This is a genomic window from Slackia piriformis YIT 12062, from assembly GCF_000296445.1.
In the GTDB taxonomy this organism is placed as follows: Bacteria; Actinomycetota; Coriobacteriia; order Coriobacteriales; family Eggerthellaceae; genus Slackia; species Slackia piriformis.
In genome coordinates this window covers 290,858-348,528 of the sequence record NZ_JH815198.1, presented here as the reverse complement: position 1 = coordinate 348,528, position 57,671 = coordinate 290,858, and the positions used below count along the sequence as shown (strand labels likewise).

Here is a 57,671-nt window from a genome sequence, read left to right as displayed (position 1 = left end):
CGCAGAAGCCTGTTGGGGGTACGATGCTCTTTTTTACCGAGGGACAAATACACGCAGCTCAAGGCGCTGGAGAATGGATGGGCGTGAGCATATTCGACAAAACCCGGATACCATAAAGAACCCGATGCACTGACCACCCTGCTAAACGCATCGGTCTGAAATGAAGCCCATAACGCAAAAAGCCCGCCGAGCGAGTAGCCCGCCAACGCCGAATAGAGCGGCCTACCTCCTATTTCCTGTTCGACGACAGGCATGATCTTCTCCGTCAAATCACTGAGATAGCCTTGCGCCTCGCCTGCATAAGGCGCGTCGGAACGCGTGATGCAGTCATGAGGCCACGGCGTCAATTCGTCATTCCAGCGCAGACCGGACACTGAGACGAACGTAAAGTCAGGACATCCCTCGTCAAAGCAACGGCGACGCACGTCAGAGCAATCTGACTCGATTGCATTAAGATACACCGCCGGCGCATAGGGCTTTTTCGCTGGATACACGCGAATTTTCTTACCTGCTATATCAAGTTCTTTGAACATGCCGCACCTCCGTCCCTCATGGTACCATTGCCTGCGAAAGCGATTCGACGATCGCATCTCGTATCCATCGCAATGCCGCATATGCCCCACATCGGCAATCTGCGGCGTTGCCGCCCTCAGGAGCATCCATGATTAAAGAACTCGTACACGACGAAACGCTGCTCTCCCGACCTTGCGCCGCTGCAACGGCACAAGACGCCGACGTTGCGCAGGACCTGCTTGACACGCTCGTATCCATTGACAGCGCAGCATGCCTCGCTGCAAACCAGATAGGCGCTGAAAAAGCAATCATCGCCTATCTCGACGAAAAAGAGAATCCGCAGATCATGTACAACCCGAAGCTTCTGCTAGGTCTCGGCGCCTTCAAGACCGAAGAGGGATGCCTGACGCGCGACGAGGTATCCGTGGTCACGCGCTATCAGCGCATCAAAGTGGCCTATGACGAAATGGTCGACGGCGCGCTTGTTCCGCGTAAGAAAGACCTCACCGACTGGACCGCGCAGATCGTGCAACACATGATCGACCACTGCAAAGGCAAGCTGGTCTAACGCGGGGCACGCATACGCCGAGCAGGGTCATACGCCACACGAACCCTGGGCGGCACCTAGCACGCCACGCAAGCCCCCGGCATAACCGCCGCACAAGCCCCCATAATCAAAAACGCCTCCTCAGGCTCACCGAACCTGAGGAGGCGTTCATGTTCAGGCTATCCGCGCGGAACGATAACCGTAGGAACAACAAGATTGAGCAGCACGCTGTGCGTGACCGAGCCGAACACGGCACGTCCCAAGGTCTTGCGCGAATGGGTGCCCATGACTAGCATCCCGTTCTCCTTCGCACCATCGATCAGCACACGGGAAGGAGACGGCCCCTCGATAGCCTTGCCGACAACCTCAAGCCCTTTGTGCTGCGCGGCAATTCTCTCGACACGTTCGTCAAGCGCGCTCTGATACTGCTCCCCGATGGGAGACAGGCCGCCTCCCATCATCTCGGCAGGACGGGATATCCACGCCGGCAGGCCCCAAGCGGTCACCAGGCGAAGCGGCCACCCCAAAGCCACCGCCTCTTCGATGCCGAAACGAAGCGCCTCTTCGCCGAATCCTTCCGGATCGAACCCTACAAGAACGCCGTGCTCTTCTTCGTCAAAGCGCCAATCGGCAGGAACGATGACGGTAGGAACATCGAGGCAAACCGAAACGCGCAGGCCCTTCGCCCCACCGATCGTCTCACCCACGGTCGCCCCATGATGAGACCCCAGGACAACCAGGTCATGGCCTTGCGCCTGCTCAACGAGGGCATCCACTACTGCGCCCTTCGCAACGACCGACTCCGCTGCAACGGACGGATGGTTTTGGGCCACATAGTCTTTCGCCTCGGAAAGAAGCTGTTGGGCGAAAACCTCCACATCGGCCTCGAGCAAACCGGCCCCCTGCAAAAGCCGCGGATCGGAAACGGTGACGAGCGTCAAGCTCGACCCGTCGCGCTCCGCTCTGCGCGCTGCCCATTCGAGCGCGCGCTCGCCGCGCGGACTGCCGTCAATACCAACGAGAATGCGTGCCATGGATATTGAACTTCCCTTCTGTTTCACGCGATTTCGACGCTCGATGCTCCTAGTGGAAAATCGGAATCATAAGCCAAAGAGCAAACAGGACGATGAAGACGCAGCCGGCGAAACAAACGACCGACCCTATACGATGCAGAAGATGGGCATTGCCCTCAGCATCGACTTCGCCGGCTATCCAAAGGCGCAGCCCCGATGCGTACAATCCTCCGATGGTGGATGCAATGAGCACCGCTGTTGCAAGCACGGTGATGAAATTAGCTATCTCGTGTGCAATCATGGTCATCTCCTCCTATGCGACCGCGTGGGACGAATTCGAAGCCGCGTTGATCGTAACTTCGGAATGCTCGTTCACATTCGCGGAATTCACCGGATTACGCTTGGAAAGACGGAAAATAATAAAGGCGACGATAACCGCAATAAGCGCCACCGCGATTGTCCCGCCCAGACCTGTTTTCGCAATAGCGCAGGCCACGGCCCCAACGAGTCCTGCCGCAGGAAACGTCACGAGCCACGCAATAAGCATACGGCCGGCAACGCTCCAATTCACCGATCCGCCTTTTTTACCGAGACCGGAGCCGATGATGGAACCGGAACATACCTGCGTCGTAGAAAGAGCGAAACCCAGGTGGGACGAAGCAAGGATCGTCGTTGCGGAAGCGGCCTCGGCGGCAAATCCCTGAGGCGTGTTGATTTCGGTCAGTCCCTTGCCCAGCGTGCGGATGACGCGCCAGCCGCCCATATACGTACCGAGGGCGATGGCCAGGCCGCACACGGCGACAACCCAAAGCTGAGGACCGGTGCCGGAAGCCTGGGCTCCGACGGCAATGAGCGTCAAGGTAATGATGCCCATGGTCTTTTGTGCATCATTTGTACCATGGGAAAGAGCAACCAGACACGCCGTAACCGTTTGCCCGTGCCTAAACCCTGACTCGATCTGTTTTTCATCGAGCTTTCTTACGATGGCAAATATCACCTTCACCGCCATAAACGCCGCCAGACCAGCGACAATAGGAGAAATCAGGGCCGGAACGAGAACCTTCGCAACCACCGCGCCGAAATTGACGCCCTCTACGCCAGCACCCACGATCACAGCGCCCACAAGACCGCCGAACAGAGCATGCGAAGAGCTGGAGGGCAGGCCGACAAGCCAGGTAAGAAGATTCCAGATAATGGCACCTACAAGGCCGGCGAATATGAATTCTGGACCTATGAACACCTGTTGCTCGTTGATGATGCCTCCCGAGATGGTCTTTGCGACCTCGGTAGAAAGAAACGCGCCAATCAGATTGAGCGTACCGGCGGCGATAACCGCCGTCTTCGGCTTCAGCGCGCCCGTGGCAATGGAGGTTGCCATGGCGTTCGCCGTGTCATGAAATCCGTTCGTAAAATCGAAAATCAGCGCCGTCGCGATGACCAGAATCACGACGACCAGTGTTGCGATGTCCATGGATTTTCCTAATCCCCCTTCGATTGAGCCCTTGGCGAGGCGACCGACCGAGAGCCGACGATTCGGCCGAAAACAATCGCGTTGCCAAATGCTGCGAAACACACGAATTCAGGTTTGCAGAACACGAAAATTAAGGTTATGCCTTTTTTGCCGTGAGGTGTTAGAGCTTCTGCAAAATCGAAGTAAAGTTCGGCTGGAGGGGGATTTGCCTTACAAGAATGACCGTTCACCGAACTACGCCTTGCTTGAAAAATAGAACGCCCTCTTTTCTCCCCACTGCCTTAGAACACGGGGAGAAAAGAGGGCGAGAAAAGCAAGAATAAAGACCCATTCGCGCATATCACCGCATCGCAACTCCGAAAGCGAGCCTGCGCCATGGGTTTGCGCTACTCGGCCTTCGTCTCGGCCTCCTTGCGTTTTTGCAGCACCGAATGCACCACGCCGACGATGGCGGCGACAAGAGCCACCGTCAACCAGCCCAAGCCAAGATCGGCGCCGGGAAGCGCATCGAGGAAAATCCACGCATCGGGGACGAAGGCGTCGCGAAGAGCCGCGATGGCGCTTACTGCAGCCGTGGCAAACACCGTCCAAGGCCAGATGCGCGGATATTTGTCGCAGATACCGTGAAAGAGACCGAACGCCATGAGCACGATAGCAGGCGGGTACAAAGCCCCGAGCAACGGGCCCGAAAACGCCAGAATCGCATCAAGGCCAAGCAGGGAGACGCCGCAGCTGAAAACGGCAAAAATCGCAGCCCATGCCGGCAACGGAATGCGCGGGAACACTTCGGAGAAATACTCAGCGCAGCAGGAGATAAGACCCGTGCACACATTGAGGCAGGCTAGAAGGAAGATGGCCGCAACAATGACAGAACCGGCTTCTCCGAAATGCAACGCAGCCGAAGCGGCAAGAATCTCGGCGCCGTTGGCCGCATCGGGCATGGAGGGAGCCATGGCAACGCCCACGAACGCCAGTCCGCAATAGACCAGCGCCATCAAAATACCGGCAATGACGCCCGCCGCCGAAATAGAGCCGGCAACCTTGCCCGACTCCGTCACACCCTGAGCCCTTACATTAGTGGCCACGACGATGCCGAAGCACAGAGCCGCAAGCAGGTCCATGGTCTGATAGCCCACGAGGAAGCCCCCCGACACGGCGTTTTCGTCATACGGGGCTACCGGCGCAGGAGTATCTCCCAAACCCCCGAACAGCGCCGCACCAACGACGAGCGCAATCAAGACGATAAGCGCAGGAGCGCAGAACCTGCCCAGAATGCGAGAAAGCATGCCGGGACGGATCGCCAAAGCGAAAGCCACGGCGAAAAAGATGACCGAGAACAATGCCACCACGACAAGGGAATCCCCGCCTTGCGGAATAAGCGGCTTGACCATTTCGTACGCCGTCGAAGACGTGCGAGGAATTGCCAAAAACGGGCCGATAGTCAAATACACCAAGGCGATGAAAACCGAGGCGAATACGGGATGAACGCGGCCCGCGAGCTGACGGATATCGCCCACCAGCGCCACCGCGATAATGCCGAGCACCGGAAGGCCGATGCCCGCGATAAGGAAACCGACCATGCCGAAGACGGCGTCGGTTCCCGCCTGAAGGCCGAGAAGCGGAGGCAGGATGAGGTTGCCTGCTCCGAAGAACATGGAAAAGAGCATTCCGCCGAGCATAAGCATCTGAGCACGGCTCAGTCCCGTTGATCGGCGGCTGTTGGATTCTTGCACAATCCCTCCCTTATATACACGATGCGGCCGAGCCGCGGACAAAACAACGCGCTATTCTAGCATGCTCGTCCAGAAGGGCCGTAAAAGAACCGGCGCAAATAAAGAAAGGAATCAATCGGCTCGACTCTTATATTTGTCCCACCTCGTAAGGCAGCATCTCTGCAAGAAATCCCTTTTCGCCTAAAACCTTCTCTATTTCGTCAAGAACGCAAGAAGCATCTGGGCCGTAGGCGGCAATATGATGAAAGTGATACCCCGACGTCACGGCGCATAGAGGCGAAGACTTTCCCGAACGAATGTCTTCCATGAAACGCGCCACATCGCGCCGGCTCCTGACATCGAGCGTCGCCGTGAGCTTTCCGTACGCGCGATGGTTCACCGCGACATCGAGCAGCGCGCCGCCCAAGTTGACAACCGCAAGCATCTCCTCTTCCGCCTGCTCGGGCGCATGACGCACCTTCACCAGGCGAACCTCCCCTCCGTCGAAAGACGACGGCAGCGCATAGCCCGACCGCGTCGCCGTTATATCGACGCCTTGCCCCCGAAGCAGCGCTATATCCTGCACGATAACCTGACGGCTCACGCCGGACATGCTCGCAAGATCGGACCCCGTCAAAGGGCCGTGCGCTTCTTGCAGAGACTTCAAAAGAAACGCCCTGCGCTCTTCGCCCTTCATCGCAGCTCCCCCTCATCCGAAACGCCATCGACCGTCAGATTCTTCAGGCTCAAATCGAGAATGCCGGCGGAATGGGTCAAGGTCCCGCATGAGACGAAATCGACACCCAAGCAGGCTATAGATGCGACATTTTCCAAGGTGATATTGCCCGAACACTCGGTCTGGGCGCGGCCGCCGATGAGCGCGACGGCCGCAGCCATCGTCTCGCGGTCCATGTTGTCGAGCATGATGATGTCGGCGCCGGCGTCAAGCGCCTCTTGCACCTGTTCGAGCGTTTCCGTCTCCACCTCTATCTTGCGGACGAACGGCGCTCTCGCACGAGCACAGGCCACCGCCTTCGTGATTCCCCCCGCCGCCGCAATATGGTTGTCCTTAAGCATGACCCCGTCGGTCAGGTTGTAGCGATGGTTGACCGCGCCCCCCAGACGAGCGGCCTCCTTTTCGAACAGGCGCATCCCCGGCGTGGTCTTGCGCGTATCAACCAGCGTCGTGGCGCTGCCTTCGAGAAGTTTCGCCACTTTGTTCGTATACGTCGCTATACCGCTCATGCGCTGCAGATAGTTGAGCGCCGTGCGCTCTCCTGAAAGAATCGCGCGCACATCCCCACGCACCACGCCGAGAAGCTGGCCTTTGCAAACGGCATCCCCGTCCGAAACGCACGCTTCAAAGCGCACATCGGAATCAAGGATCTCAAACACGCGAGCAAACACGTCCAGGCCCGCGATGATGCCGTCCTGTTTGCACAGAAGCTGCGCACGGCCGACACATGCACTCGGCATGACGCAATCCGTGCTGATATCTCCCGCGTTCATGTCCTCGGCAAGGGCATGCTTGATGTGTTCGTCAATGAGGAAATGCAGCGAAAGTGAGCTCATCCGTTCCTCCCTATGCGCGATTCGCTTGCTTCGCGCACCCTTTGCGGTCCGTCCGCTCCAATCGTTTCTTGCAGCCCGTCCGCTTCCTTTTCTATCTCTTTCGCCGCCCGCTGCGCGAAAACAAGCGCCTCGAGCAGGCTGTTGCTGGCCAATCTGTTCTTGCCGTGCACGCCGTTGCAGCTGGTTTCCCCTACGGCGAACAGATGCGGCATGCTCGTGCGCGACCACGCATCCACGTGAATGCCGCCCATGAAATAATGCTGGGCGGGAACCACGGGAATGGGCTCTTTCAAGATATCGTAGCCCTCCTTTGCGCACTCCTCGCGAATGGCCTTGAAGTGCTCGGTCACCGTCTTTTCGGGCACGGGAGCAAACGAAAGCCACACATGGCTGGAACCTTCCTCCTCCATCATGGAAAAGATCGCGGCGGACACCACGTCTCGCGGCTGGAGCTCGTCGGTAAAGCGCTCGCCAGCGGCGTTAAGCAGCACCGCGCCCTCTCCGCGCGCCGACTCGGATATGAGAAAGGCCCGACCGGGGCGACCGGTATAAAGACTTGTCGGATGAATCTGCACATAGTCCATATGCTCGAGCTCTATGCCGCGATCGCGCGCTATACGGCACGCATCCCCCGTGATCTCGGGGTAATTGGTCGAGTGCTCGTACAGGCCGCCTATTCCGCCCGTAGCGAAGACAACGAACGAAGACCGGACGACGGAACGCACGCCGTTTTCGCCTTCGACCACCACGCCGGCGCATGCACCGTCCTCCTCGACAAGGTCGACCACGCACGTATGCTCGCGAATTTCAGCATTGGAAAGCTCCTCGACCGCCGAAAGCAGAGCCTGCGTGATCTCTTGGCCCGTCGTGTCCGCGTGGTAGCAGATGCGGGCGCGCGTATGGCCGCCCTCGCGCGTGTAGGCCAAATCGCCTTTGGGCGTGCGCTCGAAGGCAACGCCCAGGTCGATAAGGGACTCAATGACGGCACGGCTTGAACGAATCATGATGTCCACGCTTTCGGGGCGGTTCTCATAATGGCCGGCGCGCATGGTGTCTTCGTAAAAAGAATCGTAGTCGTCTTCGTCGAGCAAGACGCAAATTCCTCCCTGCGCAAGCATGGAATCGCAACGCTTCGCCTCTGTCTTCGTAAGCACGAGCACGCTCATCTCCGCAGGAAGGTTGAGCGCCGTATACAGGCCACTCGACCCGCAGCCGACAATTACCACGTCGAAACGCTCGCAGGAACCCGAAGCGGCGCCGGCGAGCTCAAGCCCTGCGCCGGCCTCTTCGGAAACGCCAGCGTTTTTCTTCGAAACCACCGGTCCTCCTTATTCGGAAAGCTCAAGCATGCGAACCAGCGAGGCGCGAGCGCGCACTTTCTCCCGATCGGGCGCAGGCGCCACTTCGTACACGCTACCTGCGCCGGCAGCCAAGCAGTCGCGCACATTTTCAAGCGTTACCAGGTCCATATCGGCGCAGGTTGGCTTCGTGGCGGGAAGGAAGAACCGCTTCCCGCTTCCTTCGGTCTTGCGCTCTATCTGGTGAAGCACGCCGCCGACGGTTCCTATGATGTATTCTTTGGCCTCGTCGCAAACGGCATAGTCGATAATACCCGCCGTCGATCCGGCATAGTCCGCCAAGGCCATGACCGCCTCGTTGCATTCGGGGTGCACAAGCACCTTCGCCTCGGGGTGCTGCGCTTTCAGGGCTTTGATTTCCTCCGCGAGCATGGCATCGTGTACGGGGCAACAGCCAGGATTCAAAATGAAACGCTTCTCCGGAAGCATTTCCGCGATATACCTTCCCAAGTGACGATCGGGGACGAACGCGATGGTACGTTCGGGCAGAGAGGACACGACCGCGAGCGCATTCGAAGACGTCACGCACACGTCGGAAAGCGCTTTGATGCGCGCCGTGGAGTTGACGTAGCACACCACCGCAAGATCATCGTAGGTTTCGCGAAGGCGCTCGATAAACCCGTCTTCAACCATATGGGCCATAGGGCAATCGGCTTCGGGAGCGGGAAGCAGAACCGTCTTCTCCGGGCTGAGCAGCTTCGCGCTCTCCCCCATGAAACGCACGCCGCAAAACACCAACGTATCGCAATCGAGCTCTGCCGCCATTTTGGAAAGACCGAACGAATCGCCCACGTAATCGGCCGCATCCTGCACTTCAGGCGATGTGTAGTAATGCGCGAGAATAACCGCGTTCCTCTGCTTCTTGAGCTCTCGTATCTCCGATGCGAGCGTTTGCTTGTCCACGTTGCTTCCTTCCATGCCCCCCTACACCGGAGCCATATGCCGCTTTCGGCACACCTGCGCTTACGCGATCCGTCCGGGCACGCCGCGTTCACGTTGTCTTCGATTGACCTACACTTTGCATTCGTTTATCTGACAAGACAGATGACAAGACAAGCATTTCTGACGAAAGCACATAGAAGAAATGGGGAGTGCTCACTCACGCAAGCCGGTCGAATTCCTCTTTGACGCCCTCGAACAAAGCATGGAACGTTTCCTCGAAACGACTGCCTTTCGGGCGAATGAACGAAATATCGTGCTGGATGGAAACCCCCCTGATAAAGACTTCGCCCAACCTTCCTTTGCGTATATCCGAGCGCACAGCCGCATCGTAGACGAACGAGATGCCCAACCCCTCTTCGACAAACGACTTAATCATGTTGATGCTCGATGCCTCCATAACCTCGGCAAACGAATCGATGCCGTAATTGCGCTGATGAAGCGCGTGTTCAAGCACAGCCCGCGATCCGGATTCGCGCTCTCGCACGATGAGCGGCGCCGAGAGCACCTCTTCCATGCTGCACGTCCTTGACGCCAACGAAGAGTTCGGAGAGCACACGCACACAAGCTCCTGCACGCACAACACATCCCAGGAAAGCTCGCTTTTCTCGAAGAAGCCCTCCACGAATGCGCAGTCTATCTCCCCTTTTGCCATGAGGTCGAGCAGCTCGGCCGTACTACGAGAAACGATCGAGGCCTTCATCTCGGGATGCGCCGCCATATAGCGCGCCAACGGAGGAGCGACCAAATATTCGCCCGCCGTAAGCGTTGCCCCCACGTTCAGCCGAAGGGCGCTTTGGGAGGAAATCGCCCGAATACGGCGCTCAAGAAGCAGCTCATCGTGCGCAAGCGACTGGAACACACGCTGCAGCTCCATGCCTTCCTCCGTGAGGCTCATGCTTTTGCCTTCAAACGATACAAGCTTCGCGCCATAATGCCTCTCCAGAGCGGCCATATGCTGGGACACCGCCGACTGGGTGAGATTCAGCTCGCGAGCCGCATGGGTATAGTTCAGCAGACGGCATACGGACAAAAACGTCTTCACGCGAAAATCAAGCATCGCGCCTCTCCCTCCTTCGTCTTTGCGGCCTTGGCGGCGCCCATAGTTGCTAAGCAAGCCGCCTGCCCCGATCGATACGGCATTACCATAAGTTGAGATAATGGCATCATAATTTTTCATTAGTTTACTTTATCGAATAGAAGGCGCACCATAGGTCGCGCAGAAAACAGGAACCTGGAAAACGTTTAAGACCGCGAATCGAAAACGACCCGAAGCAAAGGAGTCTTTCATGCGTGAATTCCTGGCAAAAGTGCCCATTCCCACCGGCGGCGTTGCGCTCGGCCTTGCCGCACTCGGTATTTTGCTGAAGCAGTTTTCCATGGCTGCATACATAGCCTGCGGCATAAGCGCCGCACTGATGCTTTCTCTTCTGCTCGGCCGTCTTTTCGTGGACGCATCGTCCGTTCGAAAGGATTTCGACAACCCCATCCTTGCAAGCGTGAGCGCCACCTTTCTGATGGCCTTGATGCAACTGACCACGTACGTCGCCCCCTTCGCCTACGTACCGGCGCTCCTCGTCTGGAGCGTAGCTGTTCTGCTCCATGCCGTGCTCATCGTCTGGTTCACGATGCGCCACCTGATGCAATTCCAGCTTAAAAACGTCTATCCCACGTATTTCATCTGCTACGTAGGCATCGTCGTTGCTTCCGTCTCTTCGCCCACCTACGGGCTCGAAACCCTCGGACAGTTCATCTTCTGGTTCGGCTTCGTTGCCTACATCGCGCTTTTAGTCCTGGTCACTGCACGCTACATCAAGCATCCGGTCGAAGAAGGAGCCCGTCCTCTGTTCTGCATCTACACCGCTCCCATGAGCCTTTCGCTCGCCGGATACCTCGCCGTCGAGCCGACCCCCAACGCAGCATTCGTCTGCGCACTGGCGGTGCTTGCCCAGGTGCTACTCGTCGTGGTGCTTGCGCGCCTTCCCCACTTCCTTCGCCTGAAGTTCTACCCCAGCTATGCGGCCATGACCTTCCCCTTCGTCATCACCGCAACCGCTCTCGATCGCACCCTCACGCTGCTGGCGAATTCCGGCGCCGCGTTTCCCGCCGTGCTTCACCTGCTCGCCTATGCGGAAGTCGTTCTGGCATGCGTCATGGTTCTTTACGTCTTCGTCCGCTATATCGCAGAATTCGTACGGGTCGCCCGCTACGAAATAGCACACAAGCCCGTGTCTGCCGCGTCCGCGCTCGATTGCGTCGAATAGAAGCCGAATCCCCGTCCCCCTGAAACGCGCCGATGGTAATCGGCGCGTTTTTTCGTTGCGCACGAGAACGATACGCCCCGTTTTGCCCGAAGCAAACCCGTCCTTCGGGGCGCAAGAAACATCGGCGCGTCGCTCATGCCCCGCCCGCCTTCTGCCGCATTCTCTGCGAAGAAATCATCGAGCTTTTTCTCGCGAACGCTCCATCGCGTACACTGCAAGAAATCATTTCCTGCGAAGGAGCGCAATTCATGAAGCACGCTGACACTCATGATTTCGAATACGACAAAGATTACCCCCGCGCGAGCGCTTCCCCCAAGCGGCCCGGCGCTCCGAAAAAGGAGAAAGGGTCGAACGTTCCCCTGTTTCTCGCGGCGATTGCCATAGCGGCGCTGCTGTTCGTCATCATGCGCATCATCGGCTAGCTTGCTTCGCCGCCGGTCGCCTTGCACGCAATGCCGTTCGCGCGAACGCGTCCTTCCCGCGTTCGCGCGAACGGCCTGAAGAGTTTGGAGCCAAGATGATCAACCGATTCTGCAAGACCGCGCTTTGGGAGTGCAGCAAAACGCTCATCGCCGTTGCCCAGGGATATGAACCCGCCGAAACGGTCATACGAAACGCAAAGCTCGTCAATGTAAACACGCGCGAAATACAGGAAGGCACGGATGTCGCTGTCGCATGCGGCCGCATTGCCTACGTCGGAAACGCCAGCCACTGCATCGGCTCATCGACAAAAATCATCGATGCGGCCGGAGCGTATCTTTCTCCCGGATTTCTCGACGGCCATATCCATGTCGAATCTTCTATGATGGGCGCCGCACAGTACGCCCGCGCTGTCATAGCGCACGGAACCGTGGGCATTTACTGGGACCCCCACGAAGTGACAAACGTCGTGGGACTGCAGGGCGTCGAAGAGATGGTAAAAGACGTACGCCGCACGCCGCTTAAGGCGATGGTCACCACGCCGTCATGCGTTCCCGCCGTGCCGGGGTTTGAGGATACGGGAAGTAGCATCAACGCTGACGACGTGGCAGAAACCATGGCGTGGGATTGCGTCGTGGGCCTCGGCGAGATGATGAACTTTCCGGGGGTTTTGGCCGGAGCAGACCAGCCTCTCGAGGAAATTGCCGCCACCCTGAAAGCCGACGGATGCGTGACCGGCCATTATTCCGTCCCGGAAACCGACCGAGGCCTCAACGCTTACATTTCCAGCGGAGTTCGCTGCTGCCACGAGTCAACCCGCCCCGAAGATGCGCTCGCTAAAATTCGTCTTGGCATGTACGCCCAGTTCCGCGAAGGCTCCGCATGGCGCGACTTGTCCAGGCTCGCGCACGCCATCAAGGAAACCGGGCTGGATACGCGCCTTTGCTGCCTGGTTTCCGACGATACTCACCCGAACACCCTCGCAAGCGCCGGACATATCGACCATATCCTGCGCCGCGCCGTCGAGGAAGGAATCGACCCGCTTGTCGCTTTGCAGATGGCGACCATCAACACCGCAACCTGCTTCCATATGGACCACGAGCTCGGATCTATTGCGCCGGGAAAATGCGCCGATCTGGTTCTTTTCGACAACCTGACCGACTTCAACGTATCCCTCACCATGATCGACGGAAACGTCGCTGCGCTCGACGGCACAGCGACGTTCGATGCTCCCGCCTACGACTACCCCGCATGGATGACGAATACCGTTCGTATCGGGCATGAAATCACGCCGCAATCCTTTGCCATCCCTGCCGTGGATACGCACGGCAATGCGCTCGAAGGCGATTCGGCGTGCGTGCGCGTCATAGAAATGGCAAGCGGCCGCGTGGACGACCGCGAAACCCGCCGCACGGTCCCCCTCCAAAACGGCCTTCTCGAGAGCAGTCCCGATCAAGACGTCCTCAAGGCCTTCGTCTTCGAACGCCATCACGAAACAGGAACGCGCGGATGCGGCTTCGTATCGGGATTCGGCATCACCGGCGCGCTCGCCCAGACCGTTGCGCACGATGCGCATAATCTGCTCGTCGTAGGAAGCAACGATGAAGACATGGCACTTGCGGCCAACACGCTTATCGAATGCGGAGGCGGAGCAGTGGCCGTACGCGACGGCAAGGTCCTCGGGCTGGTGAAACTGCCCATTGCGGGGCTCATGAGTGACAAACCGCTCGAAGAAGTGGCCCTCGAGGTCGACGGACTCGAACGAGCGTGGGAAAACATGGGCTGCACCATGGTATCCCCCTTCATGACCATGGCTCTGCTTCCTCTGGCCTGCATACCGGAGCTTCGCCTGACGAACAGAGGACTCGTCGACTGCCTGAAATTCGAGTTTGTCCCCCTGGTGGTGGAGGAATAGAAAGAGGAAGCCCCCTTCGATGATACCATCGAAGGGGGCTTCCTTCATATCCAGAAGACTCATGAGGCGGCGATCGCAACGTCCGAGCGCAGCTACATGACCTTCGTGCTTTCAACCTTCTCTACGAACTTCGAGACAATTTTGATGAACGGGTTGCGCAGCACCAAGCCAAGAATGATGAACGGCACGGTGAAGAGCAGCAGCACGCCCAGATGCATCCAAAAATCGCCGTTGTACACGCCGAACATCGCAGCGCGCATCGCATCGACCGCATGCGTGATAGGCAGATACGGGCTCAGATTCTGCACGAACGCGGGTAAAAGCTGCAAAGGATAGCTTCCGCCGCCGCCAGAAACTTGAATGACCAGCAAAAACACGCTCAGCGCCTTGCCGAAATTGGCGAAGGACACCACCAGGGTGTAGATGATGAAGGCGAACACCAGCCCGGACACCCAGAAACACAACATGTAGAGGAACGGGTTGTTCGCCTGGACGTCCAGGAAGAACAAATTGCCCAATCCCATCAGCGTGCTCTGGAGAAGCGAAAGCAGCGCCACTACGCCGAAGCGACCGATGAACAGCTGCTGCGGCGTCGGGTTATCAAGCTCGCGCACCGTACGCTGTGACGGGTTGACCTTCAGCGTCACCATCATGAGCAAGGCGCCGATCCATAAGGCCAAGGTGGTATACAGAGGCGACATGGCCGACCCGAAATTATCCACCGGGTAGATGGCATGGCGGTCAAGTTCCACTGGAGCGGAAAGCGCCGAGGCAAGCACGCTCGGGTCGGACCCGATGACATCGCGCAAAGCCTGAGGATCGCCCGAAGAAAGCGCCGCATTGATATCCTGGCCCATCTGGGTCAGCTTCTCAGCGGAAGCCGAGAGGTCTCCCGCTGCATTCTCAAGCTTCTGCTTCGTCGCCCCAAGTTTTTGAGACACAGAATCGGCCGCGCCCGACAGGTCGGATTCGGCAGAATCAAGCAACCCCGCAACCGACGAGAGCGAAGCGCCCGCATCGGCGATCGTGGTTCCCAGCTCGGTCAACTTCGGCTTCAGGCTGGAATCGTAATCAGACTTCACGCCGCCGAGGCTTTCCTTCGCCTGCGCGGCAAGGGATTTAATCTCTTCTCGCTTTGCCTGCGTGTCCGCGCTTCCCGTCTCTACCGAATCCGCGGCGGAATACAGAGAGTCCCTGAGCTGCTCTTGCAGCGCGATCGAAGCGTTCAAGCGCGTAATGAGCGTATCAATAAGCGAATGGTTCTCCTCGGGAAGGTTTCCCTTTAGCTGTTCGAGCTGGGACACAAGAGCCTTGTAATCCTGCACTTGCGCGTCAACGTTGCCACCCGCCGCTCGAAGCTGCGCGGCCGAATCGCCCGAAAGTGCCGCTGCGGAATCGAACGCCGCATCGACCGAATCAGACACGGCTCCATAGCTTGTCGCACTCTGATCAAGCGCCGTCGAAAGCGCCGAAACAGAATCGTCCATGGCAGACGTCACCGTACCGGCCGCCTGCTTTGCGCTGTCGACGGAAGCCGACACCTCATCTGCAGAAGCACCCACCTGCGTCAGCAAAGATGAAGAATTGCCAATGAGCGACTGAGCCGACCCAAGAACCGAGGAATACGTGGTCAGAAGCGAAGAGCCCTTAGCCATTCGTTCGCCCGCCTCTGAAACATGGGCACTCAGCTTGGCGATGGTTCCATCGAGGTCGGCCGTGTCGGCGTATTCCAGAAGGCTGGAGGAAATACCCAGAGCCGCTTCTGAAAGCGTTTTCGCAAAAAGCTGGTTCACTTGCGCCGATACCTGGTCGGCTCCCTGGTCGGTGACCTTCGGGGCAATAGCGTTCTTCTTCTCGTTGGAATAATAGGTGATTTTGGCATGCTCGACGTCGTCCGAATAAAACGTCATCATGTCCCGGCTGAAGCTTTTCGGAATGACCACGGCCGCGTAATAGCGCCCAGACCTGGCGCCGTCGATCGCGTCGTCTTCGTCAGTGATCACCCACTGAAGCTGGTCGTTCGCCCGCAATGCTGACACCACCTGGTCGCCGATGTTCACCTCGATCGGAACAAGGTCGCTTTTATACCCTTCGTCCACGTTGGCGACGGCCACCTTCAAATTCCCCGTGTTATCGAAAACACTCCAGCACGCAATCATGTTGTACCAGGAAAACAGAGACGGAATCAGCACCAGGCCGAGCGCGATGATGACCGTAACCACATTGCGGCCGATACGCTTCACATCGCCCGTGAAAAGACGCCATATATTCCTCATCGCCTGCCTCCTTTCTCCGATACGTGCGAAGCCCATCCAGCCTCCTGCGCGTGGGCCGCCTCAGCGCGACACGTCTCCCCGACGCTATTGCGCTGGGAATACAGCGTGCGAACTTCTTCATCGCTCATGGATTCAAGCGAAGCCTGGCGTCTGATATTGTCCCTGATGAACTCGACGATAATCAGGGCGGCAATTATCACGACAAGCCAAATGAGCCACCCCGTCAGCATGACAACCTTCTCCGTCTCCGTCAGGGCGAAGATGACGGTCACCACCACGGGCACCAAGACGCCGACGACAATAGCTCCCATTTTGAACTTCGGATACATACGCATGAATCGCGCCGCTCGAGCCGCTATCAAAGAACGATATTCCGCCCTATCGGCAAGCACGCGAAGAAGTTCCGCCATCTTGAAGCGACGCTCGGGCAACTGCACGGGCTCGCCGTTGACGATGTCGCTCTCTTCGATCTGGCGCGCGAACAGATGGTTGAGGTTGGTAAGGTACGGACGCGCCAGCGCGCCGATTGCCAAAAACACCACGAGGAACAGCAGCAAGATTCCCGCATCGTGCATCCAGGCGCCGTCGTAGAATCCGCTAATCGTCTCGCGCATGGCGCCAATGCCGTACGTGAACGGGAAGAGCGGATAGACCGCCTGGAAGAAACTCGGGGTCATCTCGATCGGATACAGGCCCGTCGCCCCGGGTATCTGCACGAACACGAGGATGACGCACAGGGCCTTGCCCACATGCTGAAGCGTGGTAGACAGCGTGTATTGAATACTCAAATACGCGAGCGAGCAAAGAACGGCCGTCAGGAAGAACGCCGGCGCATTTGTCGTCTGCACCCCTATGAACAAGCATCCCGCGCAGCACACGATCGCCTGCAAAGACACCATGATGGCAAGGAGAAGCCAGCGGCCGAAGAACCGTTGCGTGATGCTGAGGTTTCTAACGGACTCGTCGTCTACCTCGATGCGCATAATAACCATCAGCATGAACACGCCGATCCACAACGTGAGGTTGATGAACAAAGGCGCCATAGCTGAACCGTAGGCGTTCAACGGATAGAGCTCTTCGGTCTCAACCTGCGTGGGGGAAAGCATGAAGTCGGCTATTTTCTCGGAGTCTATGCCGTCCTCGCCCACAAGATCGCCGAGCGCGTCGGAGGTTCCGAGCGCGGCAAGGTCGGTCTTCATGGTGTCGAGGTCGCCTTGAAGGCCCGAGAGCAGTTCGTCGGTCTGGCGCAACGCATCGGCCGAAAGCCCAAGCGTCGTCTTCAAATCGTCGAGCACCGCGCTCGTCTGATCGATGAGCAGGACCTGATTGGACACCGTCGTACTCAAGCCGTTCGCGGCCGTCCCCATATCGCCCAGCCCAGAGCTTATAGCAGGAATCGTGGTCGTCGAAAGCGTAGAGCGATACCCGTCAACGGCTCCAAGCGTCTGCTGGACGGCCGTATCCACCGACCCGGAAGCGTCGGAAACCGACGTGGCCAGAGCCGACGTGTCGGAAGAAAGCGTGGCAAGACCGTCCAAGGTCTGCTGCGACTGCGCATTCTTCGTCTCGAGATCGGATATGACGTTGCCGATGGCCTGCTTGCCCTCCCCGTCGGGAAGGTTCTGCTGAAGCGTCCGCAGCACCCCTATGATCTGAGCATTTTCCTGCACGACCGCCTGGCCGCGCTCAAGAGCGGCGTCAACGCTGCCCGCGGCCGCCACGATGCCGTTCGCGGTCTGCCCTATTGCCGAGTTCGTCTGCGACGATGTTTGGGAAAGAAGCGTCGATCCGTGGTCGAGTACCGTGCCCATGCTCGTCGAGAACGTGACGAGTCCGGTGTTCACCTCTCCCGTAATGGCCGACGCCTGGCCAAGACCGCTCGAAAGAAGCACCGCGGCGTTTTTCGCGTCGGAAAGCGACTGCTTCGCAAGGTCGACTTTCCCGATGGCCTCGTCTGCTGACGTGGCCAAATTCGAAAGGGCCTCGCGCGCATCAGCCACGCCGGCGCTGCCCTGCTCGAGCTTGGAAACCGCGCTGCCCTTCGCCGTCTCGAGGTCGCCTTTCGATTCGGCCAGCTTCTCGTCGATCGTCGAAGCGACCGTGGCGCTTACCGTAGACACGAAGGCGTCGTTGACCGTTGTGTCCAGCGTCGTCGCTCCCGTATCGGTTATCTTGGGCGCAACGGGACCGAGCTTCTCGTTGACGTAATACTCGATCTGGGGACGCTGGAAATCGCCCGAAAGAATGGTTGTCATATCGGCACTGAAATCTTCGGGAATGACAATGGCGGCATAGGCCTCTCCCGATTCGACCTCCCGCATGGCCTCTTCGCGGTCGACGAAAGACCATCCCAGCTGGTCGTTGTTCTCCAGCTCGCCTATGATCTGCGCGCCAAGATCGAGGTGCCCGAGCGTTTCGTCTTCGACGCTTTTGTCCTCGTTTACCACGCATACGCGCATATTGCCCGTATTCTCGTACGGGTTCCAAAACCCTATGACGTTGAACCAGGTGTAGATCGAGGGAAGAACAATAAGGAATACCACGACAAGCCACGCCGGCGGCACCTTCGCGATGCGTTTTACATCGCGCCAGAACACGCGCAAAACGTTACCCACTCGCATCTCCTTTGCAAAGAATAATCAACATTTGTACAGCAAAGCGATTCTATATCATTTGAAAAAGAGAAAAGCCCGCAAAGGAACTGTTACACAATCGCCATTCCCGTCTCGCATCCATGCAGCACGGAATGTCTCATGTCAGATTTCGCGTTGGCGATGATCCGGCACCGACCCAGTATCACGCCGCCGAAGCGCCCGGCGCCGCTTTGAACGCCAACTCAATCTCGAGCACGTCGCCTTCGATCCGCGCCGATGCCGAGCCTCCCATGCGCGAGCACAGCTGCGCGACAATCGCCAGGCCGAGACCCGACCCACCGCCGCCGCGCGCCGTGTCCGCCCGGTAAAACCGGTCGAAAAGCCGCGCCGGGTCGATCGAAGACGAATCGGACACGTTGTTTTTCACGACGAAAACGCCGTTTCGCTGCACGATGCACGGCGCATCCGTCCCATAGCGAACGGCATTCGTCAGCACGTTGGAAAACACGCGCGCCAACGCCTCGGCGTTGGCCTCGATAAGCACTTCTTCGTCTTCGATATGCAACTCGGGCGCCCATCCCCGCTCAAGAAACTGCGGATACATGCCCGCTAAAACATCGGCCAGAACGTCGCACGCCCGCACGTTCGAAAGAGCCAGCGGCGCGCTTTCGTCGAGCGCCTTCGAATAATCGAAGAGCGTATCGGTGAGCTTTCTCATGGCCGCCAGGCGCGATGCGGCCTCGGACAGGCAGCGGCGACGCTCCGTTTCGCTTTCCGCGCGGTCGTGCAGCTGCAAATACCCCTGGGCTCCCGCAAGAGGCGTGCGGATATCGTGGGAAAGCGAGGCGAGGTCCTGACGAAATGCCGCACGGTGAGCCTCCTGGGCAATGTGCGCGTCGCGCTGCGCATCCAGCTCTTCGTTTATCGCCCGCGCAATGCCGGCAATACCCCGCGTAGAAAAATCCACTGAAACACGCTCGTTGCTGCCGCGCTCGCGTTTCTCCAAGAAACTCGCCATAGAGCGCAGCTCGCGCTCGTAGCTCACGGCAACGAAGGCAAGCACGAACGACGCCAACATGGCGGCAAGCGCAACACCCCAAGCAACCACGAAAGCCCCTTCCTTCTAGCAACCTCATTGATAAGGCCCGGCCAAGACCCGCTTCACGGAAAACGGCGCGAACAGCTCTTTTCCCGCCGTTCGCGCCCTATAAGTCCATGCTGTGCTTCTATCAGGCAAAACTTCGTTTTTTCGCCACCGCGACGCAAAGCGCCGTCGCAACCGCAATGGTAGCGATTGACTGCACGTAGGAAAACGGATCGCATATGGCGCCCGAACCCAGCATGCTCAAATCCGCCGCAAGATACCCGTCAAGGCAGTCGCGAAGCGCCGGCGCAAGGCCGGGTATGTTAGCAAGCAGCAGCCGCAGAATATTTTCAACACCGCCGGCACCGAGCGATATCGCGATCACCATGCCGGCTACTTCGCTTTTGGTAAGAAGAACCGCCATAACGGTCAGGACGGAGTAGGCGGACACGCACAATGTCACCTGGATGAACCACTGCAGAAAATCAGCCAGCGAGGGCAGAGCGGGCGCGCATCCCGCCAGGCGAGTCCCAAGCTCTGTCACCGCAACACCCATCAACGTGGCGACAGACGCGCTCAATACGCACCACGCCACAAGCGACAGCGCCAGCGTTGCACGGCCTCCTTTCGCCTGGATAAGGTTTTTCACGTATCCGCGTTTGAAAAGCTCCGACGTAATCGCAGCCATGAAGATCGCATGGGCCATGGCTAAAAACGACCCCGCCACAAAAGACGAGCCCCATACCATAAGCGAAGGCACGCCGTCGTAAACCCCCACGACAACACCCAATTCAGCAAACCAAGGCACATTGAAATGCATCCAGACAGCAATGGCTTCGACGGAGCAGCAAAACACGAAAACGAGCACGAACGCGAGCATCATGCGGGAGCCGCGAAGGTAGTACGCCAGGGCTTTCATCATGCTAAGCACGGCGACCACCCCCCTTTCTCGGCACGCCTGCGCTTGAGCAAGGCCCCGTTCGCCTTCTGCGATTCGGCGCTGCCCTCTTCGCCCATAAGACCGATGAAAAGCTCTTCGATGTCGCGGTGGGAAACAGAAAGCTCGCTGATTACGATACCCGAGCCTGCAAGCGCTCTTCCCGCTTCCTCCGACGTGATGTTCTGCGCGCGAATGGCATCGTCTTCAAGCATGACGAAACGCCCTTCGGGAAGCGCGTCCTGCAGAACGGAAAGCGCGAACTGGGGCGCCGCGCAGCGAATGAGAACGTGGTCGGCGCACGCCTGCTCCACCTCTTCGGTGGAGAGTTCTTTCACCAGGCGGCCTTCGCGCACCACGCCATAGCGCGTCACCATGCGTTCGAGCTGGTCGAGCACGTGCGAGCTCACGAAAACCGTCACGCCCCTGTCGCGCACAAGCGACACGATCAGATCGCGCACCGAACGCACGCCTTGCGGATCAAGCCCGTTGAAAGGCTCGTCGAGCAAAAGCAAATCGGGAGAACCCACCAAAGCGAGCGCCAAGCCCAGCCTCTGCTTCATGCCGAGCGAATACGACTTCACACGCTTATGGGCCGCATCGGCAAGACCAACCTCCTGAAGCGTTTCCGCCGCTACGCGCTCCGCATCCACCACGCCGAGAGACATCGCGCGACAGGCGACGTTTTCCAGCCCGGTAAGAGAACGCAACACGCCTGGCTCCTCGATAAGCGCACCCATTCGTCTGCTTGTACAGCCCGGCTTCTGATGCTCTCCGAGCAAGGCGATCTCGCCCGACGTAGGCAGCACAAGACCGGCCAGCATCTTCATAACCGTAGACTTCCCGGCGCCGTTGCGGCCCACGAATCCGTATATCTCCCCGCGCTTCACCGTCAGGTCAAGCGCATCGACTGCATGTTTTTCGCCGAAGGCCTTCGTCAGGCCGACGGTCTCGATCGCGTTCATGCGAGTCTCCTTTCCTCGACATTTCGACGCTTTCGAGAATACCGAGCGAGTTTTGAGAAACTTTCCGCCAAAGATCAAGAAAGATATAAGAAAAGACCGACGCGATTAATCGTCCTCGGAAAGCTTGAACCCTATGCCCCAGACGGTCTCTATATAGCCCTCCGTACCCGTCCCTTTCAACTTGGCACGGATGTTGGAAACGTGCGTGTTGATGGTCTTTTCGTCCGAAAGCGCTTCTTCGTTGCGCACTATCTCGAACAGCTCGCGCTTCGTGTAGACCTTCTTCGGATGCCGAACGAGCGCGCACACGATGTCGAACTCGGTGCGCGTCAGACGCACGGGGACGCCCGCCGCGGTAAACTCGCGCGACTCCTCGTCTACGACCCACTGCCTAAACGACATCGAGCGATCGGTTGAGGTCGGCTGCCGAAACGCCGCAGAACGACGCAGCAACGCCTCGATGCGCGCCAGCAATTCGTCCAAATCGAAAGGCTTGACCACGTAGTCGTCCGCCCCCATACGCAAAAGGGCCACGCGGTCGGATGCTTCCCCTTTCGCCGAGGCGACGAGGATAGGAACGTCGCAGCGCTCGCGAATGCGGGCAATCAGCTCTTCCCCCGAAAGCCCCGGAAGCATCAAATCGCACAAGACGATGTCGAACGAACTCCCGCTTTCGAGAATCATACGCGCTTCGGTGCCCGAATACGCGCATGTGCACACATAGCCGTCCTGGGCAAGCGCCGAGGAAATCACATCACTGATAGAAAGATCGTCTTCAACGACAAGAACGCGCGCGCCCGCGAACGGGCCGCGCGCCGCCTTTGCCGGTTTGTCGTTTTCTTCCCTACCGTTATTCATAGACGCACGCCCTTCCGACGCAAGACGGCCGAGTAGCCTTCATGCCCATTAATCCAGAATGTCCTCGGTAAACCCGACGCGATAGTTGGAGAATACGACCTCGCCCGCATCCTGCGTGGCATCGAGGTCGACATCGGCGGCAATGCTGAAATCGCTATCGCCATCCGCATCATGGAAAATCTGACGTACGTGCCAGACGTGGTTCGCACGCTCGTCGGCTTCGTCGATGACGAGGTACGCGCTCGAGCGCGCATCGGCGTCCAGGAGAATCTCTTCATGCGCCTCATAAAACGCATCGAGCGCTTCTTGCCACTTTCGTACGCCGAAGCCCCACTCCATATCCACATCCGCCAGCTCTTCTACCTTGTCCGCAGCGGCAAGGCGCACACGGCGGAACAGCGCGTTGCGCACGAGCACCGTGAGGCCGCGGCGGTCGCGCACCACGGCATCCGCTTCGGTCGGCGGCGCAGTATCTTCCACCGCGCCTGCAGCCTCCCATTCGTCGACCAAGCTGGAGTCGACCGAGCGAACCACCAGGCCAAGCCATGAAATGATGTCTTTCAGCCGATCGTCGCGCTTGTCGAAAGGAACGGTGCGGTCGAGCACGCGATACGCATCGGATAGATAGCGCAAGAACGTGCCTTCGCTGCGTGCGATGCCGTAACGAGCCACATACTCTTTGAAGTCCGAAGCCGTCTCCAGCATGTCGCGCAGCACGGATTTCGGCGCAAGCTGATAGTCGCGCGCCCACGGCACCGCCTCGCAGTACTGGACGAATGCCGCATCGAGCATCTCTTCCAGCGGCTTGGGATACGTAACGTCACCGATGCGGTCGAGACGCTCTTCGTAGTCCACGCCGTCAGCCTTCATCTCCGCCATAGCCTTCTCGCGTGCTTTGCGCTCTTGCGCACGCAGCACTTGGCGCGGGTCTTCCAACGTGGCTTCCACCATGGAAATCAAGTCCATGGTATACGTTTCGCTCTCGGGATCAAGCAGCTCGAGCGCCGCAAGCAAAAACGGGGAAAGCGGCTGGTCGAGCGCGAAATCATCCGGCAGATTCATCGTGGCGCGATATTCCACGGAGCCGTCTTCACACTCGACTTTCTCCACCACGTCGGCATCGATAAGCGTCATGAACACTTCATCGGCCCGTTCGTACAGCTTCACCTTTTCCTCAGGCGTCTGCGCCGAATCGTCGATGAGCTTGCGCACGCGCGCCCAGGCGTCTCCCCCTTGCGAAACCACGGCGAGCACCATGGAATGCGTAATGCGCATGCGCGGCTTCAACGTCTCGGGCGCCGCGTCGATAAGCTTGGCAAACGTGTCTTCATTCCAATTCACAAAACCCTCAGGCGGCTTTTTCTTCTTGATTTTGCGCTCTTTCTTCGGATCGCCGCCAGCTTTTTGCAGGGCCTTAGCGTTTTCGATCTCGTGCTCAGGCGCTTCGGCTATGACCATGCCTTCGGTATCGAACCCCGAGCGGCCGGCACGACCGGCTATCTGATGAAACTCGCGGGCGCGCAAACGGCGCATCTTGAAGCCGTCGAATTTCGTAAGAGCCGTCAGAATGACCGTATGGATGGGCACGTTGATACCCACACCCAGTGTATCGGTACCGCAGATGACCGGAAGCAGCCCCTGCTGCGCAAGCTTCTCCATCAGAAGGCGATAACGCGGCAGCATGCCCGCATGATGCACGCCCACGCCGCACCCCAAAAGACGCTGAAGCGTCTTGCCAAACGCCGTGGTGAAGCGCGTTCCCTTGATGGCGTTCTTGATGGCCTCGCGCTGCTCTTTCGTTGCAACGCCGTAGCTTGCCAAGGACTGCGCGGTATCGAGCGCAGCATCTTGTGAAAAATGCACGATGTAAAGCGGCGTTTCGGCAGCGCGTATGGCAAGCTCAACCGTGCCTTCGATCGGCGTTTTCACGTATTCGTAAGAAAGCGGCACCGGGCGCGGAGCATCAGCGATGATATCGACATCCGCATCCGTATGGGCCTTGAGGGATTCGGCAATAACGGAGACGTCGCCAAGCGTTGCGCTCATCAGCAAGAACTGCGTATGCGGAAGCGTCAGCAAAGGAACCTGCCACGCCCAGCCGCGCTGAGGGTCTCCGTAGAAGTGAAACTCGTCCATAGCCACGCAGCCGATATCGGCGCGTTCCCCCTCGCGCAACGCCTGGTTCGCGAGAATCTCGGCCGTGCAGCATACGACCGGAGCGTACGGATTGATGGACACATCGCCCGTAATCATGCCGACGTTTTCCCTGCCCAGCACATCGACAAGATAGAAAAACTTCTCGCTGACAAGAGCCTTGATAGGCGCGGTGTAATACGACACCTTGCCGGTGCACAGCGCCATGAAATGCAGACCTAGCGCCACCAGCGATTTACCCGATCCGGTAGGCGTCCCCAAAATGACATGATCGCCCACCATGAGGCTCATCAGAGCTTCTTCCTGATGAGGCCACGGCTCTATGCTGCGGTCGGCAACCCAGCCAAGAAACAGCTCGAACGCTTCATCCGCCGTAGGAAGAGGCTCCTCCGACGCTATGCACTCTTCAGATTCGCAGTCCGATGCATCGAAGCCCTCGGAGCCTTCGTCAGAGCCCCAGCTCCAATAGCGGTCATACACCGCATCCGGAACAAGTGCGCCAAGCGATCCGAAACGCATCGCGTCGTTTTCCGCCGCCTCGTTTTCCCCGAGCGCCCCGTCAGCGTCCTTCGAGCGCTCGAAGCCGACTCGCTCATCTGCAGCACCATGATCCATGCAGGCTCTCCCATCCGTCATTCGTCAGCGTCTTTGAATTCGCCTTCAATATATCCCAATCGTTTCGAAATACGTCCCCGATGTCAAAAGGGGGCTCGATTCTCAAGCTTGGAAGGCGCGAACCCAAGCCCGCCCGAATCGGCAAGCGCAATTCTCGTGCGGAATCGCCTTCGCCGCTTTATAATGCAACACTTTCTGTCATTGTACCAACGAAGAGATCAAGCTTAATCCGCCGGCATAGCGCCGGCGTGACAATTCGCACCGCCCGCTAAGGAGAAACCGTGTTCACCGACCCTTCGCAACCCCGCCTTTCAACGAATAACCCCGACGAAGACCCGCAGAAGCAAACCGAGCTCGACCGGGAAGAAGATCCCGTCTTCGCGCAGGAGCAGGAGCATCTGAGCCGAACCTACGAAACGCTCGTTAAAATGGCCGCCTCCTTCGCAGCGAAAATCAAAAAGCTCGATGCCGAAGTGGCCGCCGACAAGGAGATGCTCGCAGACGAGCTCACGGGCAACTTCGCCAGCATGGGCGAGGCCTTCGAGACTTACGCGGAATACGCCACCGCCAATAAAAACATCGACCTGTGCAACGCCACGCAGGAACTCAACCTCCAGAACCTCGAGAAAACACGCCTGCTGCTCGAGCAGCCGTACTTCGCGAAAGTCTCTCTGCAGTACAAACCGGGAGACGCCCCGAAAGACCTCTACATAGGCAACGCCGGCATGTCTGACGAGAACTATAAGCGCCTGGTGGTGGACTGGCGTTCGCCCGTGGCTGAAACCTATTACAACCAGGAAAACGGTCCCACTTCCTATGTCGCAAACGGCCGCACCATCAAAGTCGACCTCAAGCTGCGTCGCCAGTTCGACATCGCAAAGGACACCCTGAACGCATACTTCGACACCACGGTAGCCATCCAGGACGCCATGCTTCTCGCGTCGCTTTCCCAGGAGCGCACATCCCAGATGAAGGCCATCACGGCTACCATTCAAAAAGAGCAGAACCAGGTCATCCGCCACGAAGACGTCCCCGTGCTGCTTGTCAATGGCATCGCCGGAAGCGGCAAGACATCGGTCCTTATGCAGCGCATCGCCTATCTGTTCTATCGGCAGCGTGAAAGCCTCAGGCCCGAAGACGTCTTTCTGATCACGCCGAACCCGGTTTTCAGCCGCTATATCGAAAACGTCCTTCCCGACCTTGGGGAAAGCAATCCCGAAACCATGACCTTCAACGAGTTCATGGCAACCATCATGCCCGCCGACCGAAGCCGCGGGCGAGCCGACATCTCCCTTGAATCGCTGCAGCGCATCGACAATGCCGTCGCCGAACTCGTTTTCGACCCCAACGATTTCAAAGACATCGTCTGCGAAGGAACCCAGCTGCTCTCTGCTGGGCAAATCCGCCAAATGGCCGATAAGTTCAAGCGCATACCGGCAGGCCCCCATCTGGTCACGCTCATGCGTGAAGAGCTGCATAAGCGACTGTCCAGCAGGCTCAAGCAGATGGCGGCAACCGAGCGCGCGCAAAACGAGATGCTCCAGCTATCCATCCAGGAGCAGGTGCGCATCTTCCACGAAACCATTGAGCCCCAAAACGAAAACGAGGCGCGAGAGCTTGCGCTCACCTACCTCAACGACCGCTATGCGCGCGCCTTCGACATCGTCGAGCGCGACGAATGGCTTCGCATCGACCGTATAGGCATGCGCCTTCTCGGAAAAGAAGGGCTGCTTCCCGTGGAGTGGGCCTACCTCAAAATGGCATGTACGGGTCTGAGCAATCCGAACGCGAAGTACGTCATGGTCGACGAAGTGCAGGATTACACCACCGCTCAGCTCGTCGTTCTTCGACGTTATTTCCGCCGAGCGCATTTCTTGCTTTTGGGCGATGAGAATCAGGCGATCGGCAACCACACGTCGACGTTCGAAGAAATTCGCGCCGTCTTCGAGGCAAGCGGCGAAAGCGTGCAGGAATGCCGCCTCATGACAAGCTATCGCTCATCCCCCCAGATCACCGACCTGTTCTCGGGTCTTATGCCCCACGACGACCGTATGCGCGTCTCCTCCATCCAGCGCGACGACATAGCTCCCGACCTGCTGGAATGCCCCGACCGAGAAACGTATGAATCCGAGCTCGCACGCGTCGTCTCGCAGGCGCGCGAGGGCATCGAGCACGAAGGCCGCGGACTTGCAGCCGTCATCGCAAACGACCGAGCAGGGGCCCGCCGCATTGCCTCTTTGCTCGGAGACGAAGCGATCGCCCTCATCGACGACAACGCCACGCTGCCCGCAAGCGGAGTCATGATCATGACGCTCGAATTCGCCAAAGGCCTCGAATTCGACCACGTCATCATCCCCGATGCCCGCGAGGAGGTGTTCGGAGACAACCGCATCGACCGCAATCGCCTGTACACCAGCATCTCCCGCGCCACGAACCGCATCACCTTGCTGGCGCCGGGATCTATCACTCCGCTTCTGAAGAAGTAAGCCGCCGCCCGCCGTGCGATTCGCCCTCGCTCTTTCTTCTTTTGTTTCCATTCTGGAAAAATGCTATGAGGAACCTTGGCCGAGTCGCGCGGCGCCGCACGGAGCCTTATACTGGTTTTTTTAACCGTTACCCAATGACGAAAGGTGCACAATGGGCGGATTCTTCGGAGCTGCATCCCACGACGATGTGGTTCTTGATGTGTTCTTCGGCGTCGATTACCACTCCCATCTGGGAACACGCCGTGCAGGCATGATTTTCTTCGACACCGAAACCGGATTCCAGCGCGAAATCCATTCGATTGAAAACACGCCGTTTCGAACGAAATTCGAAGACGACCTGCAAAGCTTCCACGGATGCAGCGGCATCGGTTGCATCAGCGACACCGATCCGCAACCGCTTTTGGTACGCTCGCACCTCGGCACTTTTGGCATTACGACGGTAGGCATCATCAACAACGCGGAACAGCTCATCGAAGAATGCTTCTCCGCCGGCGGAAAGCAGTTCATGGCCATGAGTTCGGGCAAAGTGAACAACACCGAGCTCGTTGCCGCCCTCATCAACCAGAAGGACAGCTTCGTCGAAGGCATTAAGTTCGCCCAGGAGGTCATCGACGGATCGCTCACCCTGCTCATCATGACCGACGAAGGCGACATCATCGCAGCGCGCGATAAGGTCGGCCGTCTCCCCGTCTTGATCGGCAAGAACGAAAAAGGCCACTGCATTTCCTTCGAGTCCTTCCCGTATCATAAGCTCGATTACGATGACGAATACGAGCTCGGTCCCGGCGAAATCGTGCGCGTGAACGCCGATTCCTACGAGACCATATCCCCCGCGGGCAACGACATGAAAATCTGCGCCTTCCTGTGGACCTACTACGGCTATCCCAATTCGAATTACGAAGGGCAGAATGTCGAAGTGGTTCGCTACCGCAACGGCGCCATCATGGCACGCGACGAAGCCAAGGCAGGAACGCTTCCCGACGTCGACTACGTTGCCGGCGTGCCTGATTCGGGCGTGCCCCACGGCATAGGCTATGCAACCGAGAGCAAAACGCCTTTCGCGCGCCCCTTCATCAAGTACACTCCCACCTGGGCACGCTCCTTCATGCCTTCCAACCAGGAGGTACGCAACCGCGTTGCCAAGATGAAGCAGGTCCCCGTGCCCGAGCTGATCGCCGACAAGAAGCTTCTGCTCGTGGACGATTCCATTGTCCGCGGCACGCAGCTGCGCGAAACGGTCGATTTCCTCTACGGCGCCGGCGCCAAAGAAGTGCACATGCGCTCCGCCTGCCCGCCCATTATGTTCAGCTGCAAATATCTGAGCTTCTCGAGCAGCAAATCCGAAATGGACCTGATTTCCCGCCGTGTCATTCAAGAGCTCGAGGGTGACGAAGGCCAGAAGCATCTCGAGGAATACGCCGACTCCTCCACCGAACGCGGCAAATGCATGCTGCGCACGATCTGCGAGAAACTCGGCTTCGACTCCCTGGGATACCAATCCCTCGACGGCATGCTCGAAGGCATCGGCATCGACCCATCCAAAATCTGCACCTACTGCTGGACCGGCAAAGAATAGCCACGTTTCCCGAACTTTTCAAAGCCCCGACGCCGTCGGGGCTTTTTTCATGCAACGCAACCTGTGAGCCGTTTCATCAAGCGCAAGGCATACGCACCCTGAACCCTGGTCAAACAGGGCAAGGCTTGCGACAAGCGCGAGTCCCGCTGTCAAGCTCTTGCAAATTCCACGGAAGCGCAAAAGACGTCAGACCCCTCGAGGCGTCGCTTCGCCTATGATGGTGCAATATCTTGAAACGCCCGCACGAGAGGAGCGCACATGATCGAATACTTCTGCACCGACGAACAGACTCGCTCTCTCGTTAAACTGGACGAAGAAAAGCCCGGTTGCTGGATTGCGCTCTTTGAACCAGCCCCCGAAGAGCTTTCACAGATAACGCAACGTTTCGGCATTGAGGAAGACGACGTCTGCGCTCCCCTCGACCTCGAAGAGGTCTCCCGCATCGAGCACAACGACGTCTACACCATGTTCATCGTGGACACCCCCGTCCACGATAAGACGTCCGGAGAAAAGCGCTACACCACCATCCCTATCGGCATCTTCGAAACGGCGGACCACGTCATCTCCGTCTGTTCGGTGTATCGCGTCCCCCTCATCTCCATCCTCAAGTCACGGCAGCGCAACCTGCATCCCACAGACAACATCAAGGGCTTCACGAGCGACATCTTGCTTGCCTCGTCGGAAGCGTACTTCGCCTCCCTACGCGCCCTGAACCGACGCCGCATGAACCTTTCGCACTCCACCGAGAAGGCGACGCGCAAAGAGCTCGAGGAGCTCTACGCCCTCGATGCATCGTTCGTGTACATCAAAACCTCCCTCACCACGAACGACACCGTCTTCGAACGCTACCGCCGCTACGTGCTGACTCTGCACAACCCCGAAATCATCGACCTTTTCGACGACGTCATGATTGAGAACCGCCAGGCGCTCGAGACAACGAAAATCTATTCCGAGATTCTTGACTCGACGATCAATCATTTCGGGCTGATGATGGATTACGACCTGAACCACACCATGCAGCTGGTCGCGTCGTTGACGCTGGTGCTCTGTGTTCCTACGGTCATCGGCGGCGTGTTCGGCATGAACCTTGAAGGAATTCCTCTATCCGACTCTCCATATGGATTCGCCATCGTCACGGGAATCACGGCCATTCTCCTCGTCGCCATCCTCGTGGTGCTCAAGCGTCTCAAATGGTTCTAGCGCGTCTCCAACGTCGCACTTCGCAACAGCTCGAAGCAGCCAAAGTCCGCATGGCGGCTCGGTCGACAGCGCCCGATATTTCAATCGCTTTTTTGCCGATAACGGCTGCTTTCGCACCGTTCGCTTTGTTGATAGCGGGTGAACGGCGCATTTTCTCGCCTACCGACCTGCACTTTCGCAAAAAATCCCCATTTGCCCTTGCGCACTCCAACACTTTAGTACGATAATTCGCCCCATACCATTTCGATGAAACTTTCGGGATCGCACGTGAAACCGGAAGTGGAGAAACCTCTGGAGAACTCTTAAATGAGTGCCGACGGTGCAAGGCCATCGGGTGCAAGGCGCTGCCACGCCGCCCCGATTGCCGAATCTCTCAGGCAAAAGGACAGAGATGCGGTTTTCTGACTTCATTCAGCTGACTCGTTTCGTTCTCCCGAGGCTTCTCCGGCAAGCCTGAAGGAGGTCGTTACGTGGACGCATTGCTTACCGTAGTCCAAACTATCAACTCGTATCTTTCTAACTACGTTCTGATCATTCTCTTGATCGGTACGGGTCTGTTTTTCACCATTCGCACGCGCTTCGTGCAGGTTCGCTGCTTCGGCGAAGGCGTGAGAAGGCTTTTCGGCACGTTCTCCCTCAAAGGCGGCAAGCAAAAAAGCGGCATGAGCTCGTTCCAGGCGTTGGCCACCGCCATTGCTGCGCAGGTCGGCACGGGTAATATCGTCGGCGCATGCGGCGCCATCCTCGTCGGCGGCCCGGGCGCTATTTTCTGGATGTGGCTCATCGCCTTCTTGGGCATGGCAACCAACTATGCAGAAGCCGTCCTTGCACAAAAGACCCGTCGAGTCGATCCCGACGGCACGGTACACGGCGGTCCTGTCTACTACATCAAGACCGCATTCACGGGCAAGTTCGGAACCTTCCTCGCAGGTTTCTTCGCCGTCGCCATCATCTTGGCACTCGGCTTCATGGGCTGCATGGTCCAGTCGAACTCCATCGCATCCACCTGTAACACCGCTTTCGGCATTCCCACCTGGATCATGGGCCTCGCGATCGTCGTCGTAGGCGGCTTCATCTTCCTCGGCGGCATTTCGCGCATCGCATCCGTCACCGAGAAGCTCGTCCCCGTCATGGCGATCATTTACCTCGTCGGCGGTCTTGCCGTCATCATCGCGAACATCGGTCAGCTGCCTGCAGCGTTCGCGCTGATTTTCGAGTGCGCCTTCAACCCGCAGGCTTCCGTCGGCGGCGTGACCTTCGGCATCATTGCCGCTCTCTCCCAGGGCGCTAAACGCGGCCTGTTCTCCAACGAAGCGGGCATGGGATCCACTCCGCATGCACATGCTATGGCCAATGTGAAAAACCCCCACGAGCAGGGCGTTGTCGCAATCATCGCCGTTTTCGTGGACACCTTCGTCGTCGTCACCATCACCGCTCTTGTCTCCATCATCACGCTCTATGTGGGCGACGGTGCTTTGGCCCAGGGCATGTATGAAGGAATCGACAAGACCAACATGGCTCAGATCGCCTTCGGAGAACTCTTCGGAGCAAGCGGCGGCGCAATGTTCGTGGCAATCTGCCTGCTATTCTTTGCCTTCTCCACCATCATCAGCTGGAACCTTTTTGCAAAGCTCAACGTGGAATACCTGTTCGGCAAAAAAGCAGTCCCCGTCTTCATGGTCATCGCGCTGTGCTTCATCTTCGCCGGATCGCTGCTTTCCAACGACCTGGTCTGGGAGCTTGCAGACATGTTCAACCAGCTCATGGTTCTGCCGAATGCCATCGCTTTGATCGCTCTCGGTGGCGCAGTAAGCATGTGCGCCAAGACCCGCGGCGAAAAATGCGAGATCGTCAAGAAAGAAGACGCTCAGGCAGAATAGCCCGAGAAAACCATAGGACCCCATCAGACGCCCGCGCAATTCATTATGCGCGGGCGTTTTTCTCTGCCGGGCACGCCCCTCTCCCGCACCTCGTGACCGCACGACTCTCTATCCGTCAAGGCAACTCGCTTGCCCCAATATCAGAAGCGGGGGCTTTCACGCAGTCTTCGAAGCCTTCGTCCGCATCGACCTTCATCATGCGATATCCAATGCCGACATGGGTCTGAACATAGCGAGGATGAGACGGATCGAACTCTATCTTTTTACGCAATGTCGCCATGAACACGCGCAGGCTCGCCATATCGGACGCAAGGGCCGAGCCCCAGACTTCTTTTAAGATGTAATTATGCGTAAGCACCTTGCCCGTATTGCGTGCAAGGACACACAGCAGCTTGTATTCCATCGGCGTCAGATGGACTTCTTCGCCGTCAAGCGTCACGCATGCCGCAGCGAAATCGATGTGCAGCCCGCCGTTGTCGTACACACATGACTCCTCGGATGCCGAATAACCCGTACGCTCAACGCGACGAAGCGCCACGCGAATGCGCGCAAGCAGTTCGTCGACCGAAAATGGCTTGACGATATAATCGTCCGCGCCGGCATCAAGTGCAGCAACCTTGTCGGCATCCTCGAGGCGGGCAGATACCACCAGGATAGGAACATCCGACCAGGACCGAATCTTTCCAATGACTTCGGAACCGTCCATATCTGGTAAGCCGAGGTCTAAAATGAGCAGATCGGGATTGAGCGACGCCGCCGCCATCAATCCCGCCGAGCCGCGATCGGCATATTCCACGCGATAACCCTGCAGGTCAAGAGTCATCGTAAGCAAGTTGCGTACAGCGGCGTCGTCTTCGACCACCAAGATGACAAAGCGCCCATTGCCTGTTCCCTCGGCCATATCGCATTCCCTCCTTCGAATGGCAGGCCCCGCGCCGTCGGCAAGCTCTGCATGACTAGCGTTTCAAACCGAGCGTAGATGTCATGTCAAGCGCCGGCAGCGTGAACCAGAATATGCAGCCATGCGGGCACGCGTCTCTCACGCCAATGCGGCCGCCGTGGGCCTCGACGATAGACTTGCACAACGCAAGGCCTAACCCCATGCCACGACGATGGTCGCCGCGTTCGTGCGAACCATTGTAAAACATGTCGAAAACGTACGATTTCTCCTCGTCTACGATGCCGAGGCCGTTGTCCGCCACATCTATGCGAATCCACGAACCATGCTTGTGCGCGGAAAGAACAACCGTGCTTTCCGCAGGCGTGTAATTCACCGCATTGTTTATCAAATTGACCAGAACCTGCACGATCAAGCGAGCATCCATGCTCGCAAGCAGCAGTTCTCCTTCGGAATCGATACGAATCGCATGAGCGTCGGCATGCCGCTCGCAATGGCGCACCGCCTCCTCCATCACGTCGGAGACAACCTCGGCTTGAATGTTTAAATCGAGCCTGCCCTCCTCCGCCCTCGTGACCGCGAGCAGATTCTCCACCAAATCGACCAGCCACAACGAATCCTCGCGAATATCGCGGTACAGCGCAAGGCGCCGGGAGAAATCGATGCGGTCGCCGCCCTCCATCAAGACCTCGGCATTTCCCGAAATACTAGTCAAAGGCGTACGCAGGTCGTGGCTCACCGAACGCAGCAGTTTCGACCGCAACGATTCCGTTTCCGCTTTCACCTTCATCTCCTGGGCCTCTTGGAAAAGTCTGATGCGCTCCATGGTCTGCCCGACCTCTTCCAAAATGGCCACGAGCAGGTTTTTTTCGAACGACCCGATTTCCCCCTCGTCCGCGATTAAGATGCCCGCAACCCCATGCACACGGTCTTTGCCGTGAATCGGCAAGTACAGGCATTTCGAATCCATCAGCGTGCTCGTCGTCGCACCCGCCCGCTCGTCATTGGCGGCCACCCATGCGGCCACTGCACGCTCGCGTTCGTCGGCCATACCGGACGACTCTCCCTCCGTTCCCGGCAGGTCGAAAACGGCCAGTTCGCCCAAACGCGCCTGACCGTCTGCATCGTACATGGCAACAGGCCTGTTCAAAAGCTTGATAACCTGATTTGCCGCAATGGCAAGACATTCGTTGACCGTCGTTGCACGGCGAAGACGACGACTCGTGTCAATCAAGACCTCGGTGCGGTATACCCTACGCACCGCCTGCACGGATTGCGTCTTCATCCGCACAGTCAAAAGAGAAATGGCGAAACCCCCCATAGCCAGGCAGGCAAAGACGAGCGGATAGCTTAAGCCGTTCGCCATCAACGTGAAGCGCGGATACGTGAAGAAGAAGTTATACGCGAACATGCCGACAAGAGCCGCCGCCAAGCTATACGTCACCGTGTCGGCGAAGCGCGCGAAAATCACAATAGAGAGCAAAAAGAGCATCGGCACCACCGGCGAGCCGAACTCCGTCTGAAACGCGCCGAAGCCTACCAAGCACGAGACAACAGTTGCAGCCAAAGCAATCCAGACATCGCGTAATGAAAAACGCAAAATAGGCGATTGTACCGCCGTGACGCGATGCGCCGCGCTGGCATCGGGGACGACGGAAACGCAAAGACCCGAGGCTAAACGCATCAAGCGCTTCGCCATCGTCTCGCCGAAGCCGAAATAGCGTCCTTCGTTTCCCGAAGATCCCAAAACCACGCGGTCGATTCCCGCCGCAGGGACGTATTGCGCGATCTGGACGGCGGGATCGTCGCCCTGGACGGTGACGACATGCGCGCCAAGCTCCTCGGCTAGCGCCACGTTCGAACGCAGCGCCCTTTCCTCCTCCGCACCCAACGCACGTCCTCCTGCGGAAGATTCGACCACCAGCGCGACCAGGTTTCCATGATACGTCTGGGCCATATTCGCAGCAGCACGGATGGCGCGCACGTCACCGGGGCGCTCGCTCACGTACAGCAAGACATCCTCACCCGCGCCAAGACCGGAGGCGTAGGAGTTGCGATTCAGACGGTCGGCCGTGCGACGCAGGGCTATCTCCCGCAACGCCGCCAGATTCTTCTTGGTGAAAAAATGCGACAACGCCCGCCTTGCTTGGTCGGTCTTGTAAATCTTGCCAGCGTTCAGGCGCTCGATCAGCTCCTCGGGCTCGATGTCTATCAGCTCGACCGAAGCGGCCCGATCAAAGACACGGTCGGGAACGCGCTCGTGAACGGGAACCTGGGTAATAGCCGCCACCTTGTCGTTCAAGCTCTCCAAATGCTGAACGTTCATGGTGGTGTACACGTTAATGCCCGCACGCAGCAGTTCTTCGACATCCTGATAGCGTTTTTTATGGCGGCATCCGTCGGCATTGGTATGGGCAAGCTCGTCGACCAGAACAATTTGAGGGCGGCGCTCCAACGCGGCATCAAGGTCGAATTCGCGCAACACTATCCCTTTATGCTGCACCATGGCAGAAGGAATGCTTTCCAATCCTTCAAGCAATGCAGACGTCGCCGGGCGCTGGTGAGGCTCGACATAGCCCACCACCACGTCAAACCCCTGTGCAAGGGCATCATGTGCAGCATCCAGCATCGCGTACGTTTTGCCAACGCCTGCGGCATACCCGAAAAATATTTTCAGGCGACCCTGCGTCTCATCCGCGCTTGCCTCGTCCATCTTGATACGACGAAGCAAGTCGTCAGGGTTTTGCCTCATCTTTTCGCACTCCACGACCACTCGCTTTCTCCGTCGAAACGCCGAAGGGGCGCGGCTTCCGCCCGCCCTCTTCGACGCTCGTTTATCGCAAGCCGTTACAACCTACGGTACGCAACCGCAAACCGACCGCTACAAGATTCCATCAAGCATCAGATTGACCTTCAGCACATTCACGGTCGCATCTCCCAAGATGCCGAACTGCGGCCCATCTGTACATTCGCGAATAATAGCACGGATTTCCTCCTCGGATTTACCGGTATTCTTCGCCAAACGCTCCACCTGATACTCTGCGGCCGCGGGAGAGATATGCGGATCGAAACCGGAACCCGAGCATGTTACTAAATCGCTCGGCACAGGTTCACCAGCGTGCTCGGGGTGGGCGGCGCGGATTTCAGCTACGCGCTCGGCAACGGACGACTCGAAGTCCTCGCTTGCAGGACTGATGTTGGATGGACCTGCCCACAGTCGGATGGACCCATCTTCTCCCACAAATGTCTCGGCGTTGTAGTTCTGAACACGGCCCCACATATGTCCTTCGTCGGAATAGCTCTGGCCAACCAGCATAGAGTAGCGATTGCCATCGGAACCCTCAACGAAGCTACCGTTTGCCTGATAGGGGAATGCCACCTGAGCAACCAGCGTGACGACCGCCGTGTACAAAGCGCCGCAGACAAGCGTCGCGCCGACGAACAGCGCAAAACCCTTCACCCAATTCTCGATGCATTTCATAATGCGTTTCGTCCTTTCGCCTATGCCAACCCGAATGCAACCAAGATTACGTCGATAGCTTTGATTGCGATGAACGGGAGAATGATGCCGCCCAGACCATATACCAGCAGATTATGAGCAAGCAGCTTGCTCGAAGAGACCTCGCGATATTTCACGCCTTTAAGCGCCAAGGGAATAAGAACCACGATGATCAATGCGTTGTAGACAATCGCCGAAAGAATTGCCGATTCGGGACTCGCAAGATGCATGATGTTGAGCACCTCAAGCTGCGGATACAGCCCCACGAACAACGCCGGGATGATGGCAAAATACTTCGCCAGGTCGTTCGCGATGGAAAACGTGGTCAGGCTTCCTCGGGTCATAAGAAGCTGCTTGCCAATGCGCACAATGTCGATCAGCTTGGTAGGATTCGAATCCAAGTCGACCATATTGCCCGCTTCTTTAGCGGCCTGCGTGCCGGAATTCATAGCCACAGCGACATCGGCCTGGGCAAGCGCAGGGGCGTCATTGGTGCCGTCGCCGGTCATGGCCACCATATGACCTTCGGCCTGATACTGGCGAATGGCATCAAGCTTGCTTTCCGGCGTCGCCTCGGCCAGGAAGTCGTCCACGCCGGCCTCAGCGGCAATAGCGGCGGCGGTCATGGGATTGTCGCCCGTGATCATGATGGTCTTGATGCCCATCTTGCGCAACGAAGCAAAATTCTCCTTGATGCCCTGCTTGACGACGTCTTTCAGGTACACCACGCCAAGAATCGCATGGTCGCGGGCGACGAGCAGCGGAGTGCCACCGGCACGCGAGATCTCCTCCACGACGCAACGGCATTCGTCGCTGTACGTTCCGCCATAGGACTCCACGTAGGAACGCACGGCGTCGGCGGCACCTTTGCGAATCTCGTGGCCGTCAAAGTTGACGCCGCTCATGCGCGTCTGCGCGGTAAACGGAATGCTTTCCATGCCCGCGCCTTCCAAATCACGGCCGCGGATCCCGAAGCGCTCCTTGGCGAGCACCACGATAGAACGACCCTCGGGGGTCTCGTCGGTCAGACTCGCCAACTGGGCCGCATCGGCAAGCTCCTCTTCGGCGACGCCGTCCACCGGCACGAATTCGCATGCCTGACGGTTGCCGAGTGTGATGGTGCCCGTCTTGTCCAACATCAGGATATCGACGTCGCCAGCGGCTTCAACCGCACGGCCGCTCATGGCAAGCACGTTGGCGCGATTGAGACGGCTCATACCCGCGATGCCGATTGCAGAAAGCAAAGCGCCGATCGTCGTGGGGGCAAGGCATACGAACAGAGCGACCAAACTGGTAATCGTGGTGGGATTATCCATATCCGCAAGCTGTGCGCCGAAATCGCTGAACGTAAACAAAGACATGGTGACCAGCAAGAACACGATGGTCAAAGCCACAAGGAGAAGCTGTAGAGCGATCTCGTTGGGGGTGCGTTTGCGCGAAGCGGCCTCGACCATAGAGATCATCTGGTCCAAAAAGCTCTTGCCGCGCTCTTGGGTAACGCGAAGCACCAACCAGTCGGAAAGAACCGTCGTGCCACCGGTAACGCTGGAGCGATCACCGCCCGATTCGCGAATAACCGGGGCGGATTCGCCCGTGATGGCGGATTCATCGACCGATGCCGCACCCACAATGACTTCGCCGTCAGCCGGAATCTGATCGCCTGCCCGCACGAACACTACATCTTCGCAACCCAACTCGCTCGAGGATACTTCGATGGCCTCACGCTCGTAGAATGCCGCAGGATCGGCCTCATGGCTACCACGGGCGGCCAGGCAGTCGTTAAGCTTAAGAGCAACGACGTCCTTTTTCGCCGCACGAAGACTGTCCGCCTGGGCCTTGCCGCGACCCTCTGCCAAAGACTCGGCGAAATTGGCAAACAGCACCGTCAACCACAGCACCACCGCAATCGCGCAAATATAGCCGGGCTTCGAATCCGCCACGCCAAACAAGCTCAATATGAACAAAACCGTCGTCAATATGGCCGAAACGTAAACCATGAGCATAACGGGGTTTTTCGCCTGCTCGCGAAACGCGAGCTTCGCGAAAGCTCCCGATACGGCGCTCATTGCCTGAGCGCGAGAATCGCTCGCCGTCTTGGAAACGGATTTCACCTTAGCTCACACCCTTCCCTAATGCATCATCTGAAGCTGCTCTGCCACGGGACCCAGCGCCAAGGCGGGGAACATGGAAAGCGCTGCAATGAGCAAAACAATCAGAATCAAGAGGAATACGAACATGCCATTGGCCGTGGACAGCGTTCCCGCCGAAACAGCTACCTTTTGGCGATTCGCCAAGCTTCCAGCCAGGCACAACGCGGCGGCCATAGGAATGAAGCGATTAGCCAGCATCTCGAAGCCGAGCACCATGTTGAGAAACGGCGTGTTGCAATTCATGCCCGCGAAGGCCGAGCCATTGTTGGCGCCCGCCGACGTGGCCGCATAGAGCACTTCGGAAAAGCCGTGCGGACCCGCGTTGGAAAGGCTGGCGAACGTAGCCGGATCCAGACACATTGCCGCCGCGCCGACCAAGATGACCACAGGCGTGCAGATGGCGAGCACCACCGCCATGCGCATCTCTTTGGGACCGATCTTCTTGCCCAGGTATTCAGGCGTGCGCCCCACCATCAAACCGGCGATGAACACAGTCAAGATCACAAAACCAATCATGGAATACAGGCCGCATCCTATACCGCCAAAGATGATTTCGCCCAACTGCATGAGCAGCATCGGCACCATACCCCCCATCGGGGTAAACGAATCGTGCATAGAATTCACCGAGCCATTGGAGGCCGCTGTGGTAAACGTCGCCCACAGCGCAGAATCGGTCACGCCGAAACGAGTCTCCTTGCCTTCCATATTGCCCCCGGACTGGCCCGCCTGCCCCATGTAGACCGCACCATCTTGGGCAAGCTGGGGCGTGCCCGCCATCTCGAAATACCCGACAGCAAGCAGGGCGACCATAAGGATGGCAAACATCGAGAAGAATATCGCACGGCCCTGGCGGCGATCGTTCACGAAGCGGCCGAAAGAAAACACCAAGGCAACGGGAATGAGCAGCAGACTGACGCATTGGAGCAGATTGCTTAGCGGCGTGGGATTCTCCAGCACACTCGCGGAATTCACTCCGTTATAGCCGCCTCCGTTGGTGCCGAGCTGCTTAATGGCAACCTGGCTCGCCTGAGGTCCCATGGGAACAACCATCTCGTCCACCACTTCAACAGCGGATGGGTCGTCGGCCGAAACAACCTCGCCGTTCTCGGCGATACCGACCGGCTCGACAAGCTGAGTCGTCTGGTAATCAGACATGTTCTGAGGGGATCCCTGCCAAACGTCTGCAACCGCCAACACCAAAGAAAGAGGAATCAACACGCCGAGCAACGCGCGCACGACATCCGTCCAAAACGAACCGAGGCCCTCGCTATTCTGCGCAACAAGTCCGCGAAACAGCGCGAACAGCACCGCCATGCCCACGGCGGGAGTGACAAAGTTCTGCACTGTCAAGCCTATAGCCTGCGAGAAATAGCTCAAGGTAGACTCGCCCGAATACGACTGCCAATTCGTATTGCTCACGAAGCTCGCCGCGGTATTGAAGGCAAGATCGCCCGAAAGGCCCGAAAGGCCCTCGGGATTGAGAGGAAGAAAACCCTGCAGCATAAGAATGGCCATAAGCACAACGAAAGACACGATGGAGAAGATCAAAGCGCTCGCAAGATACTTCCGCCATCCCATCTGCTCGCACGAATCGATGCCCATGATACGACACGCGCACCGCTCGACAGGGACGGTGACGCAGCTCAAGAAATGCTTCTCTCCCGCCATAACCTTGTTGATGTAGGCGGAAAGAGGCAGTGCGCACGCAATAAGAAAAGCCACATACACGGCGTATTCGAAAATCTCGTCGATCACCTTTCATCATCTCCCCTGAGCAGCACGTAAAACAGGTAAAGAGCCGCAAGCACACCTGCCGCGCCGACGCATCCTGTCACGATTTCCATAAGACCGCACATTCCTTTCCATAGATGGCACGTCGCCATCGTCGAAACCCGCCCGCCCAACCTGCGCAATACTCCACGCGGTCGGCAAAGACGAAGCCGAAAGCAACCCTCGGCTCGATGCCTACGATATGAAAGTTCCCGTTAATGCGGCGTTAGGAAGAAAAGCATGCGTATTAAGATCGCATTAAGATTGACCGCGATGCCAGAGAGCACGCATGGCCCATAGCCCGCCTTGTGCTCGTCGCGCGCAAAAAAGAAAAGGCATGTCGTTTCATCGAAAACGGACTCTCGATGAAACGACATGCCTTTCGAAACAGAAGACGCACCGCGGCAAAACGCAGACCGCGAAAACAGCAAGGCGCGCTTCGACAAACGTCGTCGAAGCGCGCCTTGTCTTGCAAAGTTTAGAGACGTTTGGCGATCGCCAGGATGAAATCGCGCGTGGAAAGCGTCGTGGGGTTCTCCAACGTGGTGATGCGAGCCAAGTCTCCCGTCATCTCGCCCGCCTCAATCGTGTCGAGCGTCGCCTTTTCCAAGCGGTCGGCGAAATTGACCAGGTCGTCCAAGCCGTCAAGCTCGCCGCGCTTGCGCAGGGCACCGGTCCAGGCAAAGATGGTTGCCACAGAGTTCGTGGACGTGGTCTCGCCCTTGAGGTGCTTGTAATAATGGCGCTGCACCGTACCGTGCGCCGCCTCGTATTCGTAAACGCCCTGCGGAGACACGAGCACCGAAGTCATCATGGCAAGAGAGCCGAAAGCCGAGGAGACCATGTCGCTCATCACGTCGCCGTCATAGTTCTTGCAAGCCCAGATGAAACCGCCGTCAGCCTTCATCACGCGGGCGACCGCATCGTCGATCAGCGTGTAGAAATACTCGATGCCCGCAGCCTCGAAACGCTCGGCGTACTCGGCATCGTAGATTTCCTGGAAGATGTCCTTAAAGCGATGGTCGTACTTCTTGGAAATGGTGTCTTTGGTGGCAAACCACAAATCCTGCTTCACATCGAGCGCATAGTTGAAGCAGCTGCGAGCAAAGCTTTCGATAGAACCGTCCAGATTATGCATGCCTTGCACAACGCCGGGGCCTGCGAAGGTGTGAATCAGCTCACGCTGCTCGCTGCCGTCTTCGGCGGTATAGACCAGCTCGACCTTGCCTGCGGCGGGAACGCGCATCTCGGTATTCTTATACACGTCACCGTACGCATGGCGCGCGATGGTAATGGGCTTCACCCAATTGCGCACGCACGGCTCGATGCCCTTGACCACGATGGGGGTGCGAAACACCGTGCCGTCGAGCATGGCGCGAATGGTGCCGTTGGGGCTTTTCCACATCTGCTTGAGATCGTATTCCTCGACGCGAGCGGCGTTCGGCGTGATGGTGGCGCACTTCACCGCAACGCCCAGACGCTTGGTAGCCTCCGCCGAATCAACCGTAACCTGGTCGTCAGTGGCATTGCGATGCTCGAGGCCCAAGTCGTAGTACTCGGTCTTCAGATCGACGAATGGACAGATCAGCTCGTCTTTTATCATCTGCCAGATGATACGGGTCATCTCGTCGCCGTCCATCTCAACCAGCGGCGTGGTCATCTGAATCTTCGCCATGGTCCACCTTTCATTTCATATCGGCCTGCCACCTCGACGAATCGCACGAACGCGCCGTCGCATCCCGCCATACGCGGACAAGGCAGTGTGCTGCTACTATTGCATGCTAAAGCATAATAACGCCGATACGAAGACGAACGGCGTAAAACCGATGCGTTTTCGCAAACGGTAAACTTCGGCAGGATAAGCAAAAGATCTTCTAACGCCGGCGTGCCTCATAAGACACGCCGTACGCCGATCCGCCCAGAGCTTCGGCACGCTCGCGACAGCCCGCATGGCTTCAGCGAAGGCGCTCCGCGCCGATAAGAGACGAAAGATCTGCTAGAATTTCTATCCAGTCATCAATTTGCACAACACCGTTCGGACGCAAGCGCGAAAGATAGCAGGAGCCGCAAGCACCGAGAATGTAAGCGCTCAGGAAAACCGACGCACCGAACGGCACGCATACGAAGGGCGGTCTTATGAGCTTCGAACTGAAACCTTACACGGCACCCGATTTCAAACTCCCCCTTTTTGAGGAAGCGCCCAATGCTACCCTTGTCCCCGCGCCGAAAGACACCGTGGCACCCGAGGGGTATCACGCCATGAGCATCTATCCCGAATACTTCAAGATCGACGGCCAGTGGCTCCTTGCCGAAGACAGCCGCATGGACTGCGTTGCCGTCTACGAAAACGGCCGCATCCTAGTCGTTGAATTCCGCCTGATCAAAGAAGGCGACCTCATCGTGTGCGGACGCACCGAAGACGCGCAAGAGGGCATCTTCGTGCACACCGACGGATTCGGCGCTGCCTCCAAGCCAAGCGAGAACTTCGCATTCCGCCTCGGCCGCTCGCGCGAAACCGCATTCTCCCGCGAATACGACGAGCTCTACGAACTTTTGCAATACGAGCGCGACCGCGGCTACGTGGTCTGGGTCATGGGTCCCGCGTTTTCTTTCAACGGCTATTCCCGTACCGCGTTCTCCAAGATTATCGAAGCAGGATACGTAGACGCCGTCTTCGCCGGCAACGCTCTTGCAACGCATGACCTTGAAGGCGCCTATCTTCACACGGCGCTCGGGCAAGACATCGACACGCAGGAAAATCGCCCGAACGGCCACTACCACCATCTCGACACCATCAATCGCGTGAAATACCACGGCTCGATCGCAAAATTCATCGAAGAAGAAAACGTCCAGGACGGCATCATGTACGCCTTGGAGAAAAACAACGTTCCCTACGTGCTGGCGGGATCGATCCGCGACGACGGCCCCCTTCCCCCGGTCATCGGCAACGCATACGAGGCGCAAGGCGCCATGCGCGACCATATCCGCAAAGCCACCACGGTCATCTGCATGGCCACCATGCTGCACACCATCGCCACGGGTAATATGACGCCCTCCTATCGCGTGCTTGACGACGGAACCGTTCGCCAGGTGTATTTCTACTGCGTAGACATCTCCGAATTCGCCGTCAACAAACTCACCGACCGTGGATCGCTTTCTTCGCGCGGCGTTGTTACCAACGTGCAGGACTTCATAGCCAACGTCGCAAAAGGACTCGGGCTTTAAAGAATCACAAGCACGTATCCCGAAAAATAGCTAATTGTTATAATATACGTATCATTTAATGGACAAAGCGCGGGCATCACGGCAGTGCCCGCGCTTTCTCGATGAGAAACGAGGCAAAGGCATGTTCGATCGGGCGATATTCGAACTCGACGGCATCAAGCCCATGATGGCGGTCGTCGTCGCCCTTACCGTCGCACGGGCGCTCGCCGTCGTCGGACAGGCGGTCGGACTCGCCCAGGCAATCGTCGGCGTATGGCAAGGAAACGCACTCGAAGAGCAAGCGGCATGGATAGCCCTGTTCTTCTGTTGCTTCGTTGCGCGTCAGGTCATTCTCGCCGCGCAAGACCACATGCTCGACCGATACGCCTACCGACAGGCCGATTCATTGCGGGAGTCGCTGCTTCAAGCCGTCTTCGAAGCCGGGCCTGCACTTGTCGGCCGGCGCGGATCTGCCGCCGTGGTAAATTCCGCCATCGAGGGAACCGAGCACGTCGCCGCCTACATAGCCCTCATCATCCCAAAGATGACCGCGGTCGGCATCGTGCCTTTGGTCCTGCTCATCGCCATGATTCCGCTCGATCTGGTTTCGGCCTTCATCGCGCTTGCCTGCTTCCCGTTCATCATCCTGTATATGATTATGATCGGATACACCGCCAAAGATGACGCCGCGAAGAGGCACGGTGAATTCGAGCGTATGTCCAATCATTTCATCGATTCGCTGCGCGGTATCGACACGCTCAAGGCCTTCGGGCGCAGCCGCGACCACGCGGGTCGCATCTTCGCCGTTTCCGAACGCTTCCGCGAAGCCACCATGAAAACGCTGCGCATCGCCACCCTCTCGAGCGCCGTCCTTGACACCTTCGCCACCTTAGCACTTGCCGCCGTGGCCATCATGATGGGATTCCGCCTGGTCGAAGGCACGCTTTCTTTTCTCCCGGCGCTCTCGGTCCTCATCATGGTTCCCGAGTATTTCCGCCCTATCCGCGAATTCGCCTCGGACTACCACGCATCCCTCGACGGCCGCACCTCCCTTGCCGCCATACGCGAAACCATCGACGAAGCCCGCGCTCTTCGTCCGCAGAATGCGGAACGCGATCTCGCTCTTTCTTCGGAGGCTCTTGAAGCCCCTTCCGTCACCCTCGAGAACGTCTCGTTCGATTATGCGGGCTACACGGCCCTCAACGACATCTCCTTTTCCGTCAAAAGCCCCTGCAAAGTAGGAATCATCGGCGCAAGCGGATCGGGAAAAACAACGCTCTTGAACCTCCTGAGCGGGTTTTCCGACCCAAGCTCAGGGTCGATACATATAGGAACGACAACCTGCTCGACCCTGCGCAACCACCAGTGGCACGCCCACGCCACGTTCATCCCCCAAGACCCCTACCTTTTCCACGCAAGCCTGCACGACAACGTGGCCTTCTATCAGCCGCACGCAACAGACAAAGACATAGCCAGGGCGCTTGAAGCGGTCGGCCTCGACGTTCTAGCCCGCGAACTCCCCCAGGGAATCGACACCCCCATCGGGGCCGGGGAACGCATGCTTTCGGGCGGCCAGGCCCAACGCGTAGCCCTCGCCCGCGCCTTCCTCGATTCGTCGCGCACTATTCTGCTCTTCGACGAACCGACTGCGCACCTCGACGTAGAAACCGAGCTCGAACTTAAGGAAAGCACGCTTGCCCTCATGGAGAACAAACTCGTTTTCTTTGCCACCCATCGCCTGCATTGGGCAGCAAACATGGACTACATCATCGTCATGGACCATGGACGCATTACTTGGCAAGGGCCTTCGGACAAACTGAAGAATTCCGACGCATGGACCCGCCTGAGCGCGGAAGGAGGCCTGCGATGAACAAAACCGCAGCCGAACAAACCCCCCGCATGGTTTCAACCCTTCATTCGGCATGGCGCCAAGATGAATGGGTCAAGCCGTTTTTCGCACGCTACGCCCATATTCTCGCCCTGACGCTGCTCCTCGGGCTGCTCGCCTTCGTCTTCGCGGGCGCTCTCATGTTCACGTCCGGCTATATGATCTCTCTTGCCGCGACCCTTCCCCTCACCGTGCTCGCTTTACACCTTCCCTCGCTTTTCGTGCGCATCTTCGGCCTCGGCAAGCCCATCCTGCAATACGTCGAACGCCTCGCCAGCCACGACTGGGTGCTGCGCATGACCAGCGAGCTGCGTCGCAAGCTTTACGAAACTATCGAGCGCCGCTCCTCGGCGCTTCGCTCGCAACGACGCTTCGGAGAGGCCCTCGGTCTGCTTTCCGAGGACATCGGACATGTCCAGGACCTCTACCTGCGCACGATTCTGCCCATAGCATCAGCATGGCTGCTCTATCTCGTCGCCATTATCGCCCTGGGATTTTTCACCGTCCCCGTTGCATGCGCCATGGCGCTTATGCTCGGCGTGGCGCTGTTCGTCATGCCGCTTGTATCCGTATGCGCGAACGGCGCGCGCCTCATGCGCGCGAAGGCGATCACCTCCAAGCTCTACGACGACCTTTCCGACAACGTCTTGGGGGTATCGGACTGGGTCTTCTCAGGACGCAGCGACGACTATCTCGGCCGATACAAGAATCTGCAGAAAGAAGCGCGCCGCATCGACGCGGCCATCAAGCGGCATAACCGCGTACGCGACGTTTTGCTCCAGGTCCTCTTCGGCCTGTGCGCCGTGGTGCTGCTTCTTTGGGCCTCGGCTACCTTCGCATCCCAAGAATCCGCATCAGGACTCGCTTTGTCGCTCGCTTCGCTCGGCAACGAAAACGCACCCGCCTATGCGGCGAACTGGATCGCGGCGTTCGTTCTGTGCTTCTTCCCCTTGATCGAGGCGTTCAGCCCCGTGCCTACAGCGGCTCTCGGAATCGTCACGCACAGCAATGCGGTCGCGAATCTGAACGAATATTCGCGCGAAAGCATGCAGGAACGAACCGTTCCCTTTGCATCCGCCGCACCCTCCGCCGAACATGGTTCCGCGAACGGCGACTCCCGCCCCTGCGACATTCGCTTCGAGAACGTGACCTTCTCCTACCCCGGCACAAATCGTCCGGTTCTACGGAACCTGAGCCTTGCGATACCGCATGGCGGCGTTGTCGCCGTTCTGGGACGAAGCGGAGCCGGCAAATCAACCTTTGCATCGTTGCTTCGCGGCGAAGGGGCGCCCGACAGCGGACGCATCTTCGTAGGCAACACGGATACCGCCTGCCAAGAATTCTCGGCAATGCGCCTCGTCGGCGTCATCCAGCAGAATCCCCATATCTTCAACCAGTCCTTGCGAGAGAACCTGCTCATCGGCAAAGGAAACGCAACCGACGACGAGCTCTGGGACGCGCTCGAACGCGTCGGGCTCCGCCCGCGAGCAAAGCAGCTGCCCAACGGGCTTGATACTGTCATAGACGAATCGGGCAAGAGTTTCTCTGGCGGCGAACGCCATCGCATCGCGCTCGCTCGCATTCTTCTCTCCAAGCCTGCGATCGTAATACTTGACGAACCCTTCGCGGGTCTCGACCCCGCAACCGAGCAGGCGCTCCTCGAAACGATGCTCTCTACGCTCGAAGGCAGCACCGTCTTGCTCATCACCCACCATCTCCAAGGCGTTTCGCGCGCCGACCGCGTGCTGTTCTTCGAAAACGGCGGCATTGCCATGGACGGGTCTCCCGCCGAACTGGAACGAAGCAACGAACGCTATCGAACGCTGCTCGCCTTCGACAGCGGCAACGTCGGCCCCTCCTCTTCGCACGAAGCGAAATAGGCCCTCTATCGCATTTTCCCTTGACACGCCCCCGACCATCCGAAGATAGTAGGGTCGCTGTTCTGAATCATGCACAAAGGGGACGACATGGGGAATTTGGAACGTCATGCTGCAAAGCCTGAAAACCTGCCGGCATCCTCGCCGAAAAAGGCCGTCTCGGCGAAAGCCCGTTCTTCAAGGGCGATGGGCGCTCCTATAAACCGTTGGGTCGTTCTTGCGGCGGCAGGCACATTCAACGCCCTCGTAGGTGCGGTATACGTCTGGAGCATCTTCTATTCGTCCCTTTCGAGCACGTATGGATGGGCTCCTCAAGCTACCGCGTTCGCCTATTCGCTTTACATCGTGTCCGAATGCTGCGCGGGATTTCTTGCCGGTTGGCTGCAAAACCGCATGAAGCCGGGAATCCTCTCCCTCTGCGGCGGTTGCAGCTTCGCTGCGGGGTGGTTCTTCGCGGGCTTCGCGGATGCCATCCCCCTGTTGTATATGACCTACAGCATCATGGGAGGCATCGGAAGCGGCGTCATCTATAACGTATCGGTCTCCACGGCAACGGCGTGGTTCCCCGACAAACGAGGGCTCGCAAACGGCGTCTGCGTCGGCACCACCGGGCTTTCTCCCATCATCTTTGCCCCCTTGGGCAACTTCCTCATCACCACCATGGGCGTCAGCATGTCGTTTCACATCTGCGGCATTATCTTCGCCGTCGGCGTAGTCGTCGCCTCCCGATTCCTCGCCGCCCCTCCGAAGGATTGGACCCCCGAAAACTGGATACGCGGCGACCGCTCCTCTATACAAGAAGACGGCCTCACCACACTTCAGATGCTCAAGAAGCCCACGGCATACCTCATGTGGCTGCTCTTCGCCGTGGCGGCAAGCGCCGGCATGATGGCTATCGGACACGCGGCCGGCATTAGCGAACAGCTCGCAGGCCTCGATGCCAACCAGGCCGCAGCCCAGGTCGGCATCCTCGCCGTCGCAAATTTCGCAGGACGCCTCGCATTCGCGTCGCTCTCCGACCGCTTCGGCCGCTATCCCATCATGCTGTTCTGCATGACCGTGACGGCCGCGACCATGGCGTTCTTCCTCGGGAAGGCAGACAGCTTCGTCAGCCTTACAGCGGCCCTGTGCGTCATCGGCGCAACCTTCGGCGGCATGATGGCCACCATGCCGGCACTTACCGCCGACCTCTACGGCACGAAGCATTTCGGCCAGAATTACGCGTTCATGTTCTCAGGCTACACCTGCGCCTCGATCATCGGGCCCATGCTCGCCGCAAGCGTTCTGGCACATACCGGAAGCTATCTTCCCGCCTTCCCCGCCGCAGGCGCGCTTACCTGCGCAGGACTGGTTCTCGTAGCCGCAACGGCCTTCATGGCAAAACGGGAAAAGGAGCAGAAGCGCAACGCCAAAAAATAAGCGGCGTTTCAGCACGCACATCGATCAAAACACCTGCCACAGAACAATGGCAACTGCCGAAATCAAATGCGCTGCGGCCGTATGCGCAAGCACGCCCATAACAAAAAAAAGCAAGCGGGCCTGGCCTTCGGACCAAAACCCGCCTGCTGCAATAGTGGAAAACATCGGCGACGAACGGTGAATCCGTTCGCAAAGCCAAGTGCGCAATTGCGACTTACAACTCCCAGCTTGCCGGGCTTTTGCGCGGCTGGCGCACGTTGATTTCGACGCCTTTGACACTCACGCGAGAATTCGCGGGAATGGACTCGGTAACGAATGCGCCGCCCGCAATGACCGTCCCCTCGCCGATAACCGTCTCCCCGCCGAGCACGCTTGCGTTGGAATAAATCGTGACATTGTCTTCAATGGTGGGATGACGTTTCACGCCTGCGAGCTGCTGACCGGCGCGCGTAGAAAGCGCGCCCAGCGTTACGCCCTGGTATATCTTGACATGATTGCCGATCATGGTGGTTTCGCCAATGACAACGCCCGTGGCGTGGTCGATGAAGAAGTATTCACCGATCGTAGCGCCCGAATTGATGTCTACGCCCGTACGGCCATGCGCATATTCGGTCATGATGCGTGGAATCAGCGGCACCTTCTGCACGTAAAGCTCATGGGCGATGCGGTACACGAATACCGCAAAGAATCCAGGATACGAAAAGATGATCTCCTCTTTGCTCTGTGCGGCCGGGTCGCCGTCGAAAGCAGCCTGCACGTCCTTGAGAAGGGTCTTGTGCAATTCGGGCAGCTTCGCAAGGAACGTTTCCGATATCTCGTTCACGCGAGATTCGATTTCTTCCTTAGACATGGCGTCGCCGTCGCGGAACAGCAAAGCCTCGCGCAGCTGGCGCTGCAAGGAGTCTTCGATACGAATGAGCGTATCGCCGATGAAATAGCGGGGGTCGCAGCCCGTGGGGATTTCCTCTCCGAAATAACGGGGGAACATCAGGTGGCGCAAATCCGTCAGAATGCCGATGATTGCATCCCTGTTGGGAAAATGGCGGTCGGGCTTGGTGAAAAAGATTTCGGGAGATTTGTAATTCTCCGCGATACCTTCGACGATGTTGTCCAGGCTTTCGTTCAACATAGAAACCTCGTTTCAGCCGAATCGGCCCGAAGCCGTTCGCTTCGGAATAGTGAATGCGTCTATCCTACCAGCAGCCGTATGCTTTCCCGCGCGAAATCCCCCTTCGGCTTAAAAGATTGACGAAGAGAGCGCGCATTCGCCAGGCGACATGCAAAGTATGCGCGCGCTTTGCCCGTTGACGAACTCGACGCATGCCCGCCGGGCATAACGCACCTTTTCCGCGTTCGCCTCGCCGAAACGTGCCGCAAGCACCGCCTCCCATGTTTCTTCCATGGCGCCGCACCATTGGTCGAGAGAAAACGGCGCGCCTTCCCCCGACGGCAGGTCGGTCTCTATCAAAAGCCTGTCCTCGGGAACGGCGCGCGCATAGGCCCGGCCACGCTTGGTGCGCATGACACGCGGGCCGAACGATACGAAGAAACCGCGATCCAAAGCGCGCTGCAGCTGGTCGGACGTACCGGCGAACGAATGCAGCACCAGCGCACGCCCTCCTACGAGCGCAGGAGTCCGACGGCCCGCCCCGCACAGAGCACCGGCGCGCTCGAACGCGTCAATCACCTCGTCCACAGCGCGTACTGCATGAATAGACACAAGTCCGTTTGCACACGACCCTTCGCCGCTGCATACCCGCGGCTGCAGGCCTTGAGTCCTTTTTGCGCAAGCCGCGACAATCCGTTCGAAAATCTCAACCTGTCTTTCGCGCGTCTCCTCATGGCGAGACGAAAAGTCAAGTCCCACTTCGCCGATGAAGGCGCTCGACGGGGCGATCGCCTCGAACCGCTCGATCTGCGCATCATCGTCCGAAATAAACCAGGGATGCAGTCCGAGTCCTACGCGAACGCTCGAACACGAAGAAAATCGACGCACGTCCTTTTCGTACGATAAAGGGTCCACCGTTGCCGAGAACGCCGTAAGAGATTCGGCGGCGCGGCACGCGATCGATTCCCCGTCTTTCGAGAAGCCGAGATGGCAATGCATATCGAACATCGCATCACGCACCGGAAGACGTCCCGCTTTGATTCTGAGGCGTCCCGCCCGTGCCAGAAGAAGACGAACCGGAGCTTGACGAATCACCCGATGAAGAAGACCCGCCGGAAGTAGAGCCTCCCGTGCTCCCGTCCGCTCCGGAATCCGTGCTTCCCTGATCGCCGGAGCTGTCGGTTGACGACCCGTCACCGGTCGTGCCCGTCGTACCGCCCGACGACGTCCCCTGCTGGCTCTCGGACCCACCTCCCGTCGAAGAGGAATCAGACCCCGTCGAAGCCGACGAATCCTCTTTATTCGAAGAAGATTCCTGGTCGGAAGTGCTCGACGAAGATGCATCCGTGGAATGGGCCTCCCCGGAATCCTTGCTTTCGCCCCCACCCTGAGAAGCGCTTTGGACATGCGAAGCATCCTGTTTCACATCCTGCGGCTCATGCCAGGAGGCGACGATGGAAGGCGCCTTCGCCCCTACGCCTTGACCCGCCGTAACCACCTCGATAACGACGGCGGAAAGCAGCATGGCCACCAGTGCCGAAACCGCAGCGACAATCACCGCGCTCTTTTGGATTTTGGCCTTGCGTTCACGAGCCGCACGAGCGCGAGCAAGAGCCGATTCGGCGTAAGCCTCGGATTTGCTGCTCCGACCATTATTGGAGACGGTTCGGGACGCAGCACCGTGCGACGAAGCGTCGAATGAAGCCGCCTCCAGGACCACGGTTTCGTCCGACGCCGCACGCGAGACATGCATGCCATCAACGCCCAAAGCACGCGTGCCCGTCGCGGAAGCATCGTTTGCGCCAAGCGCACCCATCGCGATTGTTTTATCCGCCGAAGCGACGTCTCCGCGTGCAGGGCCAACAGCACCGAACGCATGCGTTGCCACGCTGGAAAAACCCTCATTCGTCCCGACCCCGGCAGAACCAATCGACCCATCGGCGAAATGGCTTTTCCCGTCAGAAGCAGACGAGGAGTGAGTCGGAGCAATATCCTTGATCTTCTCCGCAGAAGCGGAGAGGAACTTCTTATACACCTGCGATGCGACAGCGGAAACAATCGAGCCCACAGCAGCGCCGATCAAAGACCCCGCTATGCCAATCCGAGATGCAAGTAGCATGGAAGTCACCGCGGCCAGAGCGCCCGCGAGCAGCTGCGCTATCGAAAGGTCGTCGAAGAGCGTAAACCAAAACGGTTTCTTCCTCTCATCGCCGTCTTGCCGTTCCTGCATAAGCCATCTCCTTCGTCGGCAACGCGCGCCGCGCTGCCGTGTCCTGAAAAACAAAGCTCACATCAATCGGCGGTATTACTCCGTATCCATGGCGCGCGCAAGGATTTGCATGCGTTCCTCGACGTCTTTGATAACGCGGCTGCAGTACAACAGCTCATCCGACGAATCGATGCCCTCGACGCTGTGCACGGCTTTGTATTTCAGCCCGTGCTCGAGACTCGCCCAAAAATCCATGGCGATGGTCCTGATTTGAACCTCGACAGGAACAAGCTCCTTTTTATCCATGAAATACACCGGTATCCGCACGATGACATGCAGGCTTCTATACCCGTTCGGTTTCGGGTGCTCGATATAGTCTTTCACCTCGACGATTTCCAGGTCGTCCTGCTTGCGTAAAAGACTGAGCAGCCCGTATACATCGTGGATGTACGAGCAGATAACGCGCACGCCCGCAATATCGAAGATGTTCGCCTCCATGGATTCGACGGAGATGGGCAGGTTGCGTCTTTTGAGCTTCTCATAGATGCTCACCGGGTTTTTCACGCGCGATTCAATGTGGTGAATGGGATTGCGGTTCTTCTTCAAACTCAAATCCCGATCGAGCACCTCGAAACGCACTTCCATCTGACGCATGGCGGACTCGTAGCGCTGCAGCGAAGCGCGCATGGCCGACCCCACCACCTTCGCCTGCGACGAAAGAGCATCGTGGTTGACACCTTCTTTGTCGGCGAAGCGAGCGAGAAACTCCCCCGCCGCGTTGCGCGCCATCTCTTCGCTCGAAAGAGGCGTAGTATGAGACGGATTGCCTATGCGCGATATGTGTTCTCTCCGCGCAGCGGACGAAGTATCGTCCTTGAAAGCAAGCATGGAGCTGGAATTCGAAATGGATGTCATGAACGCCCTTTCGTAGTGCAAAGAGCACCGTTCCTGCCGTAACGTTTGACGCTCGATGGCATGCGGCATGGCATGCGCGTTCGACGCGCACTGCCATCATAGTGAAGCACCGCACGCCGGAAAAAATCGTTGCCGAAACGCCACGGTATCTTCTGACAATGATCAGATTATCTCCGTTTTCGCGCACTTCCGCGGGTCTTCTGTCCCGTCTTGGAAGATCGCGACACGCGGTTAACGGCAGCGCCCTTGCGCGACCCGCCTCCCTTGCGCACGGGACCTCCATGCGACCCGCCAGATGTGCGCGCGGCGCTTCCATGCGACCCGCCTCCTTTACGCGGACGTACCAAGCATTCGGGACCGTATCCCACCAGATCCATACGCCCCGCCTTGCGAAGCGCCTCTATCACCAGGTCGTAGTTCTTCGGGTCTCGGTATTGGATAAGCGCGCGTTGCAGGGCCTTTTCGTGGGTGCTTTTCGGCGTGTAGACCGGCTTCATCGTCCGAGGGTCTACTCCGGTGTAATACATGCATGTCGACATGGTGGACGGCGTGGGGTAGAAATCCTGCACCTGCTCCGGCATGTATCCCAAATCTCGGCAATATTCCGCCAGCTCGACCGCTTCTTTGAGCGTGGAGCCCGGATGAGACGACATGAGGTAAGGAACCAGGTACTGTTTCTTGCCCAGATCGGCGTTGACGCGCGCATAGCGATCGCGGAAACACTCGTACACGGCATTGCCCGGCTTGCCCATGACGGAAAGCACCGCATCGGATACGTGCTCGGGCGCCACTTTGAGCTGGCCGCTCACATGATGCTCGCACAGCTCGCGAATGAATGTGTCGTCGGGGTCGGCAAGTGCGTAATCGAACCGAACGCCCGAACGCACGAACACCTTCTTTACCTCGGGCATGGAACGAAGCGTCCGCAAGACATCGAGGTAATCTTTATGATCGACCTCGAGCTTCGAGCAGGGCTTCGGGAAAAGACAGCTTTTATGCGGGCACGCCCCGTGCTTCATCTGCTTCTGACACGCCGGGGCTCTGAAGTTCGCCGTCGGCCCGCCGACATCGTGGATGTAGCCCTTGAAATCAGGATCGTCGAAGAACAGCTTCGCCTCTTCGACGAGCGACTCCTTGCTCCTTGACTGCACAATACGCCCCTGGTGAAACGTCAAAGCGCAGAAAGAGCACTCGCCGAAGCATCCTCGGTTGCTCGACAGGCTGAACTTGACCTCAGCAATGGCGGGAACACCCCCGGCCGATTCGTACGACGGGTGATACGTGCGCATATACGGCAATCGGTACACCGCATCGAGCTCGGAGCGAGACAAAGGCTTCGAGGGCGGGTTTTGCACCACGTACACCTGATGGGGATACTCCTCCACCAAACGCTTCCCCGTGAAAGGATCCGAATTGAGGTATTGGACGTTAAAGCTGCGCGCATACGCAAGCTTGTCGGCACGCATCTCTTCGAAAGAAGGAAGCACAACGGCGTCGTAGACATGCTTGAGCGAGCGGGCCTTATACACCGTGCCCTCGATGAACGTAATGTCCTCGATGGAAAGGCCGCTTTGCAGTGCATCGGCAATCTCTACGATAGATCGTTCCCCCATGCCGTACGAAACGATATCGGCGCCCGAATCAAGAAGAATAGAACGCTTCAGCTTGTCGGACCAGTAGTCGTAATGCGCAAGTCTGCGCAGGCTGGCTTCAATGCCGCCAAGAATGATAGGGGTTTTCTTGTAGACGCGACGAATGAGGTTCCCGTACACGGCGGCGGCGTGATTGGGGCGAAGCCCCGCCTGGCCTCCGGGCGAATAGGCGTCGTTTCGTCGCGGCTTTTTCGACGAGGTGTAGTGGTTGACCATGGAATCCATATTGCCGGCCGACACCAAGAATCCGAGGCGTGGTTCTCCGAACACCGCGATGCTTTGCGGATCCGTCCAGTCGGGCTGCGCGATAACACCTACACGATATCCGTTCGCCTCAAGCACGCGCGTTATGATGGCGGCGCCGAACGACGGGTGGTCGACATAGGCGTCCCCCGAAACGTACACGAAGTCGACCTCGTCCCAGCCGCGCCTGCGCGCCTCGTCCATCGTCATCGGCAAGAAGCCCTGCGCCATCGTTCATCCCTCCGTCGTTCGTACCGCGTCCTTCCGCATGTGCGAAAAGCACCATCCTGCTCACTACAAACTCCGAGCATAAGCGTTATGCAATGCCGACAATGCTCCGTATCACATCGCCAGCGATCATCTGCCCCATGATAGGGGGCATGAAAGAAAGCGTGCCGAGCTCCGTCCTTTCGCGGCGCATCGAGCCTTCGGCCGCTGCGACGGCAACGGGCTGCTCGGACGAATACAGCACACGCATCGCTTCTATGCCCTGCTTTCGTGCAAGCTTGCGAACAGAGCGGCACAGCGGGCACGATTGCGTCTGGTAAATGTCCGCGAATGCCAGCATCTCGGGATGGCATTTGTTCGCCGCCCCCATGCTGCCGACGAAGGCGATGCCGCGCTTTTCGGCGTACGACGCCAACGCAAGCTTCGTCGTGACCGTGTCCACGGCATCCACAATGAAATCGACGGAATCTTCGAGAAAATTACCTACGTTGTCTGCGGTGACGAAGGCGTCATGCGAGACAATGCGCGTACCGGGAGCAATGTCGCGTACCATGGCGGCCATCACGTCGACCTTTCTTTTCCCGATCGTGCTGTAGAAGGCTATGGCCTGCCTGTTGATGTTGCTTTCCTCCACCGCATCGCGATCGACGAGCACAAGCGTTCCCACGCCCGCGCGCGCCAAAGCCTCGACGCAGCTTGATCCCACACCCCCCAGACCGAAGACGGCGACGCGCGCCTCGGAGAGACGACGCAGGCCATCCTCGCCGACCATTCTCGCCGAGCGCTCCATGCGAGCGCTCTCGTCCTTGCGTTCCATGTCGGTCATAGCACGCCTTCTTCCACCCATCGTCCGCAATACACTGCAGACATTATCCCTGCTCAGTAATTTCTATACGTTGTATATTAATACCCCATTAAAGAAGGGAGAGGCGCCCGCGCACCGCGAACGCCCCTCCTGTGAAATCCTCAGTTCGACCGAATCCTCGAAACATCCTAGGAAGCGTCCTGGGCATCCTTCGCAGCGTTATCCTGAGAAGACGATCCATCTCCTGCGTATTCTGCGACCAAGGCATCGGCCTTCGAAAGATGCTCGATACCGCTGTCATAGCGTGCCTGGATCTCCTTAAGCTGGGTTTCCAGCGCGGACGTATCGGGGTTCTGAGAATTCTGCAAGGCGGCATAAGCTTCCACGTAATCGGACAGGGCCGTGCTCAATTCCTCAGCGCCTGCCTTGTACTCTTCGTGCACCTGGGAAAGCCCTTCGGGAACCTGAAGCTCGGAAATCTTCTCGAGCTTCTTCGCCGCCTCGGAGGCAGACTGGCGCATTGCCGCAATATCACCTTCGGTGGCTGCTGTCCCGAACGATTCAAGGGCATCGGACGCTTCGGTGCTGATGCTGTTCACGCTTGCCATATACTCTCGATTCAGCTGCGCGGGAGTCTTTTTCTCGACATCGCCGCCGGAGCACGAGACCAAAAGCATGCAGAGGGCGCACACGGCGCACGCGCAGGCCGCTATGCGAGAAATATGTTTCATACGATTGCTCATAGGTACCCTTTCATACGGTGTAGCATCGAAACTATACCAAAGAAAGAGCGACGCCCAAAAGCGTCGCTCTAATTTCCACATGAGGTTGCCTAGCCGTTACGCTCCTCTATCGAACGCCTAGGCGCACGCCGCATTTCGAGCGGCCCATGCGTGCGGTGTTACTGACGGTCCTGAAGATGCTCGATGACCTCCGCAACCGATTGAGCCTCCGCGGAGCTGCGGCACATGACGAAGATGGAGTCATCGCCCGCAAGCGTGCCTGCAACACCTTTGAGCTGCGCGGCATCCAAAGCGACGGCAACGCCGCTCGCAATTCCGGGAGGAGTCCTTATGACAAGGAAGTTGTTCACAATCTCTATGGTTTCAACCAACTCCCCCACCATGCGCTGCAAACGCAGGTCCTCGGGCAAGACATAGTATCCGTCGCGCGATTTCGCAAGACCCATCCCCGCGATATCGCGCGACACGGTTGCCTGCGTGCAATCGTAGCCTTCGGAACGGAGTTGCTCCACAAGATCTCTTTGCGTCTTGATATTTCCACGCCTGATAATCTCACGAATCACATCGTGGCGCACTGCTCGCTTTGTCATCTTTCCCCCTCGATTTATACAAAGCAGAAGACCGAGATGCCAGCCCTCGTCGCTATTCGAGCACCTGAAATACAATGTTATGTATCATCTTTGTCCAATATTCACCTCTGAAGCTCATTTTGTC

The 57,671-nt window shown here is 58.2% G+C and carries 43 protein-coding genes and 1 riboswitch (1 of these 44 cut by a window edge); of the genes, 12 read left to right on the top strand and 31 right to left on the bottom strand.

Features of this window, described 5'->3' with window-relative positions; translation table 11 throughout:
* Positions 1-533, bottom strand: partial view of an alpha/beta hydrolase gene (locus HMPREF9451_RS01545; protein ID WP_009138542.1) — the 5' portion only. 148 nt of this gene lie to the left of the window's left edge; only the first 533 of its 681 coding nucleotides appear in the window; the start codon lies at positions 531-533; the stop codon falls past the left edge of the window.
* 128 nt (positions 534-661) lie between these two features.
* Here HMPREF9451_RS01545 and HMPREF9451_RS01540 point away from each other — a divergent pair, with 128 nt between their 5' ends.
* Positions 662-1,081, top strand: a complete 420-nt coding sequence (locus HMPREF9451_RS01540) for a peptide deformylase (RefSeq protein ID WP_009138541.1) — start codon at positions 662-664, stop codon at positions 1,079-1,081.
* Between the two features lie 158 nt (positions 1,082-1,239).
* On the opposite strand, the gene HMPREF9451_RS01535 is transcribed toward HMPREF9451_RS01540, so the two are convergent.
* The 9 genes from HMPREF9451_RS01535 to HMPREF9451_RS01495 form a co-directional block, all read right to left on the bottom strand.
* Positions 1,240-2,094, bottom strand: a complete 855-nt coding sequence (locus tag HMPREF9451_RS01535) for a universal stress protein (RefSeq protein ID WP_009138540.1) — start codon at positions 2,092-2,094, stop codon at positions 1,240-1,242.
* Positions 2,095-2,143: 49 nt separating this feature from the next.
* Positions 2,144-2,374: a hypothetical protein gene (locus HMPREF9451_RS01530; protein WP_009138539.1), complete on the bottom strand. Its 231-nt coding sequence runs from the start codon at positions 2,372-2,374 to the stop codon at positions 2,144-2,146.
* A gap of 12 nt (positions 2,375-2,386) precedes the next feature.
* Positions 2,387-3,544, bottom strand: a complete 1,158-nt coding sequence (locus HMPREF9451_RS01525) for an inorganic phosphate transporter (RefSeq protein ID WP_009138538.1) — start codon at positions 3,542-3,544, stop codon at positions 2,387-2,389.
* 386 nt (positions 3,545-3,930) lie between these two features.
* Positions 3,931-5,277: a branched-chain amino acid transport system II carrier protein gene (gene brnQ / locus HMPREF9451_RS01520; protein ID WP_009138537.1), complete on the bottom strand. Its 1,347-nt coding sequence runs from the start codon at positions 5,275-5,277 to the stop codon at positions 3,931-3,933.
* A gap of 127 nt (positions 5,278-5,404) precedes the next feature.
* A complete protein-coding gene (locus tag HMPREF9451_RS01515) occupies positions 5,405-5,953 on the bottom strand; it encodes a transcription repressor NadR (RefSeq protein ID WP_009138536.1) in 549 nt (182 codons plus the stop codon).
* Complete coding sequence (nadC, locus tag HMPREF9451_RS01510; RefSeq protein ID WP_009138535.1) at positions 5,950-6,828, bottom strand: carboxylating nicotinate-nucleotide diphosphorylase; 879 nt, start codon at positions 6,826-6,828, stop codon at positions 5,950-5,952. The genes HMPREF9451_RS01515 and nadC overlap by 4 nt, the downstream gene beginning before the upstream one ends.
* Positions 6,825-8,147 (bottom strand): L-aspartate oxidase, encoded by a 1,323-nt coding sequence (locus tag HMPREF9451_RS01505; RefSeq protein WP_009138534.1) that lies wholly within the window; start codon positions 8,145-8,147, stop codon positions 6,825-6,827. Before HMPREF9451_RS01505 ends, nadC begins: the two co-directional genes overlap by 4 nt.
* Positions 8,148-8,156: 9 nt before the next feature.
* Positions 8,157-9,089: a quinolinate synthase NadA gene (nadA, locus tag HMPREF9451_RS01500; RefSeq protein WP_009138533.1), complete on the bottom strand. Its 933-nt coding sequence runs from the start codon at positions 9,087-9,089 to the stop codon at positions 8,157-8,159.
* Between the two features lie 196 nt (positions 9,090-9,285).
* Complete coding sequence (locus tag HMPREF9451_RS01495) at positions 9,286-10,185, bottom strand: LysR family transcriptional regulator (RefSeq protein ID WP_009138532.1); 900 nt, start codon at positions 10,183-10,185, stop codon at positions 9,286-9,288.
* Positions 10,186-10,414: 229 nt separating this feature from the next.
* Here HMPREF9451_RS01495 and HMPREF9451_RS01490 point away from each other — a divergent pair, with 229 nt between their 5' ends.
* The 3 genes from HMPREF9451_RS01490 to ade all read left to right on the top strand — a co-directional run bounded on the left by HMPREF9451_RS01490 (position 10,415) and on the right by ade (position 13,724).
* A complete protein-coding gene (locus HMPREF9451_RS01490; protein ID WP_009138531.1) occupies positions 10,415-11,389 on the top strand; it encodes a TDT family transporter in 975 nt (324 codons plus the stop codon).
* Positions 11,390-11,637: 248 nt separating this feature from the next.
* Positions 11,638-11,811 carry a hypothetical protein gene (locus tag HMPREF9451_RS09775; RefSeq protein WP_009138530.1) on the top strand — a complete coding sequence of 58 codons (174 nt, stop codon included), beginning with the start codon at positions 11,638-11,640 and terminating at the stop codon, positions 11,809-11,811.
* Positions 11,812-11,906: 95 nt separating this feature from the next.
* Entirely contained in the window at positions 11,907-13,724 is a 1,818-nt protein-coding gene (gene ade / locus HMPREF9451_RS01480) for an adenine deaminase (RefSeq protein ID WP_009138529.1), read from the top strand.
* Between the two features lie 92 nt (positions 13,725-13,816).
* On the opposite strand, the gene HMPREF9451_RS01475 is transcribed toward ade, so the two are convergent.
* The 7 genes from HMPREF9451_RS01475 to HMPREF9451_RS01445 form a co-directional block, all read right to left on the bottom strand.
* The gene (locus HMPREF9451_RS01475) at positions 13,817-16,000 is read right to left on the bottom strand and encodes a YhgE/Pip domain-containing protein (protein WP_009138528.1); all 2,184 of its coding nucleotides are present in this window, start codon (positions 15,998-16,000) and stop codon (positions 13,817-13,819) included.
* Complete coding sequence (locus tag HMPREF9451_RS01470) at positions 15,997-18,621, bottom strand: YhgE/Pip family protein (RefSeq protein WP_392391630.1); 2,625 nt, start codon at positions 18,619-18,621, stop codon at positions 15,997-15,999. Before HMPREF9451_RS01470 ends, HMPREF9451_RS01475 begins: the two co-directional genes overlap by 4 nt.
* 175 nt (positions 18,622-18,796) lie before the next feature.
* Positions 18,797-19,702, bottom strand: a complete 906-nt coding sequence (locus HMPREF9451_RS01465) for a sensor histidine kinase (RefSeq protein WP_009138526.1) — start codon at positions 19,700-19,702, stop codon at positions 18,797-18,799.
* Between the two features lie 121 nt (positions 19,703-19,823).
* Complete coding sequence (locus HMPREF9451_RS01460) at positions 19,824-20,609, bottom strand: hypothetical protein (protein WP_009138525.1); 786 nt, start codon at positions 20,607-20,609, stop codon at positions 19,824-19,826.
* Positions 20,597-21,580 carry an ABC transporter ATP-binding protein gene (locus HMPREF9451_RS01455; RefSeq protein ID WP_009138524.1) on the bottom strand — a complete coding sequence of 328 codons (984 nt, stop codon included), beginning with the start codon at positions 21,578-21,580 and terminating at the stop codon, positions 20,597-20,599. The genes HMPREF9451_RS01460 and HMPREF9451_RS01455 overlap by 13 nt, the downstream gene beginning before the upstream one ends.
* A 105-nt stretch (positions 21,581-21,685) precedes the next feature.
* Positions 21,686-22,438: a response regulator transcription factor gene (locus HMPREF9451_RS01450; protein WP_009138523.1), complete on the bottom strand. Its 753-nt coding sequence runs from the start codon at positions 22,436-22,438 to the stop codon at positions 21,686-21,688.
* A 48-nt stretch (positions 22,439-22,486) separates the two neighbouring features.
* Positions 22,487-25,207 (bottom strand): DEAD/DEAH box helicase, encoded by a 2,721-nt coding sequence (locus tag HMPREF9451_RS01445; RefSeq protein ID WP_009138522.1) that lies wholly within the window; start codon positions 25,205-25,207, stop codon positions 22,487-22,489.
* 281 nt (positions 25,208-25,488) lie between these two features.
* On the opposite strand from HMPREF9451_RS01445, the gene HMPREF9451_RS01440 reads away from it, so the two are divergent.
* The 4 genes from HMPREF9451_RS01440 to HMPREF9451_RS01425 all read left to right on the top strand — a co-directional run bounded on the left by HMPREF9451_RS01440 (position 25,489) and on the right by HMPREF9451_RS01425 (position 32,349).
* On the top strand, positions 25,489-27,693 hold the full coding sequence (locus HMPREF9451_RS01440) for a HelD family protein (RefSeq protein WP_009138521.1): 2,205 nt from the start codon (positions 25,489-25,491) through the stop codon (positions 27,691-27,693).
* A gap of 151 nt (positions 27,694-27,844) precedes the next feature.
* Positions 27,845-29,269 (top strand): amidophosphoribosyltransferase, encoded by a 1,425-nt coding sequence (locus HMPREF9451_RS01435; RefSeq protein WP_009138520.1) that lies wholly within the window; start codon positions 27,845-27,847, stop codon positions 29,267-29,269.
* A 258-nt stretch (positions 29,270-29,527) separates the two neighbouring features.
* Positions 29,528-30,469 (top strand): magnesium transporter CorA family protein, encoded by a 942-nt coding sequence (locus tag HMPREF9451_RS01430; RefSeq protein ID WP_009138519.1) that lies wholly within the window; start codon positions 29,528-29,530, stop codon positions 30,467-30,469.
* Between the two features lie 281 nt (positions 30,470-30,750).
* Positions 30,751-30,868: riboswitch (glycine riboswitch) on the top strand.
* A gap of 71 nt (positions 30,869-30,939) precedes the next feature.
* Entirely contained in the window at positions 30,940-32,349 is a 1,410-nt protein-coding gene (locus HMPREF9451_RS01425; RefSeq protein WP_009138518.1) for an alanine/glycine:cation symporter family protein, read from the top strand.
* A 115-nt stretch (positions 32,350-32,464) separates the two neighbouring features.
* Here the strand turns inward: HMPREF9451_RS01425 and HMPREF9451_RS01420 are convergent, their stop codons facing one another.
* The 6 genes from HMPREF9451_RS01420 to HMPREF9451_RS01395 form a co-directional block, all read right to left on the bottom strand.
* Entirely contained in the window at positions 32,465-33,250 is a 786-nt protein-coding gene (locus HMPREF9451_RS01420; protein ID WP_009138517.1) for a response regulator, read from the bottom strand.
* Positions 33,251-33,305: 55 nt separating this feature from the next.
* Positions 33,306-36,014, bottom strand: coding sequence for a sensor histidine kinase (locus HMPREF9451_RS01415; protein WP_051000947.1), 2,709 nt, complete (start codon positions 36,012-36,014; stop codon positions 33,306-33,308).
* 114 nt (positions 36,015-36,128) lie between these two features.
* A complete protein-coding gene (locus tag HMPREF9451_RS01410) occupies positions 36,129-36,728 on the bottom strand; it encodes a potassium-transporting ATPase subunit C (RefSeq protein WP_009138515.1) in 600 nt (199 codons plus the stop codon).
* 20 nt (positions 36,729-36,748) lie between these two features.
* Complete coding sequence (gene kdpB / locus HMPREF9451_RS01405; protein WP_051001002.1) at positions 36,749-38,812, bottom strand: potassium-transporting ATPase subunit KdpB; 2,064 nt, start codon at positions 38,810-38,812, stop codon at positions 36,749-36,751.
* A gap of 63 nt (positions 38,813-38,875) precedes the next feature.
* Entirely contained in the window at positions 38,876-40,651 is a 1,776-nt protein-coding gene (kdpA, locus tag HMPREF9451_RS01400) for a potassium-transporting ATPase subunit KdpA (RefSeq protein ID WP_009138513.1), read from the bottom strand.
* Between the two features lie 493 nt (positions 40,652-41,144).
* Complete coding sequence (locus tag HMPREF9451_RS01395) at positions 41,145-42,341, bottom strand: NADP-dependent isocitrate dehydrogenase (RefSeq protein WP_009138511.1); 1,197 nt, start codon at positions 42,339-42,341, stop codon at positions 41,145-41,147.
* A gap of 461 nt (positions 42,342-42,802) precedes the next feature.
* Between HMPREF9451_RS01395 and HMPREF9451_RS01390 the strand changes: the two genes are divergently transcribed.
* The 4 genes from HMPREF9451_RS01390 to HMPREF9451_RS01375 all read left to right on the top strand — a co-directional run bounded on the left by HMPREF9451_RS01390 (position 42,803) and on the right by HMPREF9451_RS01375 (position 49,054).
* Entirely contained in the window at positions 42,803-43,891 is a 1,089-nt protein-coding gene (locus HMPREF9451_RS01390) for a putative NPN-dependent ornithine cyclodeaminase (RefSeq protein WP_009138510.1), read from the top strand.
* Between the two features lie 121 nt (positions 43,892-44,012).
* Positions 44,013-45,740: a thiol reductant ABC exporter subunit CydD gene (cydD, locus tag HMPREF9451_RS01385; protein WP_009138509.1), complete on the top strand. Its 1,728-nt coding sequence runs from the start codon at positions 44,013-44,015 to the stop codon at positions 45,738-45,740.
* Positions 45,737-47,638, top strand: coding sequence for a thiol reductant ABC exporter subunit CydC (cydC, locus tag HMPREF9451_RS01380; protein ID WP_009138508.1), 1,902 nt, complete (start codon positions 45,737-45,739; stop codon positions 47,636-47,638). Before cydD ends, cydC begins: the two co-directional genes overlap by 4 nt.
* An 87-nt stretch (positions 47,639-47,725) precedes the next feature.
* On the top strand, positions 47,726-49,054 hold the full coding sequence (locus tag HMPREF9451_RS01375; protein ID WP_009138507.1) for an L-lactate MFS transporter: 1,329 nt from the start codon (positions 47,726-47,728) through the stop codon (positions 49,052-49,054).
* 214 nt (positions 49,055-49,268) lie between these two features.
* On the opposite strand, the gene HMPREF9451_RS01370 is transcribed toward HMPREF9451_RS01375, so the two are convergent.
* The 8 genes from HMPREF9451_RS01370 to HMPREF9451_RS01335 form a co-directional block, all read right to left on the bottom strand.
* Complete coding sequence (locus HMPREF9451_RS01370; RefSeq protein WP_009138506.1) at positions 49,269-50,183, bottom strand: serine O-acetyltransferase; 915 nt, start codon at positions 50,181-50,183, stop codon at positions 49,269-49,271.
* A 108-nt stretch (positions 50,184-50,291) separates the two neighbouring features.
* Positions 50,292-51,170: a TatD family hydrolase gene (locus HMPREF9451_RS01365; protein WP_187364027.1), complete on the bottom strand. Its 879-nt coding sequence runs from the start codon at positions 51,168-51,170 to the stop codon at positions 50,292-50,294.
* 4 nt (positions 51,171-51,174) lie between these two features.
* Complete coding sequence (locus HMPREF9451_RS01360) at positions 51,175-52,392, bottom strand: hypothetical protein (RefSeq protein WP_009138504.1); 1,218 nt, start codon at positions 52,390-52,392, stop codon at positions 51,175-51,177.
* Between the two features lie 75 nt (positions 52,393-52,467).
* The gene (locus HMPREF9451_RS01355; RefSeq protein ID WP_232204081.1) at positions 52,468-53,286 is read right to left on the bottom strand and encodes a GTP pyrophosphokinase; all 819 of its coding nucleotides are present in this window, start codon (positions 53,284-53,286) and stop codon (positions 52,468-52,470) included.
* 167 nt (positions 53,287-53,453) lie between these two features.
* Entirely contained in the window at positions 53,454-55,412 is a 1,959-nt protein-coding gene (locus tag HMPREF9451_RS01350) for a YgiQ family radical SAM protein (RefSeq protein WP_009138502.1), read from the bottom strand.
* An 85-nt stretch (positions 55,413-55,497) separates the two neighbouring features.
* Complete coding sequence (locus HMPREF9451_RS01345) at positions 55,498-56,235, bottom strand: tRNA threonylcarbamoyladenosine dehydratase (protein ID WP_009138501.1); 738 nt, start codon at positions 56,233-56,235, stop codon at positions 55,498-55,500.
* A gap of 167 nt (positions 56,236-56,402) precedes the next feature.
* The gene (locus HMPREF9451_RS01340) at positions 56,403-56,957 is read right to left on the bottom strand and encodes a hypothetical protein (RefSeq protein ID WP_009138500.1); all 555 of its coding nucleotides are present in this window, start codon (positions 56,955-56,957) and stop codon (positions 56,403-56,405) included.
* A gap of 158 nt (positions 56,958-57,115) precedes the next feature.
* Entirely contained in the window at positions 57,116-57,547 is a 432-nt protein-coding gene (locus tag HMPREF9451_RS01335; RefSeq protein ID WP_009138499.1) for an arginine repressor, read from the bottom strand.
* Between the last annotated feature and the right edge of the window lie 124 nt (positions 57,548-57,671).

Excerpts from the sequence above, each read along its gene's own strand:
- HMPREF9451_RS01360 (WP_009138504.1), bottom strand. The coding sequence starts at position 52,392 with ATGCAGGAACGGCAAGACGGCGATGAGAGGAAGAAACCGTTTTGGTTT.
- HMPREF9451_RS01475 (WP_009138528.1), bottom strand. The coding sequence starts at position 16,000 with ATGAGGAATATATGGCGTCTTTTCACGGGCGATGTGAAGCGTATCGGC.
- HMPREF9451_RS01395 (WP_009138511.1), bottom strand. The coding sequence starts at position 42,341 with ATGGCGAAGATTCAGATGACCACGCCGCTGGTTGAGATGGACGGCGAC.
- HMPREF9451_RS01530 (WP_009138539.1), bottom strand. The coding sequence starts at position 2,374 with ATGATTGCACACGAGATAGCTAATTTCATCACCGTGCTTGCAACAGCG.
- HMPREF9451_RS09775 (WP_009138530.1), top strand. The coding sequence starts at position 11,638 with ATGAAGCACGCTGACACTCATGATTTCGAATACGACAAAGATTACCCC.
- HMPREF9451_RS01335 (WP_009138499.1), bottom strand. The coding sequence starts at position 57,547 with ATGACAAAGCGAGCAGTGCGCCACGATGTGATTCGTGAGATTATCAGG.
- HMPREF9451_RS01390 (WP_009138510.1), top strand. The coding sequence starts at position 42,803 with ATGAGCTTCGAACTGAAACCTTACACGGCACCCGATTTCAAACTCCCC.
- HMPREF9451_RS01470 (WP_392391630.1), bottom strand. The coding sequence starts at position 18,621 with ATGCGAGTGGGTAACGTTTTGCGCGTGTTCTGGCGCGATGTAAAACGC.
- HMPREF9451_RS01410 (WP_009138515.1), bottom strand. The coding sequence starts at position 36,728 with ATGAAATGCATCGAGAATTGGGTGAAGGGTTTTGCGCTGTTCGTCGGC.
- HMPREF9451_RS01340 (WP_009138500.1), bottom strand. The coding sequence starts at position 56,957 with ATGAGCAATCGTATGAAACATATTTCTCGCATAGCGGCCTGCGCGTGC.
- HMPREF9451_RS01430 (WP_009138519.1), top strand. The coding sequence starts at position 29,528 with ATGATCGAATACTTCTGCACCGACGAACAGACTCGCTCTCTCGTTAAA.
- HMPREF9451_RS01420 (WP_009138517.1), bottom strand. The coding sequence starts at position 33,250 with ATGGCCGAGGGAACAGGCAATGGGCGCTTTGTCATCTTGGTGGTCGAA.
- HMPREF9451_RS01350 (WP_009138502.1), bottom strand. The coding sequence starts at position 55,412 with ATGGCGCAGGGCTTCTTGCCGATGACGATGGACGAGGCGCGCAGGCGC.
- HMPREF9451_RS01455 (WP_009138524.1), bottom strand. The coding sequence starts at position 21,580 with ATGAACGCGATCGAGACCGTCGGCCTGACGAAGGCCTTCGGCGAAAAA.
- HMPREF9451_RS01445 (WP_009138522.1), bottom strand. The coding sequence starts at position 25,207 with ATGGATCATGGTGCTGCAGATGAGCGAGTCGGCTTCGAGCGCTCGAAG.
- HMPREF9451_RS01345 (WP_009138501.1), bottom strand. The coding sequence starts at position 56,235 with ATGACCGACATGGAACGCAAGGACGAGAGCGCTCGCATGGAGCGCTCG.
- HMPREF9451_RS01355 (WP_232204081.1), bottom strand. The coding sequence starts at position 53,286 with ATGACATCCATTTCGAATTCCAGCTCCATGCTTGCTTTCAAGGACGAT.
- cydC (WP_009138508.1), top strand. The coding sequence starts at position 45,737 with ATGAACAAAACCGCAGCCGAACAAACCCCCCGCATGGTTTCAACCCTT.
- cydD (WP_009138509.1), top strand. The coding sequence starts at position 44,013 with ATGTTCGATCGGGCGATATTCGAACTCGACGGCATCAAGCCCATGATG.
- HMPREF9451_RS01450 (WP_009138523.1), bottom strand. The coding sequence starts at position 22,438 with ATGAATAACGGTAGGGAAGAAAACGACAAACCGGCAAAGGCGGCGCGC.
- HMPREF9451_RS01490 (WP_009138531.1), top strand. The coding sequence starts at position 10,415 with ATGCGTGAATTCCTGGCAAAAGTGCCCATTCCCACCGGCGGCGTTGCG.
- HMPREF9451_RS01515 (WP_009138536.1), bottom strand. The coding sequence starts at position 5,953 with ATGAAGGGCGAAGAGCGCAGGGCGTTTCTTTTGAAGTCTCTGCAAGAA.
- HMPREF9451_RS01535 (WP_009138540.1), bottom strand. The coding sequence starts at position 2,094 with ATGGCACGCATTCTCGTTGGTATTGACGGCAGTCCGCGCGGCGAGCGC.
- HMPREF9451_RS01525 (WP_009138538.1), bottom strand. The coding sequence starts at position 3,544 with ATGGACATCGCAACACTGGTCGTCGTGATTCTGGTCATCGCGACGGCG.
- HMPREF9451_RS01540 (WP_009138541.1), top strand. The coding sequence starts at position 662 with ATGATTAAAGAACTCGTACACGACGAAACGCTGCTCTCCCGACCTTGC.
- HMPREF9451_RS01370 (WP_009138506.1), bottom strand. The coding sequence starts at position 50,183 with ATGTTGAACGAAAGCCTGGACAACATCGTCGAAGGTATCGCGGAGAAT.
- nadC (WP_009138535.1), bottom strand. The coding sequence starts at position 6,828 with ATGAGCTCACTTTCGCTGCATTTCCTCATTGACGAACACATCAAGCAT.
- HMPREF9451_RS01435 (WP_009138520.1), top strand. The coding sequence starts at position 27,845 with ATGGGCGGATTCTTCGGAGCTGCATCCCACGACGATGTGGTTCTTGAT.
- ade (WP_009138529.1), top strand. The coding sequence starts at position 11,907 with ATGATCAACCGATTCTGCAAGACCGCGCTTTGGGAGTGCAGCAAAACG.
- HMPREF9451_RS01495 (WP_009138532.1), bottom strand. The coding sequence starts at position 10,185 with ATGCTTGATTTTCGCGTGAAGACGTTTTTGTCCGTATGCCGTCTGCTG.
- kdpB (WP_051001002.1), bottom strand. The coding sequence starts at position 38,812 with ATGAGCGCCGTATCGGGAGCTTTCGCGAAGCTCGCGTTTCGCGAGCAG.
- HMPREF9451_RS01365 (WP_187364027.1), bottom strand. The coding sequence starts at position 51,170 with ATGTTCGATATGCATTGCCATCTCGGCTTCTCGAAAGACGGGGAATCG.
- HMPREF9451_RS01375 (WP_009138507.1), top strand. The coding sequence starts at position 47,726 with ATGGGGAATTTGGAACGTCATGCTGCAAAGCCTGAAAACCTGCCGGCA.